General features: G+C 34.9%; 43 protein-coding genes and 1 tRNA gene (1 of these 44 running past the window's edge). 17 read left to right on the forward strand and 27 right to left on the reverse strand.

All coding sequences use genetic code 11. The features are described from left to right. From ACEN2N_RS11980 to ACEN2N_RS11995, 4 genes are all read right to left on the reverse strand, one after another. The coding region (locus ACEN2N_RS11980) for a hypothetical protein (protein WP_441824549.1) at positions 1-317 on the reverse strand (317 nt) is incomplete at its 3' end. Between the two features lie 2 nt (positions 318-319). Then, positions 320-1,297 carry a deoxyhypusine synthase family protein gene (locus ACEN2N_RS11985; protein ID WP_133686063.1) on the reverse strand — a complete coding sequence of 326 codons (978 nt, stop codon included), beginning with the start codon at positions 1,295-1,297 and terminating at the stop codon, positions 320-322. Continuing rightward, a complete protein-coding gene (gene speB, locus ACEN2N_RS11990) occupies positions 1,284-2,222 on the reverse strand; it encodes an agmatinase (protein WP_441824550.1) in 939 nt (312 codons plus the stop codon). Before speB ends, ACEN2N_RS11985 begins: the two co-directional genes overlap by 14 nt. A gap of 94 nt (positions 2,223-2,316) precedes the next feature. Beyond that, positions 2,317-3,729, reverse strand: coding sequence for an arginine decarboxylase (locus ACEN2N_RS11995; RefSeq protein WP_441824551.1), 1,413 nt, complete (start codon positions 3,727-3,729; stop codon positions 2,317-2,319). A 476-nt stretch (positions 3,730-4,205) separates the two neighbouring features. Between ACEN2N_RS11995 and ACEN2N_RS12000 the strand changes: the two genes are divergently transcribed. Beyond that, complete coding sequence (locus tag ACEN2N_RS12000) at positions 4,206-4,955, forward strand: hypothetical protein (protein ID WP_441824552.1); 750 nt, start codon at positions 4,206-4,208, stop codon at positions 4,953-4,955. A 464-nt stretch (positions 4,956-5,419) separates the two neighbouring features. Here the strand turns inward: ACEN2N_RS12000 and ACEN2N_RS12005 are convergent, their stop codons facing one another. Continuing rightward, positions 5,420-5,992, reverse strand: a complete 573-nt coding sequence (locus ACEN2N_RS12005) for a RidA family protein (RefSeq protein ID WP_441824553.1) — start codon at positions 5,990-5,992, stop codon at positions 5,420-5,422. Positions 5,993-6,230: 238 nt separating this feature from the next. Between ACEN2N_RS12005 and ACEN2N_RS12010 the strand changes: the two genes are divergently transcribed. Further along, positions 6,231-7,583: an MFS transporter gene (locus ACEN2N_RS12010; protein ID WP_441824554.1), complete on the forward strand. Its 1,353-nt coding sequence runs from the start codon at positions 6,231-6,233 to the stop codon at positions 7,581-7,583. A gap of 75 nt (positions 7,584-7,658) precedes the next feature. Here the strand turns inward: ACEN2N_RS12010 and scpA are convergent, their stop codons facing one another. The 10 genes from scpA to ACEN2N_RS12060 all read right to left on the reverse strand — a co-directional run bounded on the left by scpA (position 7,659) and on the right by ACEN2N_RS12060 (position 22,640). Further along, positions 7,659-9,821 carry a methylmalonyl-CoA mutase gene (gene scpA / locus ACEN2N_RS12015; protein WP_441824555.1) on the reverse strand — a complete coding sequence of 721 codons (2,163 nt, stop codon included), beginning with the start codon at positions 9,819-9,821 and terminating at the stop codon, positions 7,659-7,661. Next, positions 9,814-11,187 carry a methylmalonyl-CoA mutase subunit beta gene (locus tag ACEN2N_RS12020; protein WP_441824556.1) on the reverse strand — a complete coding sequence of 458 codons (1,374 nt, stop codon included), beginning with the start codon at positions 11,185-11,187 and terminating at the stop codon, positions 9,814-9,816. Before ACEN2N_RS12020 ends, scpA begins: the two co-directional genes overlap by 8 nt. Positions 11,188-11,295: 108 nt before the next feature. Beyond that, positions 11,296-12,105 (reverse strand): DUF6503 family protein, encoded by an 810-nt coding sequence (locus tag ACEN2N_RS12025; protein ID WP_441824557.1) that lies wholly within the window; start codon positions 12,103-12,105, stop codon positions 11,296-11,298. 282 nt (positions 12,106-12,387) lie between these two features. Beyond that, entirely contained in the window at positions 12,388-12,543 is a 156-nt protein-coding gene (locus ACEN2N_RS12030) for a YqaE/Pmp3 family membrane protein (protein WP_073241915.1), read from the reverse strand. 108 nt (positions 12,544-12,651) lie between these two features. Continuing rightward, complete coding sequence (locus ACEN2N_RS12035; protein ID WP_282117746.1) at positions 12,652-13,068, reverse strand: response regulator; 417 nt, start codon at positions 13,066-13,068, stop codon at positions 12,652-12,654. A gap of 11 nt (positions 13,069-13,079) precedes the next feature. After that, the gene (locus ACEN2N_RS12040; RefSeq protein WP_441824558.1) at positions 13,080-15,374 is read right to left on the reverse strand and encodes a PAS domain-containing sensor histidine kinase; all 2,295 of its coding nucleotides are present in this window, start codon (positions 15,372-15,374) and stop codon (positions 13,080-13,082) included. A 330-nt stretch (positions 15,375-15,704) separates the two neighbouring features. After that, entirely contained in the window at positions 15,705-16,829 is a 1,125-nt protein-coding gene (locus tag ACEN2N_RS12045) for a glycerate kinase (RefSeq protein WP_441824559.1), read from the reverse strand. A 10-nt stretch (positions 16,830-16,839) separates the two neighbouring features. Next, entirely contained in the window at positions 16,840-18,444 is a 1,605-nt protein-coding gene (locus tag ACEN2N_RS12050) for a sodium:solute symporter (protein WP_441824560.1), read from the reverse strand. 123 nt (positions 18,445-18,567) lie between these two features. Next, positions 18,568-19,881: an MGH1-like glycoside hydrolase domain-containing protein gene (locus tag ACEN2N_RS12055; protein ID WP_441824561.1), complete on the reverse strand. Its 1,314-nt coding sequence runs from the start codon at positions 19,879-19,881 to the stop codon at positions 18,568-18,570. An 83-nt stretch (positions 19,882-19,964) separates the two neighbouring features. Further along, the gene (locus tag ACEN2N_RS12060; protein WP_441824562.1) at positions 19,965-22,640 is read right to left on the reverse strand and encodes a TonB-dependent receptor domain-containing protein; all 2,676 of its coding nucleotides are present in this window, start codon (positions 22,638-22,640) and stop codon (positions 19,965-19,967) included. A gap of 195 nt (positions 22,641-22,835) precedes the next feature. Here ACEN2N_RS12060 and ACEN2N_RS12065 point away from each other — a divergent pair, with 195 nt between their 5' ends. Beyond that, on the forward strand, positions 22,836-23,861 hold the full coding sequence (locus ACEN2N_RS12065; RefSeq protein ID WP_441824563.1) for a LacI family DNA-binding transcriptional regulator: 1,026 nt from the start codon (positions 22,836-22,838) through the stop codon (positions 23,859-23,861). 33 nt (positions 23,862-23,894) lie between these two features. Here ACEN2N_RS12065 and ACEN2N_RS12070 read toward each other — a convergent pair whose 3' ends face one another. From ACEN2N_RS12070 to rseP, 5 genes are all read right to left on the reverse strand, one after another. Beyond that, positions 23,895-25,436: an acyl-CoA carboxylase subunit beta gene (locus ACEN2N_RS12070; RefSeq protein WP_441824564.1), complete on the reverse strand. Its 1,542-nt coding sequence runs from the start codon at positions 25,434-25,436 to the stop codon at positions 23,895-23,897. Positions 25,437-25,466: 30 nt separating this feature from the next. Then, the gene (locus tag ACEN2N_RS12075; protein WP_441824565.1) at positions 25,467-26,939 is read right to left on the reverse strand and encodes an acetyl-CoA carboxylase biotin carboxylase subunit; all 1,473 of its coding nucleotides are present in this window, start codon (positions 26,937-26,939) and stop codon (positions 25,467-25,469) included. A gap of 140 nt (positions 26,940-27,079) precedes the next feature. Then, positions 27,080-27,559, reverse strand: a complete 480-nt coding sequence (locus ACEN2N_RS12080; RefSeq protein WP_441824566.1) for an acetyl-CoA carboxylase biotin carboxyl carrier protein subunit — start codon at positions 27,557-27,559, stop codon at positions 27,080-27,082. A 286-nt stretch (positions 27,560-27,845) separates the two neighbouring features. Next, positions 27,846-27,919 (reverse strand) — tRNA-Asn (locus ACEN2N_RS12085). Between the two features lie 80 nt (positions 27,920-27,999). Then, on the reverse strand, positions 28,000-29,349 hold the full coding sequence (rseP, locus tag ACEN2N_RS12090) for an RIP metalloprotease RseP (protein WP_441824567.1): 1,350 nt from the start codon (positions 29,347-29,349) through the stop codon (positions 28,000-28,002). Positions 29,350-29,511: 162 nt separating this feature from the next. Between rseP and ACEN2N_RS12095 the strand changes: the two genes are divergently transcribed. The 4 genes from ACEN2N_RS12095 (at position 29,512) to ACEN2N_RS12110 (ending at position 34,523) form a co-directional block, all read left to right on the forward strand. Beyond that, positions 29,512-30,195: an SCO family protein gene (locus ACEN2N_RS12095; protein ID WP_441824568.1), complete on the forward strand. Its 684-nt coding sequence runs from the start codon at positions 29,512-29,514 to the stop codon at positions 30,193-30,195. 105 nt (positions 30,196-30,300) lie between these two features. Then, entirely contained in the window at positions 30,301-30,546 is a 246-nt protein-coding gene (locus ACEN2N_RS12100) for a FeoA family protein (RefSeq protein ID WP_423996909.1), read from the forward strand. Further along, the gene (feoB, locus tag ACEN2N_RS12105) at positions 30,543-32,729 is read left to right on the forward strand and encodes a ferrous iron transport protein B (protein WP_441824569.1); all 2,187 of its coding nucleotides are present in this window, start codon (positions 30,543-30,545) and stop codon (positions 32,727-32,729) included. Before ACEN2N_RS12100 ends, feoB begins: the two co-directional genes overlap by 4 nt. 255 nt (positions 32,730-32,984) lie before the next feature. Then, positions 32,985-34,523, forward strand: coding sequence for a carboxypeptidase-like regulatory domain-containing protein (locus tag ACEN2N_RS12110; RefSeq protein WP_441824570.1), 1,539 nt, complete (start codon positions 32,985-32,987; stop codon positions 34,521-34,523). 1 nt (position 34,524) lies between these two features. Here ACEN2N_RS12110 and ACEN2N_RS12115 read toward each other — a convergent pair whose 3' ends face one another. Next, positions 34,525-34,938: a DUF423 domain-containing protein gene (locus ACEN2N_RS12115; protein ID WP_441824571.1), complete on the reverse strand. Its 414-nt coding sequence runs from the start codon at positions 34,936-34,938 to the stop codon at positions 34,525-34,527. Between the two features lie 43 nt (positions 34,939-34,981). Here ACEN2N_RS12115 and ACEN2N_RS12120 point away from each other — a divergent pair, with 43 nt between their 5' ends. Next, positions 34,982-35,380 (forward strand): TonB-dependent receptor plug domain-containing protein, encoded by a 399-nt coding sequence (locus ACEN2N_RS12120; RefSeq protein ID WP_441824572.1) that lies wholly within the window; start codon positions 34,982-34,984, stop codon positions 35,378-35,380. A gap of 6 nt (positions 35,381-35,386) precedes the next feature. Here ACEN2N_RS12120 and ACEN2N_RS12125 read toward each other — a convergent pair whose 3' ends face one another. From ACEN2N_RS12125 to ACEN2N_RS12140, 4 genes are all read right to left on the reverse strand, one after another. Continuing rightward, positions 35,387-35,806, reverse strand: a complete 420-nt coding sequence (locus ACEN2N_RS12125; RefSeq protein WP_441824573.1) for a DUF2141 domain-containing protein — start codon at positions 35,804-35,806, stop codon at positions 35,387-35,389. Positions 35,807-35,900: 94 nt separating this feature from the next. After that, positions 35,901-36,341, reverse strand: coding sequence for a hypothetical protein (locus ACEN2N_RS12130; RefSeq protein ID WP_441824574.1), 441 nt, complete (start codon positions 36,339-36,341; stop codon positions 35,901-35,903). Between the two features lie 118 nt (positions 36,342-36,459). Next, a complete protein-coding gene (locus ACEN2N_RS12135; RefSeq protein WP_423996894.1) occupies positions 36,460-37,281 on the reverse strand; it encodes a ZIP family metal transporter in 822 nt (273 codons plus the stop codon). Between the two features lie 26 nt (positions 37,282-37,307). Further along, complete coding sequence (locus ACEN2N_RS12140) at positions 37,308-37,970, reverse strand: metal-dependent transcriptional regulator (protein WP_441824575.1); 663 nt, start codon at positions 37,968-37,970, stop codon at positions 37,308-37,310. Positions 37,971-38,047: 77 nt separating this feature from the next. On the opposite strand from ACEN2N_RS12140, the gene ACEN2N_RS12145 reads away from it, so the two are divergent. Together ACEN2N_RS12145 and ACEN2N_RS12150 are read left to right on the forward strand one after the other, a co-directional pair. Then, positions 38,048-40,324: a TonB-dependent receptor gene (locus tag ACEN2N_RS12145; protein ID WP_441824576.1), complete on the forward strand. Its 2,277-nt coding sequence runs from the start codon at positions 38,048-38,050 to the stop codon at positions 40,322-40,324. A gap of 75 nt (positions 40,325-40,399) precedes the next feature. After that, positions 40,400-41,542 (forward strand): lycopene cyclase family protein, encoded by a 1,143-nt coding sequence (locus tag ACEN2N_RS12150; RefSeq protein ID WP_441824577.1) that lies wholly within the window; start codon positions 40,400-40,402, stop codon positions 41,540-41,542. Here ACEN2N_RS12150 and ACEN2N_RS12155 read toward each other — a convergent pair. Both ACEN2N_RS12155 and ACEN2N_RS12160 read right to left on the reverse strand, forming a co-directional pair. Then, positions 41,539-42,513 (reverse strand): polyprenyl synthetase family protein, encoded by a 975-nt coding sequence (locus ACEN2N_RS12155; protein WP_441824578.1) that lies wholly within the window; start codon positions 42,511-42,513, stop codon positions 41,539-41,541. The genes ACEN2N_RS12150 and ACEN2N_RS12155 overlap by 4 nt on opposite strands. Positions 42,514-42,651: 138 nt before the next feature. Next, the gene (locus ACEN2N_RS12160; protein ID WP_441824579.1) at positions 42,652-43,668 is read right to left on the reverse strand and encodes a GntR family transcriptional regulator; all 1,017 of its coding nucleotides are present in this window, start codon (positions 43,666-43,668) and stop codon (positions 42,652-42,654) included. A gap of 509 nt (positions 43,669-44,177) precedes the next feature. Between ACEN2N_RS12160 and ACEN2N_RS12165 the strand changes: the two genes are divergently transcribed. From ACEN2N_RS12165 to ACEN2N_RS12195, 7 genes are all read left to right on the forward strand, one after another. Further along, entirely contained in the window at positions 44,178-47,369 is a 3,192-nt protein-coding gene (locus ACEN2N_RS12165) for a SusC/RagA family TonB-linked outer membrane protein (protein ID WP_441824580.1), read from the forward strand. Positions 47,370-47,378: 9 nt separating this feature from the next. Further along, entirely contained in the window at positions 47,379-49,256 is a 1,878-nt protein-coding gene (locus ACEN2N_RS12170) for a RagB/SusD family nutrient uptake outer membrane protein (protein WP_441824581.1), read from the forward strand. A 67-nt stretch (positions 49,257-49,323) separates the two neighbouring features. Continuing rightward, positions 49,324-52,665 carry a VCBS repeat-containing protein gene (locus ACEN2N_RS12175; protein ID WP_441824582.1) on the forward strand — a complete coding sequence of 1,114 codons (3,342 nt, stop codon included), beginning with the start codon at positions 49,324-49,326 and terminating at the stop codon, positions 52,663-52,665. 107 nt (positions 52,666-52,772) lie between these two features. Beyond that, a complete protein-coding gene (locus ACEN2N_RS12180; protein ID WP_441824583.1) occupies positions 52,773-54,041 on the forward strand; it encodes a phosphatase PAP2 family protein in 1,269 nt (422 codons plus the stop codon). Further along, entirely contained in the window at positions 54,028-55,725 is a 1,698-nt protein-coding gene (locus ACEN2N_RS12185) for a CRTAC1 family protein (protein ID WP_441824584.1), read from the forward strand. Before ACEN2N_RS12180 ends, ACEN2N_RS12185 begins: the two co-directional genes overlap by 14 nt. Before the next feature lie 320 nt (positions 55,726-56,045). Further along, complete coding sequence (locus ACEN2N_RS12190) at positions 56,046-56,651, forward strand: TetR/AcrR family transcriptional regulator (RefSeq protein ID WP_441824585.1); 606 nt, start codon at positions 56,046-56,048, stop codon at positions 56,649-56,651. Further along, a protein-coding gene (locus ACEN2N_RS12195; protein WP_441824586.1) for a TolC family protein crosses the window boundary here: on the forward strand, positions 56,652-57,671 show its 5' portion. Its footprint extends 321 nt past the window's final position; the window shows 1,020 of its 1,341 coding nt (coding positions 1-1,020); it begins with the start codon at positions 56,652-56,654; its stop codon lies beyond the right edge, outside the window.

Below are 57,671 nucleotides of genomic sequence, written 5' to 3' on the forward strand. Positions count from 1 at the left end.
TCGTCTGCACCATCGACCATATCCTCTGGATCTGGCTCAACTACTGCTGTTGGATCATCATCATCGAAATCTTCGTAGTCATCCTCATCATAATTTTCCATGGTATACTCAAGCTTGGCACTGATTTTCACCAAATATTTAGTGTCTTCAGTTAAAACCTCAACCGCTTCAATACGTTCTCCTTGTCCGTTTCTAAAAGAGATAATATTACGATCATCATACCCATCTGGATATCTTTCTACCAAAAGTTTAAGAACTTCTGGGGTCAATTTTTTAAAGTCGACAATGACTCTATTTAAATGTGCGTTCTTGTCCATAATTACATATCTAAAAGGTAAGCAAAAATCAAGGGAGCAACAATTGTCGCATCACTTTCTATAATAAATTTAGGAGTATTAATATCTAATTTACCCCAAGTTATCTTTTCATTAGGTACGGCACCAGAATAAGAACCGTAACTAGTTGTACTATCACTTATTTGGCAGAAATAGCTCCAGAAAGGAGTGTCTGTACGCTCCATGTCTTGATATAGCATCGGCACTACACATATAGGGAAATCGCCAGCGATACCACCGCCAATTTGAAAGAATCCGATTCCGTTTTCAGAGTTGGCAGTATACCAATCTGCTAAAAAGGTCATGTATTCGATACCCGATTTCATGGTACTTGCTTTCAACTCACCTTTCATTACATAAGAAGCAAAAATGTTACCCATAGTACTATCTTCCCATCCTGGGCAAATAATAGGTAAGTTCTTTTCTGCTGCGGCATACATCCACGAATCTTTAAGGTCTATTTCGTAATACTCCTCTAAAACACCTGAAAGTAACATTTTATACATGAATTCATGAGGCAAAAAGCGCTCGCCTTTATCATCGGCATCTTTCCAAATTTTGAAAATATGCTCTTGTAATCTTCTAAAAGCCTCTTCTTCTGGTATACACGTATCGGTAACACGGTTCAAGCCTTTTTCTAACAGATCCCACTCGTCTTGCGGAGTCAAATCTCTGTAGTTAGGTACGCGCTTGTAATGAGAATGTGCTACCAAGTTCATGATATCTTCCTCAAGGTTTGCACCCGTACAAGAAATGATCTGCACTTTATCTTGGCGAATTACTTCGGCAAAAATTTTACCGATTTCTGCAGTAGACATAGCACCAGCTAACGAAACCAACATTTTGGCACCATTTTCTAATTGCTCTTCATAGCCCTTTGCAGCATCGACCAATGCAGCAGCATTAAAATGTAAATAGTATTTTTCAATAAAATTGGTTATCGCACCTTTATTCTTCGTCATCTTCAAATTTTGAATTTGTATTTGCTTTGTAATCTACATCAAAGGTATTATCATACTCTTGATCTATATCTTGCCCAGCAAATTTATAGCTAAGCATTTTATAATATAGTTTTGCCGCCAAGAAATCTGACGATTTTTCATTTTTATTAGGGCATAGTTCTACAATATCAAAACCTACCACGTTCTTATCTTCAAAAACCTGCTTTAAGAATTCCAATGTTTCATACCAAAGTAATCCACCTGGTTCTGGAGTTCCTGTAGAAGGCATAATAGAAGGGTCGAAAGCATCTAGATCAAATGTAATAAATACATTCTCAGTCATTGCTTCAATCACTTTATCTGTCCAATACTCATCATTGACCATATCATGGGCGAAGAAAGTTTTATCATCGTCCATTAATGTTTTTTCAATAATATCCATAGAACGAATACCCACCTGCACCAAATTTGTAGTCTGGTTAGCTTCATATACGGCACAAGCATGGTTATACTTTGTACCCTCATATGACTCTCTTAAATCGGCATGTGCATCTATATGTAATACCGTTAAATTATCGAAACATTCATTAAAGGCACGTATAGAACCTATAGAAATTGAATGTTCACCGCCGAACAAGGTTACAAACTTATTACGTTTAATAAAGTCTTTTGTAATGCTATGCACTTCGTTAACCATCGCCTCAGGAGAGCTATTCTCTGTAATTGGCGCTGTTAAATGAATACCTTGTCTGTAAACTTCAGAATCGGTTTCAATATCATACATTTCCATGTTTTCAGAAGCTTCTAAAAAAGCATCTGGACCTTTGTCCGCTCCCTTACCCCAAGTACTGGTTCCGTCATAGGGAACAGGTATCAAGATAATTTTTGATTTTTCTAGTTGTGCGAATTCATCGGAAATACCGGCATAATTCTTAGATGTACTCATGATATTTTAGCTATTGTTAAGTGGTTTTTTAGTACTATTTTCAATTCTATTATACGTATTTATATACCTATCGGTCGTTGTAACCAAACTATTTTTATTCATCTTCAGCAGTAACATCATACCCTAAAATATCTAAAAGGTCTTCTGCCTTTTGTTGGGCCCTGAACTGTTTGTAAGTGAAGTTACCGTTTTCATCCTTATCTATCAAAATATGTTTAGGCTGCGGAATTAAACAATGCTGTAAGCCGCCATAACCACCAATCGATTCTTGATAGGCACCTGTATTGAAAAAACCGATATATAATGGCTTCTCTCTTTTATACCTAGGTAAATATATAGCGTTCATATTCTGCTCGCTATTATAATAATCATCACTATCACAGGTTAGACCACCAAGCAAAACACGCTCATATTCATCGTTCCAGCGATTTATAGGCAACATGATAAATCTTTTATTGATTGCCCAAGTATCTGGTAATGTTGTAATGAAAGATGAATCGATCATATTCCATTTCTCGCGATCGTTCTGCTGCTTCTGATATAAAATTTCATAAATAGCGCCACCACTTTCACCTACCGTAAAGCTACCGAATTCGGTAAAAATATGAGGTACAGGAACATCAGCTTCTGAACATGTAATATTGATCTGATTTAAAATCTCATTGATCATGTATTGATAATCGTACTCGAAAGCTAATGAGTTTTTAATTGGAAAACCACCACCAATATTTAAGCTATCTAATGATGGGCACATTTTCTTTAAACGAACATATACTTTTAAACATTTTACAAGCTCATTCCAATAATACGCATTGTCACGAATACCGGTATTAATAAAAAAGTGAAGCATTTTAAGCTCAACCTTATCATTATCTTTTATTTGATTTTCGTAAAAAGGAACAATGTTCTTATACCCGATCCCTAAACGAGAAGTATAGAATTCGAATTTTGGCTCTTCTTCTGATGCAATACGAATACCTACTTTAAAGGTGTCATTAATAGCATCTGACAATAAATCTATTTCTTCATAATTATCAATAATAGGCACACAATTTTGATGACCGCTATTAATTAATCGTGCAATATTGTCAATATATTTATCGCGTTTAAAGCCGTTACAGATAACATATGTTTGATCTGTTAATTTACCATCTTTCTTCAGCTTCTCGATAATATTAATATCGAAGGCCGATGAGGTTTCCATATGGATCTCATTCTTTAAAGCTTCGTGCATTACATGCTGAAAATGCGAGCTTTTTGTGCAATAACAATAATGGTATTTACCTTTATAGTTATTCTTCTCTATAGCATTTGCAAACCAATTTTTAGCTCTTACTATATTTTCTGAAATTTTTGGTAGGTAGGTAAATTTTAAAGGGCTACCATATTTTTGCACCAACTCATTTAAGGGTATACCGTGAAATTGCAGGTACTCGCCATCTAAATTAAACTCTTCTTGTGGAAAATAATAAGTTTGATCAATAAGATCAATGTATTTGGTATTCATGAAATTAAGTTATAATGAAATTTGATAAAGTATAAATATAACAACTAGACTAACAATTGAAAGTTAAGAAAATGTAACCATCTTAACCAAAGTATCACACCAAGATTTGTTTCTGTGTGGTAGGTATAAAGAAATAATCATGCTGACTTTGCATGATTGCATTAAATAAATTGGAAGTTTGCTTTACTAATCGGCAACCTATCTTATAAGCCATTTGTGGGAAAAACTTCCAATTTCCCTCAAACCCGAACATAGAATTAAGATACATAATGTTCAGCTAAAAGCTTGAAATCTCGAACACACAAAGTAGCGCGTAAGAACAGGACAAATGAAATCAAAAAAAATGAAAAAACAAGGATTTTCATTTTTTTTACGACCATCAACATTTTTTTTAATAATTCTATTGAAATTATTTTAAATTGACCTATAACTAATTTATTTTTAGACAATTAACAAATAAAAATTAAATTATAAAAATGATAAATATACCTACAAAAGAATCTTTTCTATTCTACTTTCTAATTTTTGTTGGCAATTTGGTGGGTCATAGTCAAATTCCCACTGGTATTTACACCGATACCATTGAAAGCAATGGTAAAAAAAGTGTACATCAGGTTAAAGTAAATGACGATTATTTTATCTATAACGAGTATGAAATAGCCCCTAATAATTTTATAAAAACTGTAGGAGGATTTATTCAGATTGAAAACTCCGCATCGAATAGTCATTTAGTGGTTCGTTTAGAATTTAATTCAGATTATGAAAAGGATGGCGTAAGACAACTCTCTATCCCTTTTAGTATGGAAGGTGAAAATCTTAAAATGAATTGGTTTCAAGAATTGACCTTAACCCATAATTATCCTTCAATACAAGACCTCGACGGAGCGTGGCTTTTTGCTACCAGAGGACCAGATACCCGTCAAGAAAGAAGAGGGGAAGAAAACACTAGAAAAACCTTAAAACTTTTGATGGACAATACCTTTCAATGGATTGCCTATGACACGGAATCTTTCCGTTTTTCAGGAACAGGCGGAGGATCGTACAGTGCAGAAAATGGTATTTACAAAGAGCATATAGAATTTTTTTCTAAGGACAACTCTAGAGTAGGAGCAAAATTAGAATTCAATTATAAACTCGAGGGTGATGATTGGCACCATACAGGAAAAAATAGCAAAGGAGAACCCATGTATGAAATTTGGAGCAAAAGAGAATTATCAAGATTATAAGTCGCCGAGAATACTTTTCACAAAATCAATACCTACATAAATGACGAATTTAGGTAAGCAATAAATAACCTACCATTCATCGAAAATAAAATCTAAAGGGCTTTGCCCTGCTGTACTTTTTATATTTTTGATGATAAATTCCTACTTATGTCTAATTACATTAATCTTTTTGGATTTTTTGCCATCTGTTTAATTATCGCCTTTTTAGTGGTATTTCTATTTAGCGAGAACAAGAATTAGTTCGACAAGATTAATCTTAAATAAAGACATTAGTCATCGCTATATGGCAAAACAAAAAAACCGATTTATTCAATCGGTTTTTTTAATTTTACTAACCTAAGAAAATATTAATCTTTGATATACACTTATTTTGTGATGCTCCATTTCTTATCGAATATACTTGGTAATAAATGAGACAAATTCTGAAAGAAAATTACACCCAATACCCATACATAATGATAGGTTTACTCATAAACCTCAACAACCATTTCAACCTCAACAGCCATATTTCCTGGCAATGAACCCATGCCTACGGCAGCTCGCGCATGTTTGCCATTCTCTCCAAAAACAGCCACCATTAAATCTGAGTACCCATTAATGACTTTCGAATGGTCTTTAAAATCTGGTGCGGCATTGACCATGCCGTGTACACTGACTATTCTTTTTACTTTATTAAGATTGCCAAGTTCAGCTTTCAAAACCGATAATTGATTAATACCTACCTCACGAGCAGCTTGATAACCTTGTTCGATAGTTAAACTATCTCCCAACTTACCAACTATATTTTCACCATTAGCCTGTTTTGGACCCTTACCAGCTAAAAATACAAGATTACCCGTTCTTACCGCATGCACATAATTTGCAACAGGTGTGCCTTGATCACGTAACACGATCCCTAAACTATCTAAAGAATCTTCTGGGCTGTAATTCGTATCTGCTTTAGCGCTCGTAGTTTCATTTTCTTCACTCACGGTCCTATCTATATCTCCACAACTCAGTACAAAAGTGGCTAAAAGTATTAAAACACAGTATTTCATATTTTTCAAATTAAAGGTGATTATTTAGACTACAAGTTACCTAATACTTCATTATCAACACAATACCCCTAAATTTGACATATAATGTATTGCATAAAAAACAGTAAAAATTATGTAAATACTATTTTTTGTGCTTTCTGTCGTACTTAAGGTATCATTTTACTAAAAAAGCATTGATATTATTTCATTTTTATTAGTTTAGCAACTTAACCAAAACAACAACTAAATCAATTTAAATATGGACAGTTCTAACTCAACTTCTAAAGTAAACGCGAATAGGCTCTTTTATGCCAGCTGTTTCGCATTAATTACCACGGCATTCTCCTTTGCCATTGCGGCGGGTATATTAGACCAATTAAAAACAGAATTAGCATTAAGCGCCAGTCAAGCGGGACTAATAACCTCTATGTGGTTTTTAGGTTTCCCAATTGCTATGGTAATCGGTGGCTTAATTTATCATAAAGTAGGCGGTAAAGTAATTATGCAGTTTGCATTTTTTGCGCATGCCATAGGTATTCTACTATTAATATTTTCAGGAAGCTATATGGGTCTTTTAGTAGCTAACTTATTAATAGGCCTTGGTAACGGGTGTACAGAAGCTGCTTGTAACCCAATGATAGCTGATGCGTATAAAGGTAATAGAATGAGTACGATGCTAAACAGGTTTCACATGTGGTTCCCTGGTGGTATCGCTGTAGGTAGCTTGCTCTCTGGTTTTATGACAGATTTTGGTATTATTGGTCAAAGCCAAGTATGGTTATTATTAATACCAGCAGTAATCTATGCCTATTTATTTTATGGGCAAACTTGGCCTAAAGCAAAAATCGAAGAAGCTGCTACTATTAGTGGTAACTTAAAAGGCATGTTTACCCCGCTATTTTTATTTATAGGAATATGTATGGCACTTACTGCAATTTCTGAATTTGGTCCAAACCAATGGGTAAGTCTTATTCTTTCTAAAAGTGGGGCTGAACCAACAATAATATTAGCATTAACTGCAGGTTTAATGGCGGTAGCACGTTATTTCGGAGGTAGCATGGTTGCTAAATTTAACCAAACCGGAGTTCTTTTGGGCTCTGCTGTTTTAGCAACTTTAGGTATCTATTTATTTAGTACACAAACAGGAGCTATGGCTTATGTAGCAGCTGTAGTTTTCGCACTTGGAGTTGCTTACTTCTGGCCTAACATGATTGGTCTAGCTGCAACAAAAACACCAAAAACAGGCGCTTTGGGTATGTCTATTATTGGAGCAATAGGTATGTTCTCTTCTTCTATCTTTCAACCTATTATTGGTGGTTGGATCGATAAAGATGTTAATACTGTAGCGGAATCTTCATTAAATGTTTCTGGAGAAACTTTTAATGAAGCTAAAGTTATTTTTGAAAGTAATGAAAATTTGGAAAAAGCTGCTTCACTTATTAACGTTTCTGAAGAAAACTTAGCTACATCAATTAAAAGCGTTATGCTTGAGTCTGGTCAAGAAACACTAAGTACTATGGTTTTGTTTCCTGCTATCTTAATAGTTCTATTTACCATTTTATATTTCTGGCTAAAGAATAAAGAAAGTAATGTAGAAGTTGCCGCTGCGTAACCACTACAATTGACATAAAAAAAATGCCGAGCGATTGAATTGCTCGGCATTTTTTATTTGATCTAATATCAGTGTTTACTTTAAAAGTAATTCTAACAATTGTATGGCTGCATCACTAATTTTAGTGCCTGGGCCAAATACTGCCGTAGCACCAGCTTCCTTTAGAAAATCATAATCTTGTTTCGGTATTACTCCGCCAACAATAACCATTATATCTTCGCGACCATAGCTTTTAAGCTCCTTTACCACCTCTGGCACTAAAGTTTTATGTCCGCCAGCGAGCGATGATATTCCTAATATATGCACATCATTTTCTACCGCCTGCTTAGCCGTTTCTTTCGGAGTTTGAAAAAGCGGACCTATATCTACATCGAATCCTAAATCAGCATAACCTGTAGCCACAACTTTTGCTCCACGATCATGACCATCTTGCCCCATTTTGGCAACCATAATACGTGGTCGACGACCATCTTTTTCTGCAAATTGATCAGCTAGTTCTTGTGCTCTTTTAAAACTTGAATCATCTTTAATTTCTCTTGAATACACACCTGTAAATGAATTTATAATTGCCTTATGTCTACCAAATGCTTCTTCAAGAGCACTACTAATTTCGCCTAAAGTTGCTCTTTCTCTTGCGGCATCTACTGCTAAAGCTAATAAATTTTCTTGCGAATCGCCATCTTCAAGTTTAGTTTTAGCCGCTATAGTCAGTGCCTTTAACTTTTCAAGAACTACAGCTGTATTTCTACTCTTCTTTATTTCATCTAATCGCTGTAATTGCTGTCTACGAACCTCTTTATTGTCAACTTCTAAAATTTGAAGCTCGTCTTCCTCGGTCAATCGATATTTATTAACACCTACAATTACATCTTGCTGACTATCTATACGCGCCTGTTTTCTAGCAGCAGCTTCTTCAATACGAGTTTTTGGGATACCGGTTTCAATTGCCTTGGTCATACCACCAAGACTCTCAACCTCTTCCATTAACTCCCAAGCCTTATGCACCAACTCATGCGTAAGTTTCTCTACATAATAACTACCTGCCCATGGGTCTACGGTCTTGGTTATATTCGTTTCTTGTTGAAGATATATCTGAGTTTCTCTAGCAATACGCGCAGAGAAATCTGTAGGCAAGGCTATTGCCTCATCTAATGCATTTGTATGAAGGCTTTGCGTACCACCAAAAACGGCTGCAGAGGCTTCTATAGTCGTTCTTGCTACATTGTTAAATGGATCTTGCTCTGTAAGACTCCATCCGCTAGTTTGGCAATGCGTTCTTAACATTAACGATTTTTCGTTCTTCGGATTGAATTCTTTCACCACTTTTGCCCAAAGCATTCTTGCTGCCCGCATTTTGGCAATTTCCATAAAATGATTCATGCCTATTCCCCAGAAAAAGGAAAGTCGCGGTGCAAAATCATCAATCTGTAATCCCGCTTTTATTCCCGTTCTTATATATTCTAATCCGTCAGAAAGTGTATACGCCAACTCTAAATGCGCCGGGGCACCCGCTTCGTGCATATGATAGCCAGAAATACTAATACTATTAAATTTAGGCATGTATTTACTGGTGTACTCAAATATATCTGCAACCAATTGCATAGACGGTTTCGGCGGGTAGATATAGGTGTTACGGACCATAAATTCCTTAAGAATGTCATTCTGTATAGTACCAGCTAGCTTATCTAACGAAACTCCTTGTTCTTCAGCAGCTACGATATAAAATGCCATTATTGGCAATACCGCACCGTTCATGGTCATTGATACAGACATTTCGTTTAAGGGAATACCATCAAAGAGTACTTTCATATCTTCAACACTATCTATGGCAACACCTGCTTTACCAACATCGCCTACTACTCTTTCATGATCACTATCATAACCTCTATGGGTAGGTAAATCAAAGGCGACCGATAATCCTTTTTGACCTGCTTTTAAATTTTTTCTATAAAACTCATTACTTTCTTTAGCCGTTGAAAACCCGGCATATTGTCTGATTGTCCATGGGCGCAATACATACATGGTGGAATATGGTCCACGTAGAAATGGTGGTATACCTGCAGCAAAATTTAAATGCTCTATATCAGCTATATCTTCTTTAGTATATTTCTTTTTTAATGAAATTGTTTCTGCCGTAGTAAATGTTGATTCTTCTGTTTCTAAAGTACCATTCTTCTGAATATTATCAGGTAATACCGAATCATTCAATTGAATATGTTGCAAATCTTTTCTACTCATGAGATAAACGGTTTTGCTCTAGTTCTTCTGCCAATCGTTTTTCGATAATCGGAGTAATCAATGTTTTTCGAGGATTCTTTTTTACGAACGGATACAGTTCTATTTCCTGCGCCATTTTATCATTCTCATTTTGGTAGGCATTTGTACCTACCAAGACTAACTTTTTCGTATTGAATTTCTCTTGTTGCTTTTGAGCACTATCAGCAATTCTATTCTGAATCGTATGATTTTTTAGTTGTATTAAGAATCCGCCATCCTTTTCAATTGCCTTAAACAAAATCAATGCTTTCTCAGCTAATTGCGCGCTTATGGTTTCAATATAATAACTGCCTTCTGCCGGATTTTCCACTTTATCAAAATAGCTTTCTTCTTTCAATAAAATAAGCTGATTAAAAGCTATACGTTCTGCAAAGTCATTATCTTTTTTATATTCTGAATTATAATTTAAATTAAATACAGCATCAGACCCGCCTAGTACCGCAGACATGCATTCGGTAGTAGTTCTAAGCAAGTTTACATTATAATCGTAAATGGTTTTATTTCGTCTAGAAGGTTGTGTAGTAATGTGACATGGAACAGCAATATCATATGCTTGGACAAGAATACTCCAAAGATTACGCAACGCTTTTATCTTGGCAATTTCAAAGAAATAATTACCACCTACAGCTACCTTAAAATCTATACTTTTAAGTTTAGCGAGATTTCCGCGTTCTTGTAAAATATTCAAATATTCATTGGCATGAGATAAGGCATCTGCCAATTGTTGCACCATATCTGCACCAGCATTTTGATAGAGAGAAACATCTACACTCAATAAATTGTCAATATTAAGTGCTGCTAAATCATTAATTAGATTAATATCTGAAGGCATAGATTCATACCAATTTCCAGATTTTGCTAGATGACCAATAGGATCTATTTGAAAATGTATTTTATGAGAATCAGTAATCTTATCTAGCGTTTTAGTAATATAAGTTTTAGACAAAAATTGCATATCAAAATAGATATTGACAGCATTTAAGTCAATATTGTTCAAAAGAATAGCTCCATCTACTACATCAGTAGGAACAATATACCGAATAGCTTCAGCTCCTTTTGCTATATATTTCAGTGCCTTTTCATTAGCCATTATGGCATTACCTGCGTAGATAACCTGACCAATATTCCAAGAAGTAATATGAGATGAAGTAACCGTTATGTGTTCTAAATCTTCTGCATGGTAGAAAGGTTTTACTTTAATGCCCTCTGGAGAATTATATACCACTTCTTCATTATAATCTTTCCCCTTTATATCGTATTGAATTTTCTGTTTCCATTCTTTTTCAGAAATGGGATTAAAATTTTCAAATAAGGTCTTACCCTTCATACAAGACGTATTTTAATTTAAAAAACAAGTTCGTTTAATGTGTATTTAAAAAAGTATCAAATACATACTATCAAAGATACGATAAGTAAATTGTGTTCTAGAACGACCCTATTCTATTAGTTCGACAGCGTTAAGATTGCGAATATGTTCTGTTTCAATTCGTGACAACTCTTTCAACACTTGTTTCTCAAAAAGGGCTGGAAGCTCTTTTAGCGGGGTGCCAACAGGAGCTTCCCAATTAATATAATCTTGAAAACGAATACCGTCGATAGTTCTAGCGTTATATGCACTTCTAAAACGTACACCGCCATCATTGGTACTGTAGCTGTATGCCAAATAATTTATGTAGTGCGATTTTTTATTTATCCAATACATAAAAACATCATCGTGATCAGTACCTCCACCTTCTTTACCAAATGTTACTCTAATAACATCGTAATCTTCACCTTTGATAACAGTTTCACCAACATATTCTTTGTGTACCGCTTTATCATTTAGTTTATGTGGCAACGTGGCAAAATAAATAACTGAATTTAAGGCATTACTATATTTTGCTATGTCTTGCTCAGACAAATCAATCAACTGATCATTGATCTTTCTAGAAAAAGAACCATTTTGTAATACATCTTCGATTTTATTTTGCACACTATCCTTAAAATTAACGCGGTATAGGTATCCATCGTTATTATTAAAAGTGTACATTTTATTTCTAAATACGAACTCATAATTAGCGGTATCATAAAAGCTACCGCCATGTGCTTCTATAGCATTTTGCACAATAGCCAATGTGGTCTCTTCCTTCAATTCTTGTTCAGCTTTTTCACTTTGGCCTTCGCCAATAGTGCGCTTATCAACATCTTTACAACTAACAATTGACAATAATATAATACCAAAAACTATTCTTAAAAATTTATACATGTTTAAAAATTAAATTGAACCATAGGTGACTTACAGAATTCTATCACTACGAAAAATAATAGTCGAAGGAGATATTTACACCTAACACGCCAAAGTTATTATATAAAAGAACGGTTTAACAGATTGGTTATCATAATTAATGTTAATAAGAAACTGATTTTCAAATAAGAGCAGAAAATTAGCCATAAAGAGAAACCGCGCTAATCATCAACTTATATTGAAGATTAGCGCGGTTTACTTGTCTTTACCAAAATATATAAGCAAGACTATATTTTATTTAGATTATTCTTGATTGACAACAAAAGCATGAATTACACCTGGTAACCAAGCTAGCATAGTAAGTAGTATACTGACCAATAAAGTTGTACCTATACCATGTTTTAGAAAAACGGCTAATGGCGGTAATAAAATATTTAAAATTATTGTTAAAAGAGACATAGTATTATTTTTTTGGTTTATTCAAAAATACTGTGTCCAAACCTTATAGCTTAACTCGATTCATTCGAATGATAACCTAAAACGCAGTTATACCAATCTCTTGGGTTGTTAGTTTTTACGGTCCTCCAATAATTCTTCAATAATATTCTTTAATCTATTTAACCCAATTGGTTTTACAATATAATCTGAGATTGCACTTATTTTCTTTGCTCTTTCAATATCTACAGGATCTAATGAAGACGAAACCATATAAATAGTGATCTTTTTACCTACTCTAGGTTTAATTTTCACGTATTCTTCCATGAACTGAAATCCGTCCATGATTGGCATATCAATATCCAAGAAAATAACATCTGGAAAAACAGAATCTTGATCAAGATTATCAAGCATAAAATTTATAGCCTCTTCGCCATCAGAAAAAGCCATGATTTCCATTGGCAATTTCGTTGATTCTAGTGCTTTTACCATTGTAAAACGGTAAATAGAATCATCATCAACAATACATGTTTTTAAAACGTCATTCATAGTAAGCTTAATTAAAAAATTATTGTAAAAGTTGTACCAACATTGACTTCACTTGTGGCGGTAATCGAACCACCCATAGCTTCAACTTGAGTTTTAGTAAGGAACAAACCAACACCCTTTGCATCTGAGTGTCTGTGAAAAACCTTGTTTAGTCCGAATAATTTATGACCATGTTTTTCAAGATCAATACCCAAGCCGTTGTCTTTAAATGTAATAATATTTCTACCATTCTTAAGCTTAGATTTTACTATTATTTCTGGCGTCCTATTTTTTGCTCTATATTTTATGGCATTGCCAATCAAATTAAGGAAAATACTTTCCATATATATTCTATTATAAGTGATGTTCGACACTTCTATAAAATCTCCTTTTACAACAGCATCTGAAGTTAAAATTACACCACTTAATGTTTGGGTCGTATTTTCTAAAATTTCATTTAAATCTACATTTTCCAATTCTTCTTGAGCATCACTAATTTTAGTTTTTAATGCTTCTATCAATGTATTCAACGTTAAAGTAAGGCGATCGATTACAGTATCGAACTTGCCGAATATATCTAAGCGCTCTTCATCATCATCTGAAAGCTTATAAATCTCCATTAACGAGTTTAAATTAGCTACCGGTGCTCTTAAATTATGCGAGGTTATTTGGGTAAAATCTGCCAATTGTTTGTTCTGATGCGAAAGCTTTTGGGCAACTATTTCTAATTCTTCTTTGGCTTCTATTATTTTCTGTTCGGCTTTTTTCGATTCGGTTACATCCTGGCAAGTACCGACCATTTCAACTGCTTCGCCTTTTTGATTTGAAATGACATTTGCAATAATCTTTATAGTTTTGATTTTGCCAGTAAAAGTTATGATTCTGTGAGTAATATTCTTAAATTCCTGTTCCTTTTTAGCAAGTTCAAAATGCTTCAGAACCTCATCTTTATCATCATCATGAACCATTGCGAAATACGTTGCAAAATCCAACGTAAATTGTTCACCCTCGTAATCTAGAAGCGCGAAAAGATTATCCGACCAAATAGCTACATCTTCTATAATATTCCACTGCCAATGACCCAATAAACTGAGACGTTCTGCAAGATTTAATAAGTCATTCCTTTTACGCAATTCATCTTTAACCTCATTAATCTTAGTGATATCTGTGATAACCGCTATAAAACCTTCATTTAAACCATCTTTATTTTGAATGGCTGTTAAAGATTTTAGCCCAGGAAAAGTTGATCCATCTTTTCTTTTAAAAGTCCATTGCCTAGTATTAAAAATCTTCTCGTTTCGATAGTTAAAATCAGCATCATTAGAATCTCCTTTAAATTCAAGTTCCATATCTTTTTTAAAGACATTTAATTCTTCTTCAAATAGATACATTTCAGGCTTTTTAAACCCTATGATTTCCTTTGCCGAATAACCTAGTATCTGTTCAGCACCACTATTAAAACGATTAATTACTCCGTCTTTATCTGTAGTTATTACTGCAATAGATTTTGAATTGAATATAGCTTCTAATTCCTTATCAGCTCTATTTAGACGTTGCTCGGTAAGCCTAATATTACTAACATCTTGTAAAATACCATAAAATCTTGTTGGCACTCCAGATATACTTTCCACTTTACCTGTAATTTTCGCCCAAATAGTATTCCCTTTTGCAGTAAGCATTTCTACATCCATATCTACAGCAGAACCATAATCAATGGCATTTTGAATAGCAACTTTAGCAGCTTGTTTATCTTCATCAAATTTAAAAAATTCTAATGCACCATCTACTGTTGGTCTAAAATCATCAGCAACCTCATAAATTTTATAAGCCATCTTATTCCATAAAAGCTCTTGAGTAGAAAGATTTATATCCCATGTTGAAATACGTGCAATTTCGCTAGTATCGTTTAAAATAGATTCAACACGTTTTTTCTCAAGTTCCTTTTCTTTTTGCTCTGTAATATCACCAGTGTGCATTAAAAGTCCGCCAATTTCTCCTTTAGAGTTATACCACGGTCGAACATCCCAATAAATCCATTGAATAGAACCATCTGCACGAGGAAATGGTGCTTCATCATTTATATTTATTGCACCCTCAAGACATTCTTGATGGTCTTTTTTCCAATCATCACCAATCTCTGGAAAAATATCATAATGACAATGACCGATTACATCTTCTTGCTCTAATTTATAGTCTTTTAACCACCGTTTAGACACTGCCAAATACACCATATTTTTATCTAGCATTGCAATAGCTGTAGGCGTTTGTTCAATGAATATTTGGTGATGCTTTTCCAGAATCTCGGTATTATTAGGATAATGACTCAATTTATTAATTTTAACAAGTATATATGTTAAAAATAGTAATAAATTACTGATATCTAATGAAACGGGAATATGACGTAGCCTAAAATGATTTTAATTATTAATGGATACGTTTTAAAATGAGGTAAAAAAAGTCAGCTATTTTTATTTATACAAGACAGCCCTCAAGATTTTGAATTTTTGAGTTCTGATTAAGAAGGAACTTATGAGGATATTTTGAACGGTTTTAAGAACTTCCGGAAGCCGCTATTGGTAACCAAGGAAATTACGATATACAGTTAGTACTTAAATCACTAAGATGAATTTAAGCTATATTAAGTTTAATAGTAATTTTCACTTCAATAAACTAGCAAAATTGTACGATGCATTTACAAGATTTTCTCTACTATTTTCCATAGCTTCTTTTAGAGTAGAAATACCTCTTACAATGGAAGAAACATAGGCTAGTCCGAATTTTTCCTGTTGTGCCACGCTAATACTTACCGACCCGCACAAGGCTGCAACAGGTATATTTTTAGAGGCTGCCGATGTAACTACACCATCTATAGTTTTACCAGAAAGTGTTTGTTCATCTAACTGCCCCTCGCCGGTTATAATCCAATCTGCTCCTTTGATTGCGTTATCAAAATCTGCTAGTTCTTTTATTAAATTATTTCCTGAAATTAATTCGCCATTTAGAAAAACAAGTGCGCCGCCACCGACACCACCAGCTGCACCAGCGCCACTAACTTTCTGTAAATCGATTTTATACCGATTTTTAATAATTTCTGCAAAATTGCATAAACCTTGATTCAGATATATTATCTCATTTTCAGAAGCACCTTTCTGTGCCCCATAAATATATGCGGCACCTTGTAACCCATAAAACGGATTGGTAACATCGCAAGCAACTTTAACCCTTACCGAATCAAGTCTATTATTCTTATTGGAATCATCTATAGATTTGACCTTTGAAAGATTTTTACCGATAGGACTTAATTCTTGACCATTATCATCTAAAAAACGATACCCCAAAGCATTTGCCATGCCCATACCACCATCATTAGTGGCGCTACCACCAATACCTAAAATTATTTCAGTGGCACCTTTCTCTATTGCATCATAAATTAATTCCCCAGTACCAGATGTGGTGGTAACCATACAATTAAACTCATCAACATTCAGCAGTTTTAATCCTGATGCTTCTGCCATCTCTATGTAGGCTATTTTAGTTTCATCAGAATATAAATAAGAAGCATTAATAGGTCTAAAAAGAGGGTCGTTTACAGTAACGATAATCGTTTCTCCTTTTATATAATACTTAGCAATTTCCATAGTACCATCACCACCATCAGCCAAAGGTCTTTTTATAATTTCGGCATCTTTAAAAACCATTTTAATACCTTCTTCTACGGCATCGCAAAACTCGAATCCGGTTAAAGAACCTTTAAACTTGTCTGGAGCTATTACAAATTTCATCGGCATAGTTCTAATTCAAAATATTAGGTAATGAAATACTGAACAGTACAATTAATACAAAGTAACCTAGTAATATTGCTACCTCTTTCTTACCGGAATAATAGGTAACCTCTAGACCTTCGTTCACTTTTCTTTTTACGGTATAACTTACGGCAAGAGCAACTAAAATTGTCACCAAACAACCTAAAGCATTCCACCAGAACCAAAATATTTGTGGTACATATAGCCATAGATAAATATTGAACAACACTCCAATTACGATACCGATATTGGCACCAAGTGCATGTGTTCTCTTAGTAAGAATTGCCAAAATAAAAGCTGCTAAAATAGGACCATAGAACACAGAACTAATCTTATTGATTACTTCTATAACCGTGCCTTCTATATTACCTGCAAAAAATGCAAAGAACAAACATACCAGACCCCAAAAAATGGACAACAATTTTGAATACGTCATGTATTTTTTATCAGGCATATTAGGGTTGAATCTTTTTACAAAATCTTCCATAGTTACAGCCGATAATGAATTTACCGTTGAACTTAAAGTTGACATTGCTGCTGACATAATAGCCACAATTAAAATTCCAATAACACCATTAGGTAAATATTTGATAATGAAAACAGGCACCATTAAATCGGCTTTTTTTCCTTGTAGAGAACCAATATTAGCTTGATAAACAGTTTCCATCTGTTCTTGAAAAGTAACATCTTGTAATAACAATGTACCTAATACAAGACCCATTATACAATACGTCAACGTAAACGGAAAACGAAGGAGACCGTTTGCCATCATCAGTTTTTTAAGGTTAGACATGCTGCTAGAAGACAATAAACGCTGCGACTGGGTTTGATCTGTACCGTAATAAGAAGCGTAAAGAAAAAAGCCACCAATGACCATGGGCCAAAACCCAAATTCATCATTACCATCGGCATTATTGAAACCCCATTTATTAAAATCTACAGCAGTAATTCTGTCGGTATCTACATGAGTAAGAAAATTATCTACTCCGCCAAGCTCACTAAATCCAAAATAAAGACAAATGATTATACCTATAAATAGAATACTCATTTGAATAACATCTCCCCAAATCACTGCTTTCATTCCGCCTTGAAAAGAATAGACCATGGTTATAAGCCCGATTAGCAATATAGATATCCAAAACTCTAATCCGATAGTAGCCTGTAATATTAACGCCATGGTATAGACCATAACCCCTGTGGCTACCGACCTACTGATTTGAAAAACAAAACTTATTAATAATCGAGAAGAAGCATCGAATCGTGTTTCTAAGTATTCATAGACACTTACAATACCTGATTTATATAGCGTTGGCAATACTGCAACGAGTAAAAAAGCCATTGCCAAGGGCACACCTAACTCGTAGGTAAGCCATTGCATACCACCACCTTCTTTAAGGCCGACAAATGCAGGTGCCGAAATAAAACTGATAGCAGATAATTGGGTAGCCATTGCAGACAAGCTTAAAGGCAACCATGATGTTTTACGACCACCCAAGAAGTAATCTCCACCAGTGTTATTGTCCTTGAACAAGAAACCCAAACCTAAAAAACCTAATAGGTAAACGACAATAATAATGTAATCAATGTAATTCATATCCTAGTTTTTATTTTTTCTAATCAGAAGTCCAACCCCTAAAATACCCATTATGTAAAATCCGATTATGAAATAGTCAATGTAGTTCATATTAAAACCTTTAAATCATTTTATACAAATACACTAATCAGTATTCACCATATCAATAAACAAAGCTGCACTCCATGAAAAATTGTTGCCACCATAACCAGGGGTATTCGCTTCACCAGTATCTTTTCTACAATCAAAATATTCGTAGAAGCCATATTTCTCGATAAGCTCAATACTATCTTGTTTGATACGTGCTGATACAGCATCGAATCCGTAATTTTTCAGTCCTAAAAAGAGCATCCAGTTCATATTGATCCAAACAGGACCTCTCCAGTATTTTTTCGGATTAAATCGATTGTTTGTAGGATCAAATGAAGCACATAAGTATTTATCATCACCGCCGAATTTATCCATCATTGTTTTCACTAAGATCTCAGCTCTTTCTTGAGAAGGAATGTTTGCGAACAATGGCGAGAAAGAGGAAGACGTTATATGACGAATTGGTTTTTTATTTCTTAAATCGTAATGGACATAAGCGCCTAATTCAGCATCAAATAACTTTTCATTAAAGCTTTTAATACTTTTAGCTTGCCATTTTAAAATGGTCTTAATTTTCTCTTCATTACCGCCAATCATAATATACATATCGACTAATGCCTGATTAGATTTAATCAACATGGCATTAAATAAAGGGTCTTGAACCAAAAACGGGGAAAGCTCTGCTATTTTGGCATCATCATAATTGTTTTGCTTAGCAATATCAATGATATTTAAATAGTGATCATATTCTCTTTTAGTCGGACGCTGAGAAGCATCTACATGCGTAGTATCTTTTCTAACAAAAGTATATTCTGGTGGATTCATCGTTTTCCAGATATCATCCCAAACAGGAGAATTGTCTGTACCAGATTCCCAGTTATGATAGATGTACACCAAACCTTCATCTTGAGGATCTCTTTTTGAATAGAAGTACTGGTGATTTTCATATACCTTATCAATTTCTTCTTTGATAAAGTTGAGCATATCATCCTTATCTTCTGCAATACGATACATTTCTTGCAGCACAAAACCCGTTACCGGTGGCTGCGTCATACCCGTAGACCTATATTTTTTGGATGACAAGGGATGTAATTCAGATTGATGAAAATCTGCACCTGGAAAATAAGAATCGTTATCTGTATGAAAAACGATATGTGGTATAAAACCATTACCCCATTGTGCATCAAGCAAGGTTCTCATTTCAGTTTTTGCTTTTTCAACATCGTAATGGGCAAAACCTATAGCAATAAATCCAGAATCCCACTTCCATTGAAAAGGATATAAACCAGCACTAGGTATGGTAAAACCACCATCTTGAAAATTTGCATCTAAAATTGCAATTGCCTTCTTATATAATTCTTCCTTCATATTCTTTAGTAAAATAAAACACATTGGCAATTCTCCAACCACCAATGTGTTTAACAATTAAACTTAAACTAACACAACTTCTTCTAGAAATTGAAGGTTGCCGTTACGAACAATCTTCTTGGTAAAATTGGTCTTCCAACAAAAAACTCAGATTCTGTTTGACCAGCTGAACCAGCTCTAGGGTTACCTTCTGTAATACCATCACTATCGAATAGATTAAAAACTGATACCCCTAAACGAAGCGACTGATTAGTGTCTTGTTTTGAGAATGTATATCCAGTACCTAGTCTACCAATAGTAATAGCATCTAATTCTATGTTGTTGGTGTCATCTGTAAACTTTTCACCAGTATAGTTGAATCCGAAATTTGCATCGAAAGCGGCATTATCATAGTACAAGCCTAATCCGCCCAATAAGTTTGGCTGTCTTGCTAATTCATTACCAACATTTGCTTCTGTAGATGTACCGTTTACTAAATCGAAATCGGTGTTTTTAGTAATTTCATGATTTTGATAGGTAGCATTACCTCGAAGTTTCAAGAATTGTGCAAGGGTATAATCCCAAGTAGCCTCAATACCTATAGTTCTTGTATTTTGCTCTGCTCTTGTTTCATCGATCAATTGACCACCTACAATTGCTTGGCGAATAGATACACGATCTTTAAGACCTACATAATAACCTGCAACAGAACCTGAGAACTTATCATTTCCGAATTTGGCACCGGCTTCAAATTGAATAATATTTTCAGCATCATAAGGACTTTCAGAAATACCAGGTACCGGAGCAAAACCTCTTAATTGCGGAAAGAAATAACCTTTAGAGAAATTAGCATAAAGGTTGGTTGTTTCAGTTAATTCATATAAACCAGCTAAAGACAATGCCCAAGCACTTGCATTTACTTCGGTTCTTAAGAAAGAACCGTCTGCAGTTTGTACATCACTAAGCTCTGTAGTAATATCTGGAGTAGTATAAACGGTTTCGCTCATAATACCACCACGACTGTTGATACCATCTGTATGTTCCCATCTGAAACCAACATCAAAACGCCATTTGTCTAAAATCATCTCATCTGTAACATATAATGCTACTCTATTTTGAGAAAGAAAGTTATTAGCTGTCTGACCAATACGATTGTAAAGTCCGCCTTGCGAGTACACTACATTAGTACCATCAGCATCGGTATAATTTAAGTTTACCAATTGCGGATTATTATTGAATTCTGTTAATACTCTATACTGATAGTTAACATCTTCAGCCTCTGTACGAGCAATGTAAGAACCTACCGTTACGTTATGATTACCACCATTTGCAGTTTCAATAGATTTTGTCAAATTGATTTCGCCAGAGTAATCTGTCATTGGGCGTAAACGATCCACATGTAAATTATCGATTACTAGATCGTTACCGTTAATTTGAGAACCCGAACCACTTTGGTAAGCTGCAGTATACCCTAAGTTACCAGGAGCAATACTTTCCACATAATTATTAAGGGTGATAGGGTTTCCGTTAGCACCATTTCCACCAACATAAAGAGCAAAATTGTGCTTGTAATTAGCATACTTGATTTTAGAAGTCAACTTAAGGTCATCTTCAAATCTGTAATTAAAATCACCCATTAAATAACCACCAGTAGTAGAAACACCATCAGCTATAGGACTATTGTAAGTTCCACCGGGAGTATTAAATGAAGTATTGGCTAAATCACCAGATAACAATTGTTCAACTGGGTTACCATCATTACCGTTTATACGCTCTCTGCTACCACCACTTAAAGGAATAGGAAGATAAAATTGTGCCTTATCGTCAATAAACTGTCCGCTTAACGTAAAAGAACCGTTATCAAATTTCTTTTTGATGTTACCTCTAAATTGAACACCTTTAGTTGGAAGACCTACATCTATAGGACCTCTATCATTACGAACAAAACCTGTAAAAGCATAATATGTATTAGAATCTTCACCACCTAGTTGACCACCAGAATAGAAATCAGTTTTAATTCTACCTTGGTTGGCAACTTCAATATTAATAATGTTACCAGGGTTTGTATCACCCGTTTTACTTGTATAGTTTATGATACCGGCAACAGAACCTGCGCCATATAATACTGCAGCACCACCACGAACAAATTCAACACCTTTAAAACCAATATCAGGTCTTGCATACACATCATGTGCAGAAGAATTTAGTCCGAAAGAACTGATTAAAGGCATACCGTCGTACTGTAAAGGGTTAAAAACATACTGACCACCAGAAGGCAAACCTCTAACGAATATGTTACTTGCCGTTTCACCACCACCACCTTCAGCAGTAATACCAGGTACACTTCTAAGAATATCTGCCTGGCTGTTTGCAGAGAGCTTCGTAATCTCTGCCATTTTCACAGAGCTAATTGACAGTGGCGCCTGCTTTTGCGAACGGAATGTACTAGAAGCAGTTAATACCACCTCATCTAATAATTGACCACCTTCTTGTAGCACTATATTTACCGTCTGTGCTGTACCATTTAAGTTTAAAGATTTATCAACAGATGTAAACCCTATATATGATACACGTAATATCTGGGCACCGGTAAGGTCAGTTGAAAAAGTAAAATTACCATCAAAATCTGATGTTGTACCCGATGTGCTACCAGTAATTAAAATGTTAGCACCGGGAATTGGCTCTCCTGAATTGTCTGTTACGGTTCCTGAAATATTGGTCTGTGCAAAGGAGCCTGCACTGATAAGAAGTCCGATTACCGCAAAAATAATTTTCTTCATAATGTTTGAGTTTTTTTTAAGTTGAATCGATTTAAATTATCAAATCGTTGATTTTGAGACCAAATTATATGAATACATCATTCCTATAACCAAATATTAACGAAATATCAATGCAAACGTTTGCACAAACGTTTGCAATTTATTTTGTAGTATTGTATTTCACTTACAACCATCATAATTCACTGATATTCAATTATGAGCAAAAAGAGAAATACTACTTTAAAAGAACTGTCAAAAGAATTAAGCCTATCTATTTCGACAGTTTCTAGAGCATTGAATGACCACCCAGATATTAGCCAAGACACGAAAGAAAGGGTTAGAAAGCTAGCTAAGCAAATGAATTATGTGCCCAATTTATTTGCAAGAGGCTTTCGCTCTCGTGAAACTCATATACTAGGAGTAATCGTGCCCAACATATCTCATTTGTTTACCTCAACTATTTTAAAGGGAATTTTAGAGGAAGCCGAACTACGTGGGTATCGTGTTATTATTTCAGAATCAAACAACAACGAGGTCAAACAAGTAGAAATGTTAAATACCATGACACAATTTGGTGTTGATGGTGTATTAATGTCTTTGTCTAGAAAAACAACCAACGTTGAAGAGATATTAAAAATACTAAACCGCATACCTATAGTCCTCTTCGATAAAGTATCAAGTAAAATACCTTGTACACAAATTGTTATCAATGAAGAGGAAGCAGCATTTAATGCTGTTGAACATTTAATAGAGCTAGGTAAACAGCGCATTGCTATTATAAAGGAAACAGAGAATTCTTATAATTCTGAAAAAAGATACGCAGGCTATTTAAGGGCCTTAACTCAATATGGTATACCAGTGCGTGATAAGCTTATTTTAAGTACTGAAGATATTTCATTAGGCAACGGAAGACGATTGACCAATATTCTTTTAAGCATGAAGAAACGCCCAGATGCTATTTTCGCCATTACCGATAATGCTGCTATTGGTGCAATAAAGGCACTGCACAAGTTCAAGGTAAAAATACCTGAAGAAATAGCCGTAGTAGGTTTTAGCAACTCTATTAACTCCACCATCGTTAGTCCCGCACTAACAACAGTAGATCAACCTGGTGATAAAATAGGAAGAACGGCAGTTCGCTTTTTAATTCAAGAACTTGAAAACCCTACCAATGATGTAATGACAAAAACCGTTGAGATCAAAACCAGCCTTATCGTTAGAGACTCTTCTTTAATGGTATAAGGTTAAAGGACCTTTTTTTAAATAAGTAGAACATTACAACGGAATATTACCATGCTTTTTCTTTGGTAAAGTAGCTACTTTATTCTCGAGCATTGTATATGCTTTTATTAATTTTCTTCTGGTATCTTTTGGCAGAATCACCTCATCTATAAATCCTCTTTGTGCCGCGCTATATGGGTTTGCAAACAATTCTGCATATTCAGCCTCTTTTTCAGCCAATTTCGCCACAGGATCATCCGCTGCACTTATTTCTTTCTTAAAAATAATTTCACTTGCTCCTTTTGCTCCCATTACTGCAATTTCTGCACCTGGCCACGCGTAATTTAAATCAGCTCCGATATGTTTAGAGTTCATTACATCATACGCACCACCGTATGCTTTTCTTGTAATAACAGTTACTTTAGGTACAGTTGCTTCGCTTAAAGCATATAATAACTTTGCACCATTAGTTATAATTCCGTTCCATTCTTGATCTGTACCCGGTAAAAATCCAGGTACATCTACCAATACTAAAAGCGGAATATTGAAGCAATCGCAAAACCGAGTAAAACGGGCTGCCTTTTTTGAACTATCAACATCTAATACACCCGCCAAACTTATAGGCTGATTAGCAACAATACCAATACTTTTACCACCTAAACGTGCAAAACCCACAACGATGTTATCGGCATATGCTTCATGAATTTCAAAGAACGTGTCTTGATCAATAATTCCGTTAATTACATGACGCATATCGTAAGGTTGATTTGCATTCTCAGGAACAATATCTTCTAATACATCGCGCACCTCATTAGCCAGCTTAAATGGAATATCTGCTGGTTTATCTTCACAATTTTGAGGCATATAACTAATCATCTGCTTAATCTGATTGATACATTGAATATCATTCGCAGCGGTTAAGTGTGTTACTCCAGATTTTGTAGCATGTGTTAAAGCACCACCCAATTCTTCTGATGTTACCTCTTCATTTGTCACCGTTTTAACCACATTAGGTCCTGTAACAAACATATAACTAGAGTTCTCTACCATTAAGGTAAAATCGGTCATTGCTGGCGAATAAACTGCACCACCTGCACATGGACCCATTATGGCAGAAATCTGCGGAATTACTCCAGATGCCATTACGTTCTTATGAAAAATATCGGCATAACCACCTAAAGAACGTACCCCTTCTTGAATTCGAGCACCACCACTGTCATTTAAACCAATCATTGGAACACCAATTTTCATAGCCATATCCATTATTTTACAGATTTTTTCAGCATGGGTTTCAGAAAGCGCACCACCAAAAACCGTAAAATCTTGTGCAAAAACGCAAACTTGCCTCCCGTTAATTGTCCCATAACCAGTTACCACTCCGTCGCCATAGAAAACTTGTTTTTCCATACCAAAATCTTTAGTACGGTGCGTAACCAAAGCACCCATTTCTTCAAATGAGCCCTCATCTAACAAAAAATGAATACGCTCACGAGCAGTTAACTTTCCTTTGGCATGTTGCTTATCAATACGTTCTTGACCACCACCCAAATTAGCCAATGCAAGTTTCTCCGCTAGTATTTGTTTATTATCTTTCATTCTAATTTTTCAAATCTTTTTTTAGCAATTCTAAGTTCTGCTCTTCTTCCAATTTGAAGAAACCTTAGTCGGAATTTTTACTATTTTATCATTTTCTAAATACAACTTTAAGGCTACCAATGCTGCTATTCTTCTTTCTTCAGCATACTGCTTTTCTAAAAGTTCTGGAGAATAGTAGTTTTTGACAAAATGTGTATCGAAATTCCAAGATGTAAAAGCTTCATGCTCACATACAAATTTGCCAAAGGACAAGGTTGTTGCAACACCTTCAACTTTATAGCCATCAATTGCCTTTATCATTAATTGTATGGCTTCTTCCCTATTTTTACCATAGGTAATCAATTTAGAAATCATGGGGTCATAATAAATAGGAACCTCCATACCTTCTTCGAAACCATCATCAACACGAATACCCTCACCTACCGGAGTTTTATAGGTTGATAATGTACCAATACTCGGCATAAAATTAGCTAACGGGTCTTCTGCATACACACGTACCTCAAGCGCATGACCTGTTATTTTCAAATCCTCTTGGGTAAAAGCCAGCTTTTCGCCACGGGCTACTTTTATTTGTTGTTCTACCAAATCTATACCAGATATCAACTCAGAAACCGGATGCTCTACTTGTAACCTTGTATTCATTTCTAAGAAGTAAAAGTTCTTTTTTTCGTCTAGTAAAAACTCCACCGTACCAGCACCGACATAATCACAAGCTTTTGCTACTTTAATAGCAGCTTCGCCCATCGCCTTTCTAATTTCTGGAGTCAAAACTGCTGACGGAGCTTCTTCAACTACTTTTTGATGCCTTCTTTGCACACTACATTCCCGTTCAAATAAATGAACTGTATTGCCATGTGTATCGGCTAATACTTGAATTTCGATATGCCTAGGCGAGCCCACATACTTTTCTATAAAAACAGAACCATCACCAAATGAAGCTAGTGCTTCGCTGATAGCTCTATCCATTTGTTCTGGCAAATCTTTCAAATTTTCAACAACACGCATTCCTTTACCACCACCACCAGCAGAAGCTTTAATTAAAATTGGAAATCCTATTTCTTTTGCCACCTTTTCGGCTAAGGCGACATCTGTTATCGCCTCTTCGATACCTGGCACCATAGGAATATCATAATCACGAACCGCCTCTTTTGCCGCCAGTTTATTTCCCATCACTTTAATTGCGTGAGGCTTAGGCCCAATAAAGGTGATGCCATTATCTTCAACCATTTGAGCAAAAACAGAATTTTCACTTAAGAATCCGTAACCTGGGTGAATACCTTCGGCTCCAGTTACTTTAGCTGCATTAATAATTTTATCCATGACCAGATATGATTCTGATGATGGCGCAGGCCCCAATAAAACTGCTTCATCAGCAAACTTAACATGTGGTGAATGGCGGTCAACCTCTGAATATACGGCAACGGTTTTAATACCCATTTTCTGGGCAGTTTTCATTATTCGTAAAGCTATTTCACCTCGGTTGGCTATTAGTATTTTCTTCATTAAAACTTATTTAACTCGATAATCGAGATTTCATTACTTAGAGGTTTTCTATGAAATTTAAGATTTTACCTTATGGGCAAATCCTGAAGTTGATCTAGGTAATGTATTCTGGATGCAATAACAGCTATCGTGTTAGGTCTCTACTCCATTTCAATAATCACTTGTCCTTTTTCTACAGCGTCGTCTTTTTTAACTTCAATAGACTTAATAATTCCCTCTCCTTGGGCAAGAATAATATTTTCCATTTTCATTGCCGACAAGACCAATAAGGGAGTACCTTCTACAATCTCTTGACCCACTTCAACCATTACATCAACAATTAACCCTGGCATTGGTGCTTTTACCTCGTTCAGTTTTTGAGTCGTAACCACTAGCAATCCCATTTTTTTGACCTGCTGATCGTACTCGTCTTGCAGCTTGATGTCGTACATATTTCCGTTGATAGACATGGACATCGTCTTGTTCAAAAAATCGGAATGGACTATCTCTACTTGAAAAGCACTATTATTATCTAAAATATGAAGGTTTTTTGCATCGACTTTAATGCTATCAAGAGAATCGACATCGCTACTATTAACGTGTAGTTCTTCTTCGTTTACCGTAATTAAATAGTTTGACATATTTTGTATTATAAAACAGTATGAGTGTTTACCAAAGATATTGAAAAAGATTGGCGATGTATTTAATCGAATTGAAATGACCCTATCTGTTGATTATTTAAATAACAGAGATACTTAGAGTTTTAAATAGTGGCACCGAATAGAACACCTAATTTCAGGTAATCAATTGAAAATTGGATTTTATGGGAAAAAGCAGAAGTGTAAGATAGAACAGTGCGAAGAGCCGTCGGTATTGACCAAAAACAAAAAATCCAACCTAAATAAATAGATTGGATTTCGCTTTTTGCTCCCCCTCTTGGGCTCGAACCAAGGACCCTCTGATTAACAGTCAGATGCTCTAACCAACTGAGCTAAGGAGGAAAATAACCCGTTTTAGTTTCCTAAAGCGGGTGCAAATATAGTGGTTTTTTGAAAGTCGCCAAATAAATAAATTATTTTTTTTATTTAAATATCAATTTATACACATCGTTACCATTTGCGAACAGTAATAAGGCTATTAAAATAAAGAACCCGGTGATTTGTGCGTACTCTAAAAACTTATCACTTGGCTTTCTACCGGTAACCATTTCATATAGCAAAAACATAACGTGTCCGCCATCTAAAGCAGGGATCGGAAGTATGTTCATAAATGCCAGAATAATGGATATAAATGCAGTTGTTGCCCAAAACTGTGGCCAGTTCCAAGTATCTGGGAACATACCACCTATGGCAGCAAAACCACCAACCTCTTTATAGGCACCGGTATCAGGGTTGAAGATCTTCTTCATTCCTTTAATATAATCTGTAAGGGTTTTAACGCCTTTGTTCCATCCTGCCGGGATAGATTCTATGAAAGTGTAGTCTGTTGTATTTATTTTTAAATATCCTTGTTCTTCTGCATCAATTGTAGTCAAACCAATCATTAGTCCTAGTTTTCCATCTTCAGACACTTTTGCTTGTAAAGGCACATTTGCTCCATTTCGTTTTACTACAACATCAACTGTAGTTCCTTTTTTAGCTTCTAAAATAGGAAAAACTTGATCTTGATATATAACAGAGGTACCTGCAATTGTTGTTAAGATATCACCAACCTCAAAACCAGCACTTACATTTTGTGATTCTTCAGGAACTTGACTAATTACCCAGGGTAACCTTGGTTTAATAAATCTAGCATTCTCCCTATTATCAGATATGGTTTCTATAAAATCAACCGGAATATCTTTTTCTATAGTATTACCATTACGCTCCAAGGTTATTTTTTCTCCGTAAACAACTTCGGGCATAATACTATTTAACGCCTTAATCTTCTTACCATCAACAGCTATAACCTTATCTCCTGTTTCTATTCCAAGTGCATTTCCTAAGGTTGTGTCAGTTATCCAAACACCATCTTTTAAACTATCGTTTGCAATATATTGCTCTCCATAAGCATAAGCTAAACCAATAAAAATAATTACCGCTAGCACAAAATTGACAGTAACACCACCTAACATGATAATTAAACGTTGCCAAGCCGGTTTACTTCTAAACTCCCATTCCTTAGGTTCTTCTGCCATGGCTTCTTTATCCATGCTTTCATCTATCATTCCAGATATTTTCACATATCCGCCTAATGGCAACCAACCAATTCCGTATTCAGTTTCTCCTATTTTCTTTTTGAAAAGTGAAAACTTCACATCAAAGAATAAGTAGAATTTCTCTACTCTTGTTTTAAAATATTTTGCTGGTATAAAATGCCCTAACTCGTGTAGTACTATAAGTATAGAAAGGCTTAAAAAAAATTGTATTGTCTTTATTATAATGGGGCTCATTCTTTTTTCCTGAAAATTAAAATCGCACAAAAGTACATTTTTACAACCGCTAAAAAAAAGAAACACACTGAGGTAGTGGTATTTTATGAATAATTTATAACCTGAACCTACCTATTTGCTTGAAAAATAAAGCACCCTAGCGTACCTTTGTAAAAAATTCGTATGCGTTCTTTTTTTGCTAAATTCAAGTTATTCGGTCTGGTGCTACTGCCAATTTCTGCAGTTATCATGTATCTGTTCTATAATGCCTTACAACCTGTAAAGTTGTTACCGGTATATTCGCCTGCTATGGTGAATGCAGAATTGGTTTCTGAAGAGATTCAGCATGTTAGAAAATACCATACTATCGCCGATTTCTCTTTGACCAACCAAAATGGCGAAACGATTACTCAAGAAGATTACAAGGATAAAATTTACATTGCCGATTTCTTCTTTACCACCTGCCCTACTATTTGCCCCATAATGACCAAAAACATGGTCGATCTACAAAAAGCCCTTGGTAACGATTCTGGTGTAATGTTATTATCACACTCGGTAACACCAGAAATAGATTCTGTAGCTCAGCTAAAGAAATATGCCCTAGAAAAAGGGGTAGACGATGCAACATGGAATTTAGTTACGGGTGATAAAAAACAAATCTATGATCTTGCCCGTAAATCGTATTTAGCCGTAAAAACAGATGGTGATGGCGGACCGTTTGATATGATACACACCGAAAATTTCATTTTGGTAGATAAGAAAAAGAGAATTCGAGGTTTCTACGATGGCACCAAGATAGAAGATATCGTAAAGATTTTGGCCGACATTGAAATTTTGAAAAAGTCTTACGACGAAAACAACGATTAAACCTTTAAGGTAAGACAGTCTAACAGTATTAGATTTAAGTTGTATTAATTTCCTAATTGGATTATTTGCTTTACTTTTGTTACTTATAATGAATCTAAATAAAGATTGGAAACTACAGTCGCACATTTAAAAAGAGGTCAAAGGGGAATTATTAAAGAATTCACCGAAAACCTATTACCTATAAAACTACTAGAGCTAGGTTGTTTACCAGGTAATGTAGTAGAATTAGTGCAAGTAGCTCCTTTAAATGATCCCATCTATATCAATGTCAACGGATCGCATATTGCCATAAGAAGAGAAATGGCCTTACATATAGCACTTGATATTATTGAAGATAATGTGGTTATATGAGCAAACAAATCAATGTAGCCCTTATCGGGAACCCAAACACCGGTAAAACTTCGGTTTTTAATCAGCTTACCGGGTTAAACCAGAAAGTAGGTAACTACCCAGGTATTACCGTTGAGAAAAAAGAAGGAATCTGTAAACTTCCACGAGGTGTAAAAGCCCATATTTTAGATTTACCAGGCACATACAGCTTAAACACAACCTCTTTAGATGAAAGTGTTGCTGTAGAACTGCTTCTCAATAAAAATGATAGAGACCACCCAGATGTGGCCATTGTAGTTTCTGATGTAGAGAACCTAAAAAGAAATCTTCTTCTTTTTACACAAATAAAAGATTTAAAAATACCCACTATACTGGTCATTAACATGGCAGACCGTATGTCTCGAAAGGGTATTACCATAGATATAGAATTACTAGAAAAAAAGCTAAACGCCAAAATTGCATTAGTAAGTACCCGAAAAGAAACGGGTATAGAAAAACTAAGAGAATTAATTGCCGATTATAAGAATTTACCAAAAACCCAAAATGTAGACATCTCTGTAATCGCGCCCGATTATTTTGAGAAACTTTCTACCACCTTCCCAAAAGAAGATGTGTACAAACTATGGCTGGTTATAACTCAAGATGTCAATTTTATGCCTCTTGAAAAGACATTATTTAAAGATGCCACTTCGTTTGCCACCAAATCTAAATCTGAACTAAAGCGTCTTCAACAGAAAGAAACGATTTTAAGATACCAGTTTATTAACGGAATTTTAAAAGAGACCTATAAGGTCGACGTTAATGCCGCCAAAGGTTTTAGAGCAACTTTAGACAAGGTGCTAACACATAAAGTATTTGGCTACCTTATATTCTTTCTAATTTTATTGACCATATTTCAAGCCATTTATGGATGGAGCGAATACCCGATGGATCTTATTGACGGTTTTTTTGCATCTGCAACAGAATGGGTAAAAAACACATTGCCACCAGGGGTTTTCACGAACCTAATTGCAGAGGGAATTTTATCTGGCATTGGCGGTATTGTTATTTTTATTCCACAGATAGCGTTCTTGTTTCTTTTTATAGCCTTGTTAGAAGAAACGGGCTACATGAGTAGGGTGGTATTTTTAATGGATAGAATAATGCGCCCGTTTGGCTTAAGTGGTAAAAGTGTAGTTCCGTTAATATCAGGAACAGCATGTGCTATACCTGCAGTGATGGCTACCAGAACCATTGAAAACTGGAAAGAACGATTAATTACCATATTAGTAACTCCGTTTACCACCTGCTCGGCTCGTTTGCCAGTATACCTGATTATTATAGCATTGGTCATACCCGAAGGTAGCTTTTTAGGCTTAAGCTATAAAGCACTGACCTTAATGTCTTTGTACTTAATGGGTTTTGGAGCTGCTATTCTATCGGCGGTAATCTTAAATAAAATACTTAAAATAAAGAGCAAATCTTTCTTTGTGGTAGAAATGCCGAATTACAAATTACCATTGCTTAAAAACGTAGGCTATACCGTTCTTGAAAAGACTAAAAGTTTTGTTTTCGGGGCAGGTAAAATCATTTTAGCAATTTCAATAATTCTATGGTTTTTAGGCTCTAACGGATCTTCTGACGAATTTAAAAATGCAGAGACCATTGTAACCAACCGTGTAGAACATGAAGGTTTCAGTACCAGTAGTGAAGTTTATTTTGACACCCATCAAGATGGTTTAGATATAAACAACCCAAATGCATCTGACCAACAAAAAGAACTTGAAGAACGCGCATTAGCGCAAGAAATAGCAGGGTATAAACTAGAGCACTCTTATATGGGTCATATGGGTAAAGCTATAGAACCTATTGTAAGACCTTTAGGCTATGATTGGAAAATTGGTATTGCCGTCATCACCTCATTTGCAGCCAGAGAAGTTTTTGTCGGCACATTGGCAACTATTTACAGCGTAGGTAATGATGAAGAAGAAACCATAAAAAATAGAATGGCTGCAGAAGTAAACCCTAGAACTCAAAAGCCACTATTTAATTTAGCTTCTGGTGTTTCGCTACTTCTATTTTATGCATTTGCCATGCAATGTATGAGTACATTGGCTGTAGTAAAAAGAGAAACGAATTCTTGGAAATGGCCTGCGGGGCAACTAGTATTTATGAGCCTATTTGCTTATATTGTTGCTTTAATAGCTTATCAATTATTAAAATAAAAACACATGATACAACACATCTTAGTTTACATCACTTTAGCTATTTCTGTTGGTTATATAGTTACTAAATTTTTTATCCCAAAATCTATTTGGTCCAGTAAAAAAGAAAGCTCAAAGGCTTGTGGCCAAGATGGTTGTGGCTGTCATTAGATTATAGATTTTTGTTAAAATTTATTTAAAACGTTCCTAACAGTTTCTAAAATTGTAACGTTACTTACATTGGTTCGTCTAGATTGCGTAAGAATAATCGAACCTATGAACAACAAATTACCTCTTCTAGCTTTTTTCACATTTCTAATTTTCAACCTATTTAATGCCAATGCACAAAGCTTAAGTGCAACTGTTATTGATAGTGTTAGTCAACAACCCATACCATTCGCCACTATACAACTAAAAGATAAAGGTGTAATTACCAATGAGGAAGGTAAATTCAACTTCCTTTTAAACGAAACTATTACTGAGTCTGACTCCTTAACTATTTCATCTATTGCTTATGAAACACTTTCCAAACCTATTTCAGAATTTACTACAACCAAAATTGCACTTGTACCTAAAGCGATAGAGTTAAGAGAGGTTATCGTCTCTAACAAAAATTATACTGCCGATGAGATTATGGATTTCGTTGAGGATAATCTAGAAAAAAACTATTCTAATGACCTCTCGAAAAAAAGACTTTTTCATCGAACATCGAATTTTGACCGTTGGACAAAGAGTGATTTTACGGTAAAAAAATCTTCTATAGATGTATTAAACCAACAGTTTATAGATAGCATCATTTCTACGGTTCCTAAAAATGATAGTTATTATTCTGAAGTCGTAGGAGACCTATATGGTAATAATGACGAGGAACTTCAAAAGTTTAATTTACTGAAAGCCTCTAAATTATATGACGAAAATACAGAATTTGATTATGAAAAGATCGAAGAAAGGTTAAACGACATTTTAATAGAAAACGTAAAACCTGGATCTTATTTTAAAATTAAATCTGGCTTATTGTCCTTCAAAATAGATTCTGATGAAGTAAGTACACTTTTTGAAGAAGATGTTGATTCTACCGATGTAGCAGCTGTAAATAAAGAGCTTGAGGAGAAAAAGAAAAGTAAAGAAGACCAGCAAAAAAATTATGGTAATTGGAAAAAAAATCAACTTGCAAGAATATTTAGTGGCTTACCAACACAAGAAGATTCTGAACTTAATTTTATTGACAAGCAAAGAAAATACGATTATTCCCTTCAAGAGTTTACCTTTTTAGGTGATAATCCTGTTTATGTAATTTCTTTTAAACCAGACGGATCAGCAGATTACGAAGGTACTTTATATGTAAATGCAGATGATTTTGCAGTAATACAAGTAGACTACTCTAATGTTAAACCTACGAGTAAATTTAGTCTATTGGGCATTTCAACTAACAACTACCTTTCTAAAGGGAAAATAATTTACAACAAGGGCAAAGATGGTTTTTATGGTGTACGCTACTACGAATCTGAAAATGGTATGAGGGTTGGCGTAAGAAGACCACTGAAAATTATTGAAAAGAACAAGATTGTAAAAGGTAGAAATAAGCAAAACGAATTAGCTGGAGATATGGATTTTGTGATTATAAGTATAGAAAAGAATGAAATGATTGTATTTGAGTCCGAAAATATAAATCAGGCTACATTTGACAGTTTTACAGAGAATAATTCCATATCACCTACTTATATGCCTAAGTACGACCCAACTTTTTGGGAAGGTTACGCTATTATGGAACCGAATACAGCGATTAAAGAATTTACCGCTACCTCTTCCGAATAAATTAAATCAAGTTTTTAATAAAACTATAGAATAACAACCCCCAACCTACTACTAAAAAGAGTCCGCCAAGAGGGGTTATAGGACCAAAAATTTTTATTTTTTTTCCTTTGGATGCAGAAATGCATAAACCGTAGATACTGAAAGAAAATAAGATGGTTCCGATAATTAGACAATAGATAATAGCTTTCTCAAGACCCGTTTCTAGATTAAGATTAAAGCTGATCATCAATATTAACAGTGCGTGGTACATTTGATATTTTACTCCCGTTTCAAAACTATTCAATTGTTCTGAAGTAAAGGTTTTCTTTAATAAATGAGCGCCAAAAGCACCAAAGATAACTGCTAATAAACCTAACAAAGCTCCTATCAATTGTGCTACTAATACCATAACTTTTTTTGTCAAAGATACTGTCATCTCCTTTTAATTCATAAATTACAGAAACCATTATCAAATAAAAATGAAAAGTTACTTATCTCTTTGCTTAACAGCGGCAATACTATTGTGTAGTTGCGGACCTTCAAAAAATACAACCAAAGAGAAATCATCTTTAGATACTGAATTAAGAGAAAAGAATAGAGCTAATGTTTCGTTATTACAACGTATAAGGCAAAAACCAGGAGTGGTGCTACAAAACAATGTCCCCATTTTAAACAAAACCACAAATTCGTTCGATTCTGGCGGAAATCAAGAACCCTTGTATGTTTTAAATAATCAAGTAATCGGAAATTCGTTTCATTCTGTAAACGAACTGATAGATAGTTATAATGTAAAGAAAATAGTTATTCTATCTGGGGCAGATGCTGCAGGTTACGGAACCCAAGGTTCTAATGGGGTTATTAAGATAACGAGTTATTAATTGTGATTAGTTTAAACTAATATTCATCTCAATATTAGAATTTACGGTAAACACACATTCCTTATATTTTGGCGGACCGAACATTTTCATTTTGCCCTTAGAAAAAGCAATTTGTTCTTTCGGAATGCCAAGCATATTAGTATCTAAGTTCTCATTACCGTTCGCATCATGAAAAATGGCAATTGCGTAATCCCCATCAGGTAAATCTGAGATATTAAAAGCTGTTTTTCCCTTAACCGCTTTCTCTGAACCAGATTTGTAAACTTTATCGAATTTTAAAAAAGAATCTTCATTATTATAAACAGCAAAACAAATATTACCTTTTTCAGAGGTAACTCCATCAATACTTACCCTAACATTATGCTGTGCAAAAACTCCTGTGGCTATGAAGCTTAAAAAAAATAGCACTAATAAATCTTTTTTCATCTTTACAAATAGTTCTAAAATCTAGAATTGTTTCAATAGTTATGCCAAATGATTACTCAACTTCTAAACTCTTCTGTTATAACCTTTCGGCGATTTAATTAGGCTTACTTAAAACACTCATTTTAGCATTAAGCTGCTGAAATAACTGAACAGTTTCAACGGAGTCTTTCAAGTTAAAATACACATAAGTTGAATCTTTATAAACCAATTTTATTTTATTCTGATTGATGTTATCTATAAAAATCCGAACCTTTTTATCTGTCAATGAATCTTTAAACTCCCTAAATACACCCTTCTCTTTTTCTAGGGCAGAGAAGCCATGCAAACGCTCCATTGGTGGTATTATTTCTACAAAAACAACACTATCAAGTTCGTTTAAAGGAATTTCGACATTATAAAATCCTGAGCGTAGGCTAAGATTTTTACCATCATTACCTACCCAATTTCTAGTATGTAGAATTAAAACAAATGCACAGCATATAACAGTGATTACCAACATAACTGTCCAGACCCAACTTTTCTTAGAAGAATGCATAATATTTTAAAGTATGAAGTTAACTATACTAATGCCTTTAACGTTAAAATCGATATTAAATTACCGGTTCATTAAAATATTGGCCCGTAAATTATTAGTGCTAGAATAAACAATAGGCTTACCCTAAACCAACATCTAAAGTCATCATAATAATGAAGCCACCGATGAAGCCCATGGTGGCAATATCGGTGTATTTATCTTGCTGTGTTTCCGGGATAACTTCCTCTACGACAACAAATATCATAGCACCAGCAGCAAAAGAAAGAGCATAAGGTAAAATAGGCTGAAAAGTCATTACTGCCCAAGCACCTAATACTGCAGCGATAGGCTCAACAAGTGCAGATGCCTGACCGAACATAAAACTTTTTGTTCTACTTAACCCATGTCTACGTAATGGCATAGCTACCGCAAACCCCTCGGGAAAATTCTGAAGACCTATACCAAGTGCCAAAGCAACGGCACCACCAATTGATGCACCTTCAAAACCAGCGGCTACCCCACCAAAAAGAACACCTACCGCTAAGCCTTCTGGTATGTTATGCAATGTAATTGCCAAAGTCAATAACGTTGTTCTATGCCAAGGTGTTTTTACACCTTCTACTTCACTTTCCTTAAAATTAATGTGTAAATGAGGTAGCACTTTATCCAATCCAAAAATAAACATTGCACCTAAGAAAAACCCAATAGCTGCGGGTATCACTTTTACGAATCCTTCCCCGGGGCTCATTTCTATACCAGGGGCCAAAAGGCTCCAAAAACTTGCAGCAACCATTACCCCACCAGTAAAACCTAACATGCCATCTAATACAGCACGGTTCAATGTTTTAAATAGAAAAACCAATGAAGCCCCTGCAGCTGTTAGTCCCCAAGTGAATAATGTCGCATAAAACGCTGCCAACACTGGGTCTATCGATTCAAAATAAGCTATAATTTGTTCCATAATTTCAAAAATTCATCAGTTAAAAACTATTCTTCATCTACTATATCTAAAAATAAATTTGTTGCAATTTGCTTTGATATTCTGATAGATCCCGACCGTGTAGAAATCGTAACGGAATCATCGAACTCCTCAATTTCCAATATTTTAAACGTATCGCCCAAGGCAATTTTATTCTTATCTAAAAACTTTAAAAAAGCTGCAGATGAGTCATTTACCCCAACACAAACACCTTGACTGCCTACAGGTAATTCGCTAATCAATTTTTTAATTGATTTAGTAAAGACTCCGTCTTTATTTGGGATCGGATCACCGTGTGGATCTACTTTTGGGTATCCTAAATGGGCATCTAATTTATCTATTAAAGTATCACTCTTTATATGTTCTAATTGTTCGGCCACCACGTGTACTTCATCCCAAGAAAAATTTAATTTGTCAACCAAAAAAACTTCCCATAAACGATGTTTTCTGATGATGGATAATGCTACCAGCCGTCCTTTTTCAGAAAGTGACACACCTTGGTACTTTTTATAATTTACCAAAGACTTCTCAGATAGCTTTTTAACCATATCGGTAACTGATGATGGCTTCGTTTTCATTTGTTCGGCTATTGCATTGGTGGCAACAGACTTACTATTGAACTCGCTTAAATGATAAATAGCTTTTATGTAATCTTCTTCAGATAAAGTCATGTTAAAACAATATAAACACAAAAATACATTTTTATGCGTAAAAACAATTTTTTAGATTTGCCTAAATTTAATTTTAGATGATTAAAATAATATTTTTTGTTTGCTCTATTTCATCTTTCGGTATTATAAGTGCGCAAAATTCTACTATATCTGGCACTGTTTCATCAAATGATGGTTCAGAAGCCTATGTAAATATTTATTTAAAGGGAACCGAAATTGGTACTGCTTCAGATGAAAATGGACAGTATACTTTAAAAGATGTTCCCGCGGGAAAATACACTCTTATAGCTTCTACCATTGGCTTTGAGAAATATTACAAAACAATTACAATTACCGAAGGCGCAGATCAAATCGTTCATATCAGCTTATCACATTCTACCGAATCTTTAGATGAAATGGTCGTTACCGGAACCTTAAAGCCTGTAAGTAGATTAGAGAGTCCGGTGCCCGTAGAAGTATACAAACCGACCTTTTTCAAGAAAAATCCAACGGCTAGTATTTTTGAAGCTTTGCAGAATGTTAACGGAGTTAGACCACAAATAAACTGCAATGTTTGTAACACCGGTGATATTCATATTAATGGATTAGAAGGGTCGTATACATTAGTACTCATTGACGGTATGCCGATAGTTAGTGGTCTAGGTACCGTTTACGGATTATCTGGTATACCCAACTCGCTTATTGAACAAATTGAAGTTGTTAAAGGTCCTGCTTCTACCCTTTACGGAAGTGAAGCCGTTGGCGGACTCATAAACATCATCACGAAAAATAACTTATCTGCACCAGGTTTTTTCGCTGATAGTTTTTCTACCTCATGGGGAGAACTTAACCTTGATATAGGCACAAAATTTAATATTGGCAAGAAAACTAATGTGCTCTTAGGAGCCAACTATTTTAAGTATGATAACCTCATAGATAATAACGGGGATAATTTCACAGACCTAACATTGCAAGACCGTATTTCGGTTTTTCAAAAATGGAATTTTACTAGGAATAATTCACGAATTCTTACGCTAGCCGGACGCTTTTTTTACGAAGATCGTTGGGGTGGCGAAATGCAATGGACTCCAGAATTTAGAGGAGGAGATGAAGTTTACGGCGAAAGTATCTATACCCGCAGATGGGAAGTTCTAGGTAAATATCAATTACCGGTCGAAGAGCAACTCATGCTCTCTTTTTCATATAACGACCACAAACAAAATTCTGTTTATGGCAATGTGCCTTACCTAGCCGATCAACGAATAGGTTTTACACAACTAACTTGGGATAAGACCATAGGTAAACATAGCCTTTTAGCAGGTACGGCATTACGTTACAATTATTATGATGACAACACTCCGGCTACCTTAAACTCCAATGAAAATGAACCAGACAAAGTACTAATACCGAGTATTTTTGCGCAAGATGAAATAGCTTTTAATAAAAAGCATTCTTTACTATTAGGTGGTCGCTACGATTATGATGACCGCCATGGTAACATCTTTACTCCGCGAGGGGCATATCGTTTTAAATTCACCGACAATGATATTATTCGATTAAACGCTGGTACAGGTTTTAGAGTGGTAAATCTGTTTACCGAGGATCATGCTGCACTAACAGGTTCGCGAGATGTGATTATTGCAGAGGAATTGAAACCAGAACGCTCGTTTAATGTCAACTTGAATTACTTGAAGAAAATTTATGGTGATAATGGCACTTTTGTAAGCTTAGATGCCTCTGTATTTTATACCAATTTTCAGAATGTAATCATCCCTGATTACGATACAAACCCTAATCAGATTATATATGATAATTTAAACGGAACATCTATTTCAAAAGGAGTTAGTGCCAATGTAGATGTTTCTTTATTCAACGTTTTACAATTTATGCTAGGCGGTACATTACAAAATGTTAGTAATACGGAAGACGGCGTAAAAGAAAGACAAATACTTACTGAAAGTTATTCAGCAAACTGGAGTATTAGCTATGATATGCCTGCTTGGGACTTAACTGTGGATTATACTGGAAATTTATACGGCCCTATGCGTTTACCTACTTTAGGCGAAAGCGATCCCAGACGAGATTTTTCACCTGCATGGAGTATTCAGAACATACAATTTACGTATGATGGACTTAAGAATTTCGAGTTCTACGGAGGTATAAAAAACTTATTAGATTGGACTCCAAATAGAGGAAATCCATTTATCATTGCACGTGCAAACGACCCATTTGATAAAGAAGTAACTTTTGACACTAATGGCAATGCGGTTGCTACACCAAACAATCCAAATGCATTGACTTTTGATCCATCTTACGTATACGGACCTAACCAGGGTATACGTTCATTTCTAGGATTAACTTACACGTTAAATTAAGAACAAAAAACAACTACTATTTCGTATTTTTGATATTCTCAGTATTTAATTCCCTGAGCGATGTTTTAAAAATTCATGAACGAATACGATTATATCATTATAGGCGCAGGTGCATCTGGTTTATTACTGGCTGATGCCATGCTCAACGATTCGTTTTTTGATAATAAAAAGATATTAATTCTTGACAAAGACCCTAAAAACAGCAATGATAGAACATGGTGTTTTTGGGAAGAAGGTAAAGGTCCATTCCATAAGATTGTCCATAAAAAATGGGATACGATTCATTTTCAAGGAGACGATGTTTTTAAAAGAACAGATATTGCCCCGTATTCTTATAAAATGATACGCAGCATTGATTTTTACAATCATTATTTAGGTCGCATCAAAGAATCAACTAATATCACTTTCGTTCAAGAAGCATTGGTAGACTTAAAGGAGTCAGCCACCGAGGTTATTATAATCACTACAAATAGCACCTATACTGGCAAATACCTATTCAATAGTCTTTTTGATTATAAAATGGCAACTGGGCAAAAAAAATATCCGGTGCTTCAGCAACATTTTGTGGGCTGGGTAATTAAAACTGATAAGCCCATTTTTAATGCTAGCGAAGTTACCTACATGGATTTTTCCATCCCTCAAAAAGGAAATACCCGTTTTATGTATGTACTGCCCTATTCAAATGACACCGCGTTGATTGAATACACATTATTTTCAGAACAATTACTGCCAAAGGCTGAATATGAGGCAGCAATAAAAGAATATCTGGTAGACCGCTTTAAATGCGATACTTATGAAATTATCGAAAAGGAAGCAGGTAGTATACCCATGACCGCTTATGACTTTAGAGAACACCACACCAAAAGAATACGATATATAGGTACCGCAGGCGGATGGGCAAAACCAAGCACAGGCTATACTTTAATGAGTACTGCAAATAAGATTCCGAAATTAATTGAACATATAAAGCAAGGCGAACCACTTCAAAAACTAAAATTAAAAAATAAATTTTGGTTTTATGATATGCTCTTTTTAGATGTCTTGCATTATAATAATGGTAACGGTCATGCAATTTTCGAATCTATTTTTAAAGCTATAAAACCACAGATGGTATTTAAATTTCTAGATGAAAAAACTAGCTTAAAAGAAGATTTTATTTACATAAATTCTTGTCCGAAAACCCCATTCATAAAAGCTTTGATTAGAAGACTTTTTTAAACCGTTCTATTCATTAAATTTTCACCAAATTGCTTTAACAAATCTTTGTTTTCAGGCTCTATTTCCATTTCTTCAAGAACATCGAATGCCCTTGCCGTATAATCACCTATTGCTATCTTAGTTGCCTTATCAGCTTCTGTCTTTTCAAATATAGAACGCACTGCGTTTATTTTAGCTTCTGATTCTTTTGGCTGAATAGAATATAGATGTTCAAGCTCTTTCGTCATCATTTCAGAGCCAGAATTCAATGCTTTTAAATATAAGTAGGTTTTCTTATTCTCAATGATATCGCCACCCACTTGCTTACCGAACGTTTCTGGATCCCCAAATACATCTAAATAATCATCTTGCAATTGAAAGGCAATACCAAGATTTAATCCAAAATTATACATTTTCTCTTGTTCAGAATCTGAAGCACCGGCAACAATAGCGCCCATCTTTAGTGCAGCTGCAACGAGTACAGCAGTTTTATACTCGATCATTTTTAAATATTCAGGTAACATAACATCGTCTCTTGTTTCAAAATCAACATCGTACTGTTGACCCTCACAAACTTCTAATGCGGTTTTACTGAATAACTTGGCTAAATCTCTAAATACATTGGGCTCATAATTTTCAAAAAGCTGATACGCCATAATTAGCATCGCATCACCAGATAGAATACCAGTGTTTATATCCCATTTTTCATGAACGGTAGTTTCCCCCCTACGAACAGGGGCATCATCCATAATATCATCATGTACCAAAGAAAAATTGTGAAATACTTCAATTGCCAAGGCGGCATCTAAAGCTTTTTTAAAATCGCCCTTAAAAATTTCAGCGGTCATTAACACTAAAACCGGTCTTAGGCGCTTTCCACCTAAACTAAGAATATAGGTAATAGGCTCATAAAGGTTTCTAGGTTCCTTAGTAATTTTTTTTGAGTCCAAATACGCAATAAACTCTTCTCGATATTCATTAATAGTGTGCATTGTTCGCAATTTTATTCAAAAATAGAACAAATAAGATTGATTCTCCTCTTTTATACGTTGAAGAACCACATCTAAGGCTAACGATTTAAAATAAAATTACAGGGAAGAAAATAGAATAATAATCGATGGTGGAATGATTTATAAAGAAGATCTTTTTATTAATCTAGAAGGCATAATTACCTGAGTTACACTATCGTTTTTTAAGTGTTTCGCTGCCATTTTCGCCATTTCATTAAAATCTGTAGAAATGGTAGTTATTCCGCCAAATACTATTTCTTTCGATACATTATCATTTTGAGACAAAATACCAATATCCTCTCCAATCTTCAGCTTTTTTCTCACGGAATCGCGTAATATATGCCATAATATAGTATCTCCTAGTGCGAAATATAGATTGCCTTTAGTAGCAGAACCAATTGAATAATGATTCTTGACCACCCCATTTATCGAATAATCTTTTAAAAATTTTTCAAATGCCTTTTTAATGGAAATCGGAGAATAATCACTTTCTTCATTAAAATATAAGATGATTTTATTGTACTTCTTTATTTGGGGAAGCAATTGCACCAAAGAAGTATAAATTACATTTTCAAACTCTTGAGAAATATAAGAAATGGACTTTCCTAAATCTAAATATCTATCAACCAGCAGTAGTTTTTTAGGCTCAATCTGTTCTAATAAAGGAATAACTTTTTGATCCTGTATAGAAGCAATTACATACATGCCATATTTACCGTTAATATTGGTAAGAATTGTTTCGAAAACAGTAAGATTATTATGGTGAAAGAATACGTCGATTTGAAACCGCCTACCCATCTCTTTACGAAATGTTTTATAGAATTCTTCTTGATAACTTTGAAAGGCGAATAAGATTAAGGCCATTCTTTTTGTAATATTCGTAGCCTGACTAATTACAAAATAACCCTTTAATTGTCTCGACTCAATTAAACCTCTATTCTTAAGTTCTTCGTACGCTTTAAAAATAGTTTTACGGGCATAACCAATTTCTTCAACCATAGTGTTTATGGAAGGTAACTGATCACCTACACATAATTTACCATCTTCAATAGATTCAATTACACCCTGAACTAATTGTTCATGTTTTGTAAGGTTATTATTGTGGGTTAGGCTTAAAATTTTTCTAATAACCGCCATAAATTATAGATCCAATTTGAATGCGACAATATACAATTTAATAAAATATATCAAAGTTTCTTCATTTTACTAGTGTTGATAATTGGTATTTTCTTAAACCAATGAGAAGTCAAGTATTTTTCATAATCCTATCAAAAATGGACTAAAAAATAATATCAACTAAGTTTTTTTTTAAAAAAAATTAAAATCTTAAAATTCGAACCCAAATTCGGCAAAACCCCTGTAAATACTGAATCTTAATATAAAGTTAACGCTGATGAATCCTTAATATTTCATAAATCAAATGTCATATTCAAAAAATATGTAAGTATAATTTATTAAATTAACATTTTATTATATATTTGTTTGCAGTAGCATAGTGTATCATAGTCTTTTCAACTCAAAATGCTTCCAAGAGATTATGATTCGAATATCAACAACAATAACTAACAACTGTAAGAACTAACTCTATGAATTATCAAACAAACTTTACTAAGTTTCACATGATTCGGAATCATGTAAGCTTAACGATGATTTTATTTTTTAGTGGATTTCTCTTCACCAGCCTCCACGCACAATCAACCGTTTCTGGAACTGTTACATCAGCATCAGATAACATGCCGTTACCAGGTGTATCAGTCATTGATGCTAACAATCCAACAACGGGAGTACAAGCAGATTTTGATGGTAATTTTACTATTACTATCGAAGACGGCAATTCTAGTCTACGATTTAGCTACATCGGTTTTAAAACGGTAGTAGTACCCGTAAACAATAAAAGTACCGTTAACGTTTCTTTAGAAGAAGATGTTGCCAACCTAGACGAAGTAGTTGTCGTTGGTTATGGTACTCAGAAAAAGGCAACCGTAACTGGTGCTGTTACTGCAGTACAAGGTCCTGTATTAGAAAGTTCACCAGCTATTAGCGTATCTAACTCGCTAGCAGGTAGACTTCCTGGGGTAGTAATCGTACAAACCAGTGGAGAGCCTGGTAATGACGAATCGACTATTAGCATTCGTGGTACAAACACTTTAGGTAATAACCAACCATTAATAGTAATTGATGGTATACCAGATAGAGATGGTGGTATAGGTCGTATCAATGCAGATGACATTGCAAATATTTCTGTACTTAAAGATGCTTCTGCAGCTATTTATGGAGCTAGAGCTGCAAACGGTGCAATTATAGTTACCACTAAATCTGGTAAGTCTGGCAAAATGCAAATCAATTATAAGGCTGACTTTGGTCTTACTAGACCAACAAGAACTCCTGAAATGGCTAGTGCAGTAGAGTACCAAACCATAATGAACGAACTGGCAATTTATAATAGTAATATACCGGCATCACAATGGGGTACTGCAAGTACTGCCTTTCAAACTTCTGGCAACTATACCATTCCTGGCAGCAGTCCGGTAGAAACTGTAAATGCAGCTTTTAGTCCAGAAACTGTAAACAATCATAGAACAAGTGCAGATGCATGGCTATACCCAGACACTGATTGGTTCGGTGCAACATTTAAAGATTGGGCAGAACAACAAAGACATAATTTATCTATAAGTGGTGGTAATGAAGATTTGAAATATTATGCATCTTTAGGATATTCTGATCAAGGTGCTATCTACAAGAATTCAGCGAACAGGTATCAGCAATATAATTTTAGATTGAATACCGAAGCTAAAATCAACGACTATATTTCAACGAAGTTGAGTATGGCCTATAGAAAGGAAGATAGAACTTTCCCTACTGAAGGTGCAGGTGCTATTTTTAGAATGTTAATGAGAGGTAGACCAAACGAACCTGCAATTTGGCCAAACGGATTACCAGGACCAGATATTGAAAATGGTCAACAACCAGTTGTGGTAACAACCAATGCTACTGGTTATGACAAACAACCTACAGATTACCTACAATTCACAGGATCTGTAGATATTACGAACCCATGGGTTGAAGGTCTTAAATTAAATTTAACCGCAGGTGTAGATCAAAGCCAGTTACGTAGAAAATTATGGCAAACACCATGGACACTTTATTCATTAGATCGTGCGAATTATATCGCTACAGGTGTTCCTGAACTAAGTGGGTCTATTCGTTCAAATTTTACCGATGCGAGATTATTACAATCATCTAACAATGTACTAAACACGAACCTTACCGGTATATTAACTTACGACAAAACCCTTGGTGAAGACCATAATATTGGTATTTTAGCAGGTATAACCCGCGAAAATTTTCAAGGAGAATTTTTCTCAGCATTTAGAAGAAACTATCTTTCTACAGCTGTTGATCAACTTGGGGTCGGTGGTGAAATTGCACAAGAAACTGACGGTTTTGCATATAACAGAACACGTTTAGGTTACTACGGTCGTGCTCAGTATAATTATAAAGAAAAATACTTAGCTGAATTTATTTGGAGAGTTGATGGTTCTTACATCTTCCCAGGTGATGATCGTTTCGGATTCTTCCCAGGTTTATTACTTGGTTGGAACATTAATAATGAAGATTGGTTTAATGTAGATTCCATCAGTTACTTAAAACTTAGAGCTTCTTACGGAGAAATGGGTAATGATCAAGTTTCTTTTGACTCTAATGGTGATGGAGAAATTACCGATGATGAGTTACAGGAGTATGCATACCAATCTATTTATGAATTTGGTCAGTATCCTATTAATGGTCAGGTACAGACTACATTATTCGAAAACTTATTGGCTAATCCTAGCTTTACTTGGGAGCGTGCTAAAAACTATAATATTGGTTTAGATGGTATAGTGCTTGATGGCAAACTAAGCTTCACATTAGAATATTTTTTAAACAAGCGTGATCAAATTCTTATTCAAAAGACAGGTTCTACACCTGGTTCTTCTGGTATCTCCGCTCTATTACCTCCTGTAAATGCAGGTAAAGTTAATAACGAAGGATTTGAATTTGCTTTAAATTATTTTGGTGGCAATGTCGATAGTTTCAAATGGGATGTTGGTGTTAACGGTGGTTACGCTCAAAACAGTGTTGAGTTTTTAGATGAAATTCCTGGAGCTCCAGACTATCAATTACAAGAAGGGAAACCTATTGGATCATACCTAGTGTATGAATCAGATGGTGTATTTATTGACGAAGCAGCAGTTAATGCTAATACTTTAGACTATAGCGCTGTTAAGCCACAATTAGAGCCAGGTGACATGAAGTTTAAAGATGTTAATGGTGATGGTGCTATTAATGATTTAGATCAAGTAAGAATCAAAAATAGTATCAATCCTAATTTCAACTTTGGTGTCACGTTCAATGCTTCTTACAAGAACTTTGACCTTTCAGTTTTATTACAAGGTGCAACAGGTGCTAAATTATTTATTCAAACAGAATCTGGAGATATTGGTAACTTCTTAAAGTACAGTTACGATAATAGATGGAGCCCAGATAACCCAAGTAGCGTTCACCCAAGACTAGCGAGTCGTGGAGATACGTATTATACAGGTGGTGATTATGGTAATAATACTTACAACCTTTTCAGTAAAGATTATTTAAGACTTAAGAACGTTCAACTAGCATATAATTTCCCGTCAGAAATGATCAGTCAGTTTGGACTTTCTAATTTTAAGGTATACATGAGCGGTCTTAACTTGGCAACATGGGCAGCTCAAGATATCTACGATCCTGAATCGACTAGTAATAGTGGTCAGTTCTACCCACAACAGTCAATTATTAACACAGGTTTTAGTTTAACATTTTAAAAAAAAATCATGAAAAAAAGAAAATTAGTACTCTTAGGCTTACTAACGCTTGCGTTAGTACCTATTTCGTGTAATGAAGATTTTTTAGAAACTTCACCATTAGATTCAATTTCCGCAGATGCCACTTGGGCAGATGGGGCTTTAGCTCAAGCTTTTGTATTTAATGTGTACTCATCTCTAGGCTATGGAGGATTTGAGGAAGAGGGTTTATCTTCTTTAACAGACGAAGCAATGTTTACGCACTCTGGTAGAGGTGTAAATGTAATTACAGAAGGTTCACTTTCTCCGTCAGGTACGGGGAATGTAAATATCATTCCACAATGGAATGAGTTGTATTTGGCTATTCGAAAAGCGAATATCGCAATACAAGAATTACCAAACGCCGCATTTGATGACCAAGCTTTAAAAGATAGATTACTAGGTGAATCTCATTTTTTAAGAGCTTACTATTATCATCAGTTAATGCGTTATTATGGTGGTGCACCATTAATAGACACTCCTTATGGTCTAGATGACGACTATACTATAGCGAGAGGTACTTACGCTGACAACGTAACTTTCGTAAATGATGATTTAGACAAAGCAATTTCATTGTTAGACGGTAAAGATGTAACTCCTGGTAGAGCTTCAATGTTAAGTGCAATGGGTTTAAAATCTAGAGTGCTTACATATGCAGCAAGCGATTTACGCGATGGCCCTACAGCTAGCGCAAAATCATCTGTTATAGGTGGCTACTCAAATCTAGAACTAGTTGCGTATACTTCTGGGGATAGAGATGCTAGATGGACGTTAGCTAAAACTGCAGCCAAGGCAGTATTAGATGCAACAACTGGTTACAAATTAGACTTAACGGCACCAGCAAGTGCTGAAGACGCTAAAGAAACTTACATCTCCATTGCTATGGGAGGTGGTAGTGCTGTTGGCGATGCTGCTGCAAGATCTGAACTTTTATTCGAAAGAACACATTCACCATTATTTACAGCTGAAAGTAATTGGCCGTTGGGTGGTATTCACCAAGGAATCAATAATGGTCCAAATGGTTACCACAACTGGGCAGGTAATACACCAATTCAACAATTGGTAGATGATTATCAAATGATGGATGGTACCGATTTCGATTGGAGCAATCCTGAGCACGCTGCTGCTCCGTATGAAAATAGAGATCCAAGATTGGCCGCAACCGTTCTTTACGATGGTGCACCATGGAAACCAAGACCAGATGATGTGGCTGCAATTGATCCTTATGATGAAATTCAAACAGGTACTTATGCAGATGGTAGTGGCGGAATTATTGCAGGTGTTGACATGCGTGATTCACCTATCGAGAACTGGAATGGTAGTAGAACAGGATATTACGTTCGTAAATTCATCGATTCAGATCCATCTTTAGTGGACAATCAATCAAGTGCACAGGTTGTGCCATGGCCATTTATTCGTTATACTGAAGTAATATTGAACTATGTTGAAGCTTCTATTGCACTAGGCGATGAAGGTGAAGCTAGAAACTGGTTGAACAAAATTCGTTTTAGAGCAGGTATGCCTGCAATTACTGCATCTGGATCTGATCTTTTAGAAGCCTATATCAATGAACGAAGAATTGAATTAGCTTATGAAGAGCATAGATTCCACGACGCAAGAAGATGGATGATCGCAGATCAAACACTAGGCAGAGGTATTAAAGTGATGAAAGTAACTGCAGCACTAAAAGCAGGTGCTACACCAAGAACTCCTTATCAATATGACCCAACAGTATATGATTACACCTATACGGTTGTTGATAATAATGATAATGAAACAAGAACTTGGGATGACAAAATGTATTTCATGCCTATTAGTAGAGATGAAATCAACAGAAATAACCTATTGATTCAGAATCCAGGTTATTAGTTTAGTTTAAATTGAGTTAAATTAAAGATCTATCCCCTTTTGGGATAGATCTTTTACTTTTAAGCAAATGATAAAAAATCTAACTCTCTATCTATTTATTGTATGTATACTTCTTCAAAGCTGCAAAGAGAAGGCTAATAAAGATGAGGTAACATCTACAATTGATACCGTTGAAAAACCAACTTTATTTACACTCTTATCTGAAAATGAAACAAATGTTACTTTTCAGAACACTTTAAAAGAAGGGCTAAATGCTAATGTATTAGTATATGAGTATCTATATAATGGTGGCGGAGTAGCAACAGGAGACTTCAATAATGACGGATTACAAGATTTATATTTCACCTCTAACATGGGTGAGAACAAATTCTATTTAAATGAAAGTAATTTTTCTTTTAAAGATGTTACCTCAATCTCTAAAGTTGAAGGCAGACCCGGACCATGGAAAACAGGGATTACTTCTGCAGATGTTAACGGTGATGGTAAATTAGATCTATACCTATGTTATTCAGGTGCATTACCAGATGCTAAGCGTAAAAATCAATTGTTCATCAATCAAGGTAACGACCTTAACAACATTCCTATTTTCAAAGAACAAGCTGAAGAATATGGGTTGGCAAGTGCCGCGTTCAGTAACCAAGGCTATTTTTTTGATTATGATAGAGATGGCGATTTAGATATGCTTTTACTAAATCACAATCCGAAATCATTACCTGTACTAAATGAAGTCAGCACCAAAGAATTTTTAAAAAAAGACGACCCTTTTCAAGGTACTCGCTTATTTGAGCAAAGAAATAATAAATTTTACGATATCACCGAAAAAGCAGGTATAAGCGGTTCTGCCCTAACCTACGGATTAGGTATTGCCATAAGTGACATCAATAACGACGGATGGCAAGATTTTTACATTTCCAATGATTATACAGTTCCAGATTATTTATATATCAATAATCAAAACGGAACATTTACAGACAAATTAGGGTCACAAATGGGTCACACAAGTCACTTTTCTATGGGAAATAATGTGGCTGATATTAATAATGACGGTCTACAAGATATTTTTACTTTAGACATGTTACCAAAAGATAACAAACGCCAAAAGCTACTGTTATCTCCAGATAATTATGAAAAATTCGATCTAAATATCAGAAGCGGATTTCACCATCAGTACATGCGTAACATGCTACAGTTAAACAATGGTGACGACACCTTTAGTGAAATTGGACAGCTGTCAGGAATATCAAACACAGACTGGAGCTGGGCTCCTCTATTTGCAGATTTTGATAATGACGGATTTAAAGATCTGTTTATTTCTAACGGATATTTTAGAGACTACACCAATTTAGATTTCATCAACTACATGGATAGTTACGTTCAATCTAAAGGCAGATTGCAAAGACAAGATGTTCTTGAACTGATAAAGGAAATGCCAGCATCTAACCTAACAAATTTCTTTTACAGCAATAAAGACGGCGTAAATTTTACTGACGATACTAAAAGTGCAGGAATAGATCAACCTGCGAACAGCAACGGTGCTATATATACCGATTTAGACAATGATGGTGATTTGGATCTAGTGGTAAATAACATTAACAAACCGGCTTTTATTTATCGAAACGATACGCCAAATGAATCCCACAACTATTTGAGTATAAAACTTAAAGGTTCTGATAAAAATACACATGGAATCGGTTCTAAAGTAAGTATTTTCAATAATGGAAAAACACAAGTAGTTGAACAAATGCCAACACAAGGTTACCTTTCAACCGTTTCGCCCATATTACATTTTGGATTATCTGATAACACTACAATAGACTCTCTAGTAATTAACTGGAATTCTGGTAAAACAGAAACTCTTACGCAAGTTACAACTAATCAATTATTGATACTTGAAGAAGTTAATGCGAAAAAATCAGATTTAGTAAGAGGCAAAACAAAAGTGTTATTTTCAAAGGTCGCGGAAGCTATTACTTATCATCACCAATCATCATCAGTAAATGACTTTAAAAGGCAGTCGCTTTTATTGAAACAATTATCGCATGATGGTCCGCCAATGGCTAAGGGTGATATTAATAATGATGGTTTAGAAGATATTGTCATTGGTGGTGGCATTGGGCAACCAACATCCATTTTCATACAAAACAACAATAAGAAATTTACGCAAAAGATAAATACTAGTTTTGAGGTGGACAAAGAACGTTTCGATTCAGACATCGCACTATTTGATGTAAATAACGATGGTAATTTAGATATGTATATTGCTAGTGGTGGCTACCATAACTTTGCCCAAAATGATCCTTTATTACAAGACAGACTATATTTAGGTGATGGTAAAGGAAAATTTATAAAATCTGAATCTGCCCTACCAAAAATGCAAACCAACACAGGTTCAGTTACTTTTTCAGATGTAAACAACGATACCTTTTTAGATATGTTTATTGGTGGATCTGTTACACCCGGTCGTTTTCCTGAATCATCTACTAGTTATATTCTAATAAATGATGGTAAAGGAAATTTCATGGACAACACCGATGCTATTCAGCCAGAATTAAAAACCTTAGGTATGACCACTGATGCTATTTGGGCAGACATGGACGGGGACCAAATCGAAGATTTAATAGTTGTAGGTGAATGGATGCCTATTTCTATTTATCTTAATAAAAATGGCAAATTAATAAATGAATCTAATCAGTTTTTTGAGGAGCCTTTATCTGGATTCTGGACAAGCCTAAATGTAACTGATCTTAATAATGATGGTAAACCAGATATTATCGCAGGTAACATTGGTTCTAATACTCAATTTAAACTAAGTACCGACACCCCCGCTGAATTGTACTATTCAGATTTTGACAACAACGGCTCTGTAGATCCTATTTTAAATTTTTATATAGATGGTAATAGTTACCCCTATATCACAAGAGATGAGTTACTAGGTCAACTTTCAAGCAAACGACAACAGTTTAATAGTTATGAAAAATACGCCGATGCAACTTTAAAAGACATTTTCAATGAAACCGAATTGCAGAGGGCTAATAAACTAACCATAACACATCAAGAAACTACAGTTTTAATGAGCACTGCAAATGGCAAATACCAAAACATACCATTACCTATTCAAGCGCAATACGCGCCCGTTTCAGAAATTATAACTTCAGATTTCAATCATGATGGTAAAATAGATTTGCTACTTTTAGGCAACAATGATTATTATAAACTAAGAATAGGGAAATTCGATGCCAACTACGGTACGGTGCTTTTAGGTTACGGGGATGGTACTTTTAAATATGTATCGCAACCGAAATCTGGACTATCATTAAAAGGAAGTAATACCCATGCTTTAATGATAAATGACGAACTTATTCTAACAAGCTACGGCGCATCTACCGAAACCTATAAACTTTTAAAATAGCTCTTAATTTAACGATGACTAGTAACATAAATAAAACACTAATAAGAATATCTACCGTACTGTTGCTCTTGCTTACAATGGCATGTTCTACAACCGATCACTCAAAAATGAGCGATAAAGAAGTTGCTTTAGAATGGGGGAATATGACCTTGTTCATTACAAGATATACCCCATCAAATTCTCCCACATTTGCATCTAGGGCATTTGGGTATACCGGTCTTACAATGTATGAGACCATAGTACAAGGTTTTTCAGAGTATAAATCAATGAATGGGCAATTAAAGGGTTTAGATAAGCTACCTATTGCAGATGATTCAAAAGAATATAATTGGGTACTAGCATTAAATGCTGGGCAATCAGAAATTTTAAAGAATATATACGTTCAAACATCCGAAGAAAACATTCAAAAAATTGACTCCCTTGAACAAGTGATCTTTACTCAATTTCAAGATGGTGTAGATAAAGAAACCGTTTCTCGTTCCGTGGCGTTTGGTAAATCTGTTGCACATACTATTTTTGAATGGTCTAAAACCGATGGTGCTCACAGAGGATATTTGAACAATTTTGATAAAACCATGATACACCCAGAACGACCAGGTTCTTGGAAACCTCCCTTATTCGCTCAATCTTTTAGCCATCACCCTTTACACCCACATTGGGGAGAAAATAGAACTTTTGCATCCAGTAATAAGGAACTCGAAGACCCAAAGATGATTCCGTATGACACAACTATTGGTTCTCCTTATTACAAACAGTTTGAAAATGTATATCTGAAAGATTTAGAACTGACACAGCTAGAAAAAGAAGCTGCTATTTGGTGGGGCGATGATCCAGACGTGAGTTTTACTCCGCCAGGGCATTCTTATTATTTTGCCACATTAGCAATAGAAGGCCATAACATATCACTTATTGAAAGTGCCAAAATATATGCTCAAGTAGGCATGGCAGTATCAGATGCTTTCGTGAATTGTTGGAAATGGAAATATCAGTTTTTTACAGAACGACCAAATACCTTTATACCAAAATATATTGATGAAGAATGGGAGTCTTTCTGGCCCGACCCTCCATTTCCATCTTTCCCATCAGGTCATGCAATACAAGCAGCCGCAGCGGCAACAGTATTAGAACATAACTTCGGAAAAGAATTCACATTTACAGATAAAGCTCATGAAGGCCGAGAACGCGATGAACTCAAAGAAACTGATTTTGTAATACGGTCATTCGACACCTTTTGGGATGCCGCATTAGAAACAGCAGATTCTAGATTTTATGGAGGCATTCACACGAAATTAGACAATGAAGTAGGTTTAGAAAAAGGAGTAGAAATTGCAAAAAATATTTATGCCCTAGAATGGAAGAACAATGATGAAAAATAATTCAGCACCCATTAAAATAAGCAGTAACATATTCTTTCTAGTATTCGGTTTAATGAGTTATGCGCAACAAACTTTTACAGATGTCTCAGAAGCTGCAGGCATTGCCCACCAATACGAAGTTTATGAAGGCACATTTGGTGGTGGTGTTACTGTCTTTGATGTCAATAACGACGGTTACGAAGATTTATATATAACGAGTGGTATAAAATCAGATCGGCTCTACCTCAACAATGGTGACGGTACTTTCAAAGATATTTTTGATGATTCTGGTTTACAAATTACCAATGACTATGTTACTCAAGGTGTTGTAAGTGCAGATATCAATAAAGATGGATATAGAGATTTGTTCATTACCACCATTACTACTACCGATGGTAAAAGCGTTATACCAAGGGCAAAAAATTTACTCTTCTTAAATAATGGAGATTACACCTTTAAAGATGTTACGAATGAATATGGCTTGGAAGACTTAAACTCCTTTAGTACAGGACCAAGTTTTGGTGATTTTAATGCAGACGGATATCCTGATTTATTCGTGGGTAATTATTTTCAAGAATTTACGGGCAAACTGGGTATTATAAAAGATGCTACCATAGTTAGCGCGAACCAAACCGCTAGAAGTTATTTACTAAAAAATAAAGAAGGCAAAGGTTTTGAAAACGTTTATGATGAATATGGTTTAGGGCATAAAGGTTTTGGATTTGGTGGCGTTTTCACCGATTATGATAATGACCAAGATCAAGACTTATTGGTGAATCAAGATTTTGGGTATAAGGCGGTACCTAATTTCCTATACCGTAACGAGTACCCTGATGAACATTTTGATGATGCCAGCAAGGAAACTAAAATGGACCTAAAAATTAATGCCATGGGCGCAGCTGTTGGCGATTATAACGGTGATGGGTGGATGGATTATTACATTACCAACATCAAGTTCAATATGCTGATGGAAAATCAAGGTATTGGCAAACCATTTGTTGACAAGGCAAAAGAATTAGGTACTTACAATTTAGCGATTAGTTGGGGTGCGAATTTTGCCGATTTTGATCATGATGAAGATTTAGACTTATTTGTTGCTAACGGAGATCTTAATCCGAATTGCACACCAATGGGCAACTTCTATTTTGAAAATAACGACAATACCTTTACTGAAAAAGGAAGGGAATTAGCCATAAACGATTACGGTATCGGCAGAGGATCGGTAATTTTTGACATGGATAATGATGGTGATATGGATTTACTAGTTGTAAATCAACAACCTATTTTAAATTACCCAATAGCATCTACCACTCGACTTTTTAGAAATGATTTGGTAAAGGGTAATTGGCTAAAAGTTGCTCTTAAAGGTTTGGATTCTGAAGCAAATGGTATTGGCTCTCGCGTAACTATAGTTGCTAATGGAAAAAGAATTATAAGAGAAATTGATGGTGGTGGATCTAGTCATTTATCACAAAACTCGGTGATAGCACACTTTGGTTTGGGACAAAATACTGTTGTGGATTCCGTAATTGTCAACTGGACAGGCAGTAACACTCAAATACTAACCAATATAAAGGCAAATCAACAACTAGAAATTGTTGAAATAAATCAACCGAAAAAAGAAACTACTACTATTTGGTACATACTTGGTACTTTACTACTACTTGTTGTTGTCTATTTTGTAGCTAAAAAGAAAAGGCAATAAGTTTATTTTATTTTGTTAAAGGTCATAATATTTACATTTTTTTTAAATATCTATTTCAAATTAGCATCAACATTCAATACTTCAACTTATCAAACTCAGGTAATTTGAAACCATTTTGCACGCCATCTATTTAAAACATGCATCACAACCCAAACAGATTATTTTACAAAACAAAGCTTAAGTATAAATTCACTATAGCTAAATAGCTAATTACCAGTCCCTCTAAAATTCGTTAAATAATTATCCCAATATTAAAAAATTGTAAAACTTTGGAAACTTTTGTAGTTTCTTAAGTTTCCTGCTGTATATTTGCAGCCATTATGAAAGAAAAAATTAGGGATACAGCTTTACAGCTTTTCTTAGAACGTGGTTTTAAGAGTATTACTATGGATGATATTGCCAATGAAATCGGCATGTCTAAAAAAACCATCTACAGCGAATACAGTAATAAGACTTCGCTAGTAGAAGATTGTGTAATGCATAAGTTCTGCGATTTAAGCAACGGTATTGATTTAATTATAGCGATGGAGAAAAACGCTATTGAAGAATTGTATGAGATTAAAAAGTATGTAATGTCTCATTTAAACGATGAAAAAAGCTCTCCTCAGTATCAATTAATGAAATACTATCCGAAAATTCATAAAAACCTGAAGCTTCTACAATTTGATAAGATGCATAAGTGCATATTACTAAATGTTGAACGTGGATTAGAACAAGGCTTGTTTAGAGATAATATAAATCCGGAGTTTGTTGCTCGAATATACTTTACCGGGCTAAATAGTATAAAAGACCAAAACATGTTTCCGTTAAATCAATTTCCAATAGGGAAACTAATGGACTCATTTTTAGAATATCACATAAGAGGGATTGTAACACCAAAAGGAAAAACCATATTAAATAATATCATCAATTCAAATCAAGAATAAATGCGAAATCAATTAGTAATCTTAATCACTATTCTAAGTATTAGTTTAGGGTATTCACAAGAGCAAACCTATTCTTTTACATTAGAAGAAGCCATTCAATTTGCATTAGAAAACAACTATTCGGCAATTAATGCAAACAGGGATATTATAGATGCTCAAAAGCAAAAATGGGAAACTATAGCTACCGGTCTACCTCAAATAAACGGAACAGTTGGCTATCAAAATCAATTAAAACAACCCGTTTCCTTACTGCCTGGAGAAATTGTTGGTGGTGAACCTGGAACTTTTGTGCCAGTAATTTTTTCTCAACCACAATCAGCAACGGCAACAGCTACATTGACCCAACAAATTTTTGATGGTTCTTATATCGTAGGTGTGCAAGCAACAAAAGCGTTTTTAAGTTATAGCGCAAACAATAAAGAAAAAACAGAATTAGATGTTAGAAAACAAGTAGTTGAAGCTTACGGTAATGTACTTTTAGCAGAAGAAAGTATAGAAATCTTAGAGAAGAATAAAAGCACACTCGAAAAAAATCTTTTTGAAACTTCTAAGTTATTTGAAAACGGACTAGGAGAAGAAGAAAGTGTTGACCAGCTTCAAATTACACTATCATCAATTGAAAATCAATTACAGAATGCTGTAAGACTAAAGTCAATTACCTTACAAATGTTGAATGTAAGCATGGGCCTAGACTTAAATGCACCAACGCAATTGCAAGAAAACTTAGAAGATCTTACCATTTCAAAAATGGACTTAGGCATTCTTGGTTTCGACTTTAATATAAATGATAATGTTGATTACAAACTTGCCGAGAATTTAAACGAACAACGCTATTTTGAATGGAAATTAGCAAGAAGTCGTGCATTACCAACCTTAAATGCTTTTGTCAACTACGGAAGCTCTGCCTTCTCAGAAAACTTCGATTTTTTCAGCGGAGATCAGCAATGGTTCGATTCTTCAATTATGGGTTTCGATTTGAACATTCCAATATTCAGTTCATTTAAAAGAAGTGCAAGTACG

This window comes from Maribacter spongiicola (assembly GCF_052119685.1).
Lineage (GTDB): Bacteria > Bacteroidota > Bacteroidia > Flavobacteriales > Flavobacteriaceae > Maribacter > Maribacter spongiicola_A.

Bases quoted from the DNA above. Each gene is read 5' to 3' on its own strand.
- ACEN2N_RS12180 (WP_441824583.1), top strand. From the start codon at position 52,773: ATGAGCGATAAAGAAGTTGCTTTAGAATGGGGGAATATGACCTTGTTC.
- scpA (WP_441824555.1), bottom strand. From the start codon at position 9,821: ATGAGTAGAAAAGATTTGCAACATATTCAATTGAATGATTCGGTATTA.
- ACEN2N_RS12130 (WP_441824574.1), bottom strand. From the start codon at position 36,341: ATGCATTCTTCTAAGAAAAGTTGGGTCTGGACAGTTATGTTGGTAATC.
- ACEN2N_RS12185 (WP_441824584.1), top strand. From the start codon at position 54,028: ATGATGAAAAATAATTCAGCACCCATTAAAATAAGCAGTAACATATTC.
- ACEN2N_RS12155 (WP_441824578.1), bottom strand. From the start codon at position 42,513: ATGCACACTATTAATGAATATCGAGAAGAGTTTATTGCGTATTTGGAC.
- ACEN2N_RS12110 (WP_441824570.1), top strand. From the start codon at position 32,985: ATGAACAACAAATTACCTCTTCTAGCTTTTTTCACATTTCTAATTTTC.
- ACEN2N_RS11985 (WP_133686063.1), bottom strand. From the start codon at position 1,297: ATGACGAAGAATAAAGGTGCGATAACCAATTTTATTGAAAAATACTAT.
- ACEN2N_RS12025 (WP_441824557.1), bottom strand. From the start codon at position 12,105: ATGTATAAATTTTTAAGAATAGTTTTTGGTATTATATTATTGTCAATT.
- ACEN2N_RS12060 (WP_441824562.1), bottom strand. From the start codon at position 22,640: ATGAAGAAAATTATTTTTGCGGTAATCGGACTTCTTATCAGTGCAGGC.
- ACEN2N_RS12045 (WP_441824559.1), bottom strand. From the start codon at position 16,829: ATGAAATTTGTAATAGCTCCAGACAAGTTTAAAGGTTCTTTAACCGGA.
- ACEN2N_RS12175 (WP_441824582.1), top strand. From the start codon at position 49,324: ATGATAAAAAATCTAACTCTCTATCTATTTATTGTATGTATACTTCTT.
- ACEN2N_RS12020 (WP_441824556.1), bottom strand. From the start codon at position 11,187: ATGAAGGGTAAGACCTTATTTGAAAATTTTAATCCCATTTCTGAAAAA.
- ACEN2N_RS12120 (WP_441824572.1), top strand. From the start codon at position 34,982: ATGAAAAGTTACTTATCTCTTTGCTTAACAGCGGCAATACTATTGTGT.
- ACEN2N_RS12055 (WP_441824561.1), bottom strand. From the start codon at position 19,881: ATGAAGGAAGAATTATATAAGAAGGCAATTGCAATTTTAGATGCAAAT.
- ACEN2N_RS12190 (WP_441824585.1), top strand. From the start codon at position 56,046: ATGAAAGAAAAAATTAGGGATACAGCTTTACAGCTTTTCTTAGAACGT.
- ACEN2N_RS12050 (WP_441824560.1), bottom strand. From the start codon at position 18,444: ATGAATTACATTGATTACATTATTATTGTCGTTTACCTATTAGGTTTT.
- ACEN2N_RS12070 (WP_441824564.1), bottom strand. From the start codon at position 25,436: ATGAAAGATAATAAACAAATACTAGCGGAGAAACTTGCATTGGCTAAT.
- ACEN2N_RS12030 (WP_073241915.1), bottom strand. From the start codon at position 12,543: ATGTCTCTTTTAACAATAATTTTAAATATTTTATTACCGCCATTAGCC.
- ACEN2N_RS12065 (WP_441824563.1), top strand. From the start codon at position 22,836: ATGAGCAAAAAGAGAAATACTACTTTAAAAGAACTGTCAAAAGAATTA.
- ACEN2N_RS12160 (WP_441824579.1), bottom strand. From the start codon at position 43,668: ATGGCGGTTATTAGAAAAATTTTAAGCCTAACCCACAATAATAACCTT.
- ACEN2N_RS12075 (WP_441824565.1), bottom strand. From the start codon at position 26,939: ATGAAGAAAATACTAATAGCCAACCGAGGTGAAATAGCTTTACGAATA.
- ACEN2N_RS12125 (WP_441824573.1), bottom strand. From the start codon at position 35,806: ATGAAAAAAGATTTATTAGTGCTATTTTTTTTAAGCTTCATAGCCACA.
- feoB (WP_441824569.1), top strand. From the start codon at position 30,543: ATGAGCAAACAAATCAATGTAGCCCTTATCGGGAACCCAAACACCGGT.
- ACEN2N_RS12010 (WP_441824554.1), top strand. From the start codon at position 6,231: ATGGACAGTTCTAACTCAACTTCTAAAGTAAACGCGAATAGGCTCTTT.
- ACEN2N_RS12135 (WP_423996894.1), bottom strand. From the start codon at position 37,281: ATGGAACAAATTATAGCTTATTTTGAATCGATAGACCCAGTGTTGGCA.
- ACEN2N_RS12145 (WP_441824576.1), top strand. From the start codon at position 38,048: ATGATTAAAATAATATTTTTTGTTTGCTCTATTTCATCTTTCGGTATT.
- ACEN2N_RS12170 (WP_441824581.1), top strand. From the start codon at position 47,379: ATGAAAAAAAGAAAATTAGTACTCTTAGGCTTACTAACGCTTGCGTTA.
- ACEN2N_RS12035 (WP_282117746.1), bottom strand. From the start codon at position 13,068: ATGAATGACGTTTTAAAAACATGTATTGTTGATGATGATTCTATTTAC.
- speB (WP_441824550.1), bottom strand. From the start codon at position 2,222: ATGAGTACATCTAAGAATTATGCCGGTATTTCCGATGAATTCGCACAA.
- ACEN2N_RS12115 (WP_441824571.1), bottom strand. From the start codon at position 34,938: ATGACAGTATCTTTGACAAAAAAAGTTATGGTATTAGTAGCACAATTG.
- ACEN2N_RS12095 (WP_441824568.1), top strand. From the start codon at position 29,512: ATGCGTTCTTTTTTTGCTAAATTCAAGTTATTCGGTCTGGTGCTACTG.
- ACEN2N_RS12005 (WP_441824553.1), bottom strand. From the start codon at position 5,992: ATGAAATACTGTGTTTTAATACTTTTAGCCACTTTTGTACTGAGTTGT.
- ACEN2N_RS12165 (WP_441824580.1), top strand. From the start codon at position 44,178: ATGATTTTATTTTTTAGTGGATTTCTCTTCACCAGCCTCCACGCACAA.
- ACEN2N_RS12000 (WP_441824552.1), top strand. From the start codon at position 4,206: ATGATAAATATACCTACAAAAGAATCTTTTCTATTCTACTTTCTAATT.
- ACEN2N_RS12080 (WP_441824566.1), bottom strand. From the start codon at position 27,559: ATGTCAAACTATTTAATTACGGTAAACGAAGAAGAACTACACGTTAAT.
- ACEN2N_RS12150 (WP_441824577.1), top strand. From the start codon at position 40,400: ATGAACGAATACGATTATATCATTATAGGCGCAGGTGCATCTGGTTTA.
- ACEN2N_RS12140 (WP_441824575.1), bottom strand. From the start codon at position 37,970: ATGACTTTATCTGAAGAAGATTACATAAAAGCTATTTATCATTTAAGC.
- ACEN2N_RS11995 (WP_441824551.1), bottom strand. From the start codon at position 3,729: ATGAATACCAAATACATTGATCTTATTGATCAAACTTATTATTTTCCA.
- rseP (WP_441824567.1), bottom strand. From the start codon at position 29,349: ATGAGCCCCATTATAATAAAGACAATACAATTTTTTTTAAGCCTTTCT.